55 protein-coding genes (2 of these 55 cut by a window edge) are annotated in these 57,671 nt (G+C 53.3%); 24 read left to right on the top strand and 31 right to left on the bottom strand.

Going from position 1 to position 57,671, the window contains the following annotated elements:
- Positions 1 to 412: the beginning of a GspE/PulE family protein gene (locus tag V0288_RS04330; protein WP_332863800.1), read on the bottom strand. It extends 1,856 nt beyond the left edge of the window; 412 of the gene's 2,268 nt are visible here — the first part of the coding sequence; its start codon is at positions 410 to 412; its stop codon lies beyond the left edge, outside the window.
- Positions 413 to 602: 190 nt separating this feature from the next.
- Entirely contained in the window at positions 603 to 2,441 is a 1,839-nt protein-coding gene (locus V0288_RS04325; protein ID WP_332863799.1) for an alpha-amylase family glycosyl hydrolase, read from the bottom strand.
- A 267-nt stretch (positions 2,442 to 2,708) separates the two neighbouring features.
- Between V0288_RS04325 and V0288_RS04320 the strand changes: the two genes are divergently transcribed.
- The gene (locus tag V0288_RS04320) at positions 2,709 to 4,127 is read left to right on the top strand and encodes an SLBB domain-containing protein (protein WP_422661896.1); all 1,419 of its coding nucleotides are present in this window, start codon (positions 2,709 to 2,711) and stop codon (positions 4,125 to 4,127) included.
- Between the two features lie 6 nt (positions 4,128 to 4,133).
- Here V0288_RS04320 and V0288_RS04315 read toward each other — a convergent pair whose 3' ends face one another.
- Positions 4,134 to 5,045 (bottom strand): histone deacetylase family protein, encoded by a 912-nt coding sequence (locus V0288_RS04315; protein ID WP_332863797.1) that lies wholly within the window; start codon positions 5,043 to 5,045, stop codon positions 4,134 to 4,136.
- 461 nt (positions 5,046 to 5,506) lie between these two features.
- Positions 5,507 to 6,658 (bottom strand): NAD-dependent epimerase/dehydratase family protein, encoded by a 1,152-nt coding sequence (locus V0288_RS04310; protein WP_332863796.1) that lies wholly within the window; start codon positions 6,656 to 6,658, stop codon positions 5,507 to 5,509.
- A gap of 321 nt (positions 6,659 to 6,979) precedes the next feature.
- Between V0288_RS04310 and V0288_RS04305 the strand changes: the two genes are divergently transcribed.
- On the top strand, positions 6,980 to 7,582 hold the full coding sequence (locus tag V0288_RS04305) for a chromophore lyase CpcT/CpeT (protein WP_332863795.1): 603 nt from the start codon (positions 6,980 to 6,982) through the stop codon (positions 7,580 to 7,582).
- 12 nt (positions 7,583 to 7,594) lie between these two features.
- Here the strand turns inward: V0288_RS04305 and V0288_RS04300 are convergent, their stop codons facing one another.
- Positions 7,595 to 7,768, bottom strand: a complete 174-nt coding sequence (locus V0288_RS04300) for a hypothetical protein (RefSeq protein WP_332863794.1) — start codon at positions 7,766 to 7,768, stop codon at positions 7,595 to 7,597.
- 557 nt (positions 7,769 to 8,325) lie between these two features.
- Here V0288_RS04300 and aqpZ point away from each other — a divergent pair.
- Positions 8,326 to 9,111: an aquaporin Z gene (gene aqpZ, locus V0288_RS04295; protein ID WP_332863793.1), complete on the top strand. Its 786-nt coding sequence runs from the start codon at positions 8,326 to 8,328 to the stop codon at positions 9,109 to 9,111.
- Positions 9,112 to 9,163: 52 nt separating this feature from the next.
- On the opposite strand, the gene tsaE is transcribed toward aqpZ, so the two are convergent.
- Together tsaE and V0288_RS04285 are read right to left on the bottom strand one after the other, a co-directional pair.
- Positions 9,164 to 9,607 (bottom strand): tRNA (adenosine(37)-N6)-threonylcarbamoyltransferase complex ATPase subunit type 1 TsaE, encoded by a 444-nt coding sequence (tsaE, locus tag V0288_RS04290; protein ID WP_332863792.1) that lies wholly within the window; start codon positions 9,605 to 9,607, stop codon positions 9,164 to 9,166.
- A 43-nt stretch (positions 9,608 to 9,650) separates the two neighbouring features.
- A complete protein-coding gene (locus V0288_RS04285; RefSeq protein ID WP_332863791.1) occupies positions 9,651 to 12,098 on the bottom strand; it encodes a PAS domain-containing protein in 2,448 nt (815 codons plus the stop codon).
- A 464-nt stretch (positions 12,099 to 12,562) separates the two neighbouring features.
- Between V0288_RS04285 and V0288_RS04280 the strand changes: the two genes are divergently transcribed.
- The gene (locus V0288_RS04280; protein WP_332863790.1) at positions 12,563 to 13,276 is read left to right on the top strand and encodes a response regulator transcription factor; all 714 of its coding nucleotides are present in this window, start codon (positions 12,563 to 12,565) and stop codon (positions 13,274 to 13,276) included.
- Between the two features lie 135 nt (positions 13,277 to 13,411).
- On the opposite strand, the gene V0288_RS04275 is transcribed toward V0288_RS04280, so the two are convergent.
- A complete protein-coding gene (locus V0288_RS04275) occupies positions 13,412 to 14,293 on the bottom strand; it encodes a DUF2207 domain-containing protein (RefSeq protein ID WP_332863789.1) in 882 nt (293 codons plus the stop codon).
- 246 nt (positions 14,294 to 14,539) lie between these two features.
- Between V0288_RS04275 and V0288_RS04270 the strand changes: the two genes are divergently transcribed.
- Entirely contained in the window at positions 14,540 to 15,193 is a 654-nt protein-coding gene (locus V0288_RS04270) for a hypothetical protein (protein ID WP_332863788.1), read from the top strand.
- 95 nt (positions 15,194 to 15,288) lie between these two features.
- On the opposite strand, the gene V0288_RS04265 is transcribed toward V0288_RS04270, so the two are convergent.
- The 3 genes from V0288_RS04265 to V0288_RS04255 form a co-directional block, all read right to left on the bottom strand.
- Positions 15,289 to 16,329 carry a DUF6515 family protein gene (locus V0288_RS04265; protein ID WP_332863787.1) on the bottom strand — a complete coding sequence of 347 codons (1,041 nt, stop codon included), beginning with the start codon at positions 16,327 to 16,329 and terminating at the stop codon, positions 15,289 to 15,291.
- A 140-nt stretch (positions 16,330 to 16,469) separates the two neighbouring features.
- The gene (locus V0288_RS04260; RefSeq protein ID WP_332863786.1) at positions 16,470 to 17,270 is read right to left on the bottom strand and encodes a DUF2092 domain-containing protein; all 801 of its coding nucleotides are present in this window, start codon (positions 17,268 to 17,270) and stop codon (positions 16,470 to 16,472) included.
- A gap of 140 nt (positions 17,271 to 17,410) precedes the next feature.
- A complete protein-coding gene (locus V0288_RS04255; RefSeq protein ID WP_332863785.1) occupies positions 17,411 to 18,304 on the bottom strand; it encodes a polyphosphate kinase 2 family protein in 894 nt (297 codons plus the stop codon).
- Between the two features lie 425 nt (positions 18,305 to 18,729).
- On the opposite strand from V0288_RS04255, the gene V0288_RS04250 reads away from it, so the two are divergent.
- Together V0288_RS04250 and V0288_RS04245 are read left to right on the top strand one after the other, a co-directional pair.
- Entirely contained in the window at positions 18,730 to 19,686 is a 957-nt protein-coding gene (locus V0288_RS04250) for a helix-turn-helix domain-containing protein (RefSeq protein ID WP_332863784.1), read from the top strand.
- A 146-nt stretch (positions 19,687 to 19,832) separates the two neighbouring features.
- Positions 19,833 to 20,072, top strand: a complete 240-nt coding sequence (locus tag V0288_RS04245) for a tellurite resistance TerB family protein (protein WP_332863783.1) — start codon at positions 19,833 to 19,835, stop codon at positions 20,070 to 20,072.
- 18 nt (positions 20,073 to 20,090) lie between these two features.
- On the opposite strand, the gene V0288_RS04240 is transcribed toward V0288_RS04245, so the two are convergent.
- Positions 20,091 to 22,688: a glycosyltransferase family 2 protein gene (locus tag V0288_RS04240; RefSeq protein WP_332863781.1), complete on the bottom strand. Its 2,598-nt coding sequence runs from the start codon at positions 22,686 to 22,688 to the stop codon at positions 20,091 to 20,093.
- Between the two features lie 87 nt (positions 22,689 to 22,775).
- Here V0288_RS04240 and V0288_RS04235 point away from each other — a divergent pair, with 87 nt between their 5' ends.
- From V0288_RS04235 to V0288_RS04210, 6 genes are all read left to right on the top strand, one after another.
- On the top strand, positions 22,776 to 22,979 hold the full coding sequence (locus V0288_RS04235; protein ID WP_332863780.1) for a hypothetical protein: 204 nt from the start codon (positions 22,776 to 22,778) through the stop codon (positions 22,977 to 22,979).
- Positions 22,980 to 23,324: 345 nt separating this feature from the next.
- Positions 23,325 to 24,575, top strand: coding sequence for a tryptophan synthase subunit beta (gene trpB / locus V0288_RS04230; RefSeq protein WP_332863779.1), 1,251 nt, complete (start codon positions 23,325 to 23,327; stop codon positions 24,573 to 24,575).
- Positions 24,576 to 24,587: 12 nt separating this feature from the next.
- On the top strand, positions 24,588 to 25,577 hold the full coding sequence (locus V0288_RS04225; protein ID WP_332863778.1) for a CAP domain-containing protein: 990 nt from the start codon (positions 24,588 to 24,590) through the stop codon (positions 25,575 to 25,577).
- Positions 25,578 to 25,711: 134 nt separating this feature from the next.
- Positions 25,712 to 26,341: a ribonuclease D gene (locus tag V0288_RS04220; protein ID WP_332863777.1), complete on the top strand. Its 630-nt coding sequence runs from the start codon at positions 25,712 to 25,714 to the stop codon at positions 26,339 to 26,341.
- Positions 26,342 to 26,650: 309 nt separating this feature from the next.
- Positions 26,651 to 26,965: a DUF1816 domain-containing protein gene (locus V0288_RS04215; protein WP_332863776.1), complete on the top strand. Its 315-nt coding sequence runs from the start codon at positions 26,651 to 26,653 to the stop codon at positions 26,963 to 26,965.
- Between the two features lie 56 nt (positions 26,966 to 27,021).
- Positions 27,022 to 27,825, top strand: a complete 804-nt coding sequence (locus V0288_RS04210) for a hypothetical protein (RefSeq protein ID WP_332863775.1) — start codon at positions 27,022 to 27,024, stop codon at positions 27,823 to 27,825.
- 105 nt (positions 27,826 to 27,930) lie between these two features.
- Here the strand turns inward: V0288_RS04210 and V0288_RS04205 are convergent, their stop codons facing one another.
- The gene (locus V0288_RS04205; protein WP_332863774.1) at positions 27,931 to 28,431 is read right to left on the bottom strand and encodes a crossover junction endodeoxyribonuclease RuvC; all 501 of its coding nucleotides are present in this window, start codon (positions 28,429 to 28,431) and stop codon (positions 27,931 to 27,933) included.
- Between the two features lie 39 nt (positions 28,432 to 28,470).
- On the opposite strand from V0288_RS04205, the gene V0288_RS04200 reads away from it, so the two are divergent.
- Positions 28,471 to 28,701 carry a hypothetical protein gene (locus tag V0288_RS04200; protein ID WP_332863773.1) on the top strand — a complete coding sequence of 77 codons (231 nt, stop codon included), beginning with the start codon at positions 28,471 to 28,473 and terminating at the stop codon, positions 28,699 to 28,701.
- On the opposite strand, the gene V0288_RS04195 is transcribed toward V0288_RS04200, so the two are convergent.
- From V0288_RS04195 to leuS, 3 genes are all read right to left on the bottom strand, one after another.
- The gene (locus V0288_RS04195) at positions 28,698 to 29,495 is read right to left on the bottom strand and encodes a glycoside hydrolase family 75 protein (RefSeq protein WP_332863772.1); all 798 of its coding nucleotides are present in this window, start codon (positions 29,493 to 29,495) and stop codon (positions 28,698 to 28,700) included. The two genes, V0288_RS04200 and V0288_RS04195, sit on opposite strands and share 4 nt — an antisense overlap.
- A gap of 43 nt (positions 29,496 to 29,538) precedes the next feature.
- A complete protein-coding gene (locus V0288_RS04190) occupies positions 29,539 to 30,042 on the bottom strand; it encodes a hypothetical protein (protein WP_332863771.1) in 504 nt (167 codons plus the stop codon).
- 260 nt (positions 30,043 to 30,302) lie between these two features.
- Positions 30,303 to 32,801, bottom strand: a complete 2,499-nt coding sequence (gene leuS / locus V0288_RS04185) for a leucine--tRNA ligase (protein ID WP_422661895.1) — start codon at positions 32,799 to 32,801, stop codon at positions 30,303 to 30,305.
- Between the two features lie 262 nt (positions 32,802 to 33,063).
- On the opposite strand from leuS, the gene V0288_RS04180 reads away from it, so the two are divergent.
- The 6 genes from V0288_RS04180 (at position 33,064) to V0288_RS04155 (ending at position 42,931) form a co-directional block, all read left to right on the top strand.
- Complete coding sequence (locus V0288_RS04180; RefSeq protein ID WP_332863769.1) at positions 33,064 to 33,582, top strand: DUF29 domain-containing protein; 519 nt, start codon at positions 33,064 to 33,066, stop codon at positions 33,580 to 33,582.
- Between the two features lie 6 nt (positions 33,583 to 33,588).
- Positions 33,589 to 34,071 (top strand): DUF29 domain-containing protein, encoded by a 483-nt coding sequence (locus tag V0288_RS04175; RefSeq protein WP_332863768.1) that lies wholly within the window; start codon positions 33,589 to 33,591, stop codon positions 34,069 to 34,071.
- The gene (gene fni, locus V0288_RS04170; protein WP_332863767.1) at positions 34,064 to 35,092 is read left to right on the top strand and encodes a type 2 isopentenyl-diphosphate Delta-isomerase; all 1,029 of its coding nucleotides are present in this window, start codon (positions 34,064 to 34,066) and stop codon (positions 35,090 to 35,092) included. Before V0288_RS04175 ends, fni begins: the two co-directional genes overlap by 8 nt.
- 68 nt (positions 35,093 to 35,160) lie before the next feature.
- Positions 35,161 to 36,975, top strand: a complete 1,815-nt coding sequence (gene sppA, locus V0288_RS04165; protein WP_422661894.1) for a signal peptide peptidase SppA — start codon at positions 35,161 to 35,163, stop codon at positions 36,973 to 36,975.
- A gap of 146 nt (positions 36,976 to 37,121) precedes the next feature.
- The gene (locus tag V0288_RS04160; RefSeq protein WP_332863765.1) at positions 37,122 to 39,287 is read left to right on the top strand and encodes a ComEC/Rec2 family competence protein; all 2,166 of its coding nucleotides are present in this window, start codon (positions 37,122 to 37,124) and stop codon (positions 39,285 to 39,287) included.
- A gap of 14 nt (positions 39,288 to 39,301) precedes the next feature.
- The gene (locus tag V0288_RS04155; RefSeq protein WP_332863764.1) at positions 39,302 to 42,931 is read left to right on the top strand and encodes a hydantoinase B/oxoprolinase family protein; all 3,630 of its coding nucleotides are present in this window, start codon (positions 39,302 to 39,304) and stop codon (positions 42,929 to 42,931) included.
- A 19-nt stretch (positions 42,932 to 42,950) separates the two neighbouring features.
- Here the strand turns inward: V0288_RS04155 and V0288_RS04150 are convergent, their stop codons facing one another.
- From V0288_RS04150 to psbP, 9 genes are all read right to left on the bottom strand, one after another.
- Complete coding sequence (locus V0288_RS04150) at positions 42,951 to 43,214, bottom strand: DUF2442 domain-containing protein (RefSeq protein WP_332863763.1); 264 nt, start codon at positions 43,212 to 43,214, stop codon at positions 42,951 to 42,953.
- The gene (locus V0288_RS04145; protein ID WP_332863762.1) at positions 43,174 to 43,413 is read right to left on the bottom strand and encodes a DUF4160 domain-containing protein; all 240 of its coding nucleotides are present in this window, start codon (positions 43,411 to 43,413) and stop codon (positions 43,174 to 43,176) included. The genes V0288_RS04150 and V0288_RS04145 overlap by 41 nt, the downstream gene beginning before the upstream one ends.
- 130 nt (positions 43,414 to 43,543) lie before the next feature.
- Positions 43,544 to 44,905: an amidase gene (locus tag V0288_RS04140; RefSeq protein ID WP_332863761.1), complete on the bottom strand. Its 1,362-nt coding sequence runs from the start codon at positions 44,903 to 44,905 to the stop codon at positions 43,544 to 43,546.
- Positions 44,906 to 45,050: 145 nt separating this feature from the next.
- On the bottom strand, positions 45,051 to 45,425 hold the full coding sequence (locus tag V0288_RS25055) for a c-type cytochrome (protein ID WP_422661893.1): 375 nt from the start codon (positions 45,423 to 45,425) through the stop codon (positions 45,051 to 45,053).
- Between the two features lie 296 nt (positions 45,426 to 45,721).
- Positions 45,722 to 46,321 carry an urease accessory protein UreG gene (gene ureG / locus V0288_RS04130; protein WP_332863759.1) on the bottom strand — a complete coding sequence of 200 codons (600 nt, stop codon included), beginning with the start codon at positions 46,319 to 46,321 and terminating at the stop codon, positions 45,722 to 45,724.
- Positions 46,322 to 46,495: 174 nt separating this feature from the next.
- On the bottom strand, positions 46,496 to 47,647 hold the full coding sequence (locus tag V0288_RS04125) for an esterase-like activity of phytase family protein (RefSeq protein WP_332863758.1): 1,152 nt from the start codon (positions 47,645 to 47,647) through the stop codon (positions 46,496 to 46,498).
- Positions 47,648 to 47,714: 67 nt separating this feature from the next.
- On the bottom strand, positions 47,715 to 48,305 hold the full coding sequence (locus tag V0288_RS04120) for a Maf family protein (RefSeq protein ID WP_332863757.1): 591 nt from the start codon (positions 48,303 to 48,305) through the stop codon (positions 47,715 to 47,717).
- Between the two features lie 160 nt (positions 48,306 to 48,465).
- Complete coding sequence (locus V0288_RS04115; protein WP_332863756.1) at positions 48,466 to 48,876, bottom strand: hypothetical protein; 411 nt, start codon at positions 48,874 to 48,876, stop codon at positions 48,466 to 48,468.
- A gap of 95 nt (positions 48,877 to 48,971) precedes the next feature.
- Positions 48,972 to 49,520 (bottom strand): photosystem II reaction center PsbP, encoded by a 549-nt coding sequence (gene psbP, locus V0288_RS04110; RefSeq protein ID WP_332863755.1) that lies wholly within the window; start codon positions 49,518 to 49,520, stop codon positions 48,972 to 48,974.
- Positions 49,521 to 49,580: 60 nt separating this feature from the next.
- On the opposite strand from psbP, the gene V0288_RS04105 reads away from it, so the two are divergent.
- Positions 49,581 to 50,357 (top strand): tetratricopeptide repeat protein, encoded by a 777-nt coding sequence (locus V0288_RS04105; RefSeq protein WP_332863754.1) that lies wholly within the window; start codon positions 49,581 to 49,583, stop codon positions 50,355 to 50,357.
- Between the two features lie 126 nt (positions 50,358 to 50,483).
- Here the strand turns inward: V0288_RS04105 and psb34 are convergent, their stop codons facing one another.
- Entirely contained in the window at positions 50,484 to 50,663 is a 180-nt protein-coding gene (gene psb34 / locus V0288_RS04100; protein WP_332863753.1) for a photosystem II assembly protein Psb34, read from the bottom strand.
- 54 nt (positions 50,664 to 50,717) lie between these two features.
- Here psb34 and V0288_RS04095 point away from each other — a divergent pair, with 54 nt between their 5' ends.
- Both V0288_RS04095 and V0288_RS04090 read left to right on the top strand, forming a co-directional pair.
- Entirely contained in the window at positions 50,718 to 50,933 is a 216-nt protein-coding gene (locus V0288_RS04095; RefSeq protein WP_332863752.1) for a hypothetical protein, read from the top strand.
- Between the two features lie 167 nt (positions 50,934 to 51,100).
- Positions 51,101 to 52,552, top strand: a complete 1,452-nt coding sequence (locus tag V0288_RS04090) for a GGDEF domain-containing response regulator (RefSeq protein WP_332863751.1) — start codon at positions 51,101 to 51,103, stop codon at positions 52,550 to 52,552.
- Here V0288_RS04090 and V0288_RS04085 read toward each other — a convergent pair.
- Positions 52,524 to 53,036 (bottom strand): hypothetical protein, encoded by a 513-nt coding sequence (locus tag V0288_RS04085; protein ID WP_332863750.1) that lies wholly within the window; start codon positions 53,034 to 53,036, stop codon positions 52,524 to 52,526. The genes V0288_RS04090 and V0288_RS04085 overlap by 29 nt on opposite strands.
- 144 nt (positions 53,037 to 53,180) lie before the next feature.
- Positions 53,181 to 54,077 (bottom strand): bestrophin family protein, encoded by an 897-nt coding sequence (locus V0288_RS04080; protein WP_332863749.1) that lies wholly within the window; start codon positions 54,075 to 54,077, stop codon positions 53,181 to 53,183.
- A gap of 189 nt (positions 54,078 to 54,266) precedes the next feature.
- On the opposite strand from V0288_RS04080, the gene V0288_RS04075 reads away from it, so the two are divergent.
- On the top strand, positions 54,267 to 55,964 hold the full coding sequence (locus V0288_RS04075; RefSeq protein ID WP_332863748.1) for an alpha/beta hydrolase: 1,698 nt from the start codon (positions 54,267 to 54,269) through the stop codon (positions 55,962 to 55,964).
- Between the two features lie 131 nt (positions 55,965 to 56,095).
- On the opposite strand, the gene V0288_RS04070 is transcribed toward V0288_RS04075, so the two are convergent.
- The 3 genes from V0288_RS04070 to V0288_RS04060 all read right to left on the bottom strand — a co-directional run.
- On the bottom strand, positions 56,096 to 56,932 hold the full coding sequence (locus tag V0288_RS04070) for a DNA-formamidopyrimidine glycosylase (protein ID WP_332863747.1): 837 nt from the start codon (positions 56,930 to 56,932) through the stop codon (positions 56,096 to 56,098).
- 57 nt (positions 56,933 to 56,989) lie between these two features.
- Positions 56,990 to 57,223 carry a photosystem I reaction center subunit IV gene (locus tag V0288_RS04065; protein ID WP_332863746.1) on the bottom strand — a complete coding sequence of 78 codons (234 nt, stop codon included), beginning with the start codon at positions 57,221 to 57,223 and terminating at the stop codon, positions 56,990 to 56,992.
- 78 nt (positions 57,224 to 57,301) lie between these two features.
- Positions 57,302 to 57,671, bottom strand: the 3' portion of a protein-coding gene (locus tag V0288_RS04060; RefSeq protein WP_332863745.1) for a DUF6391 domain-containing protein. 260 nt of this gene lie beyond the right edge of the window; the window shows 370 of its 630 coding nt (coding positions 261-630); the start codon falls outside the window, past its right edge; it ends in the stop codon at positions 57,302 to 57,304.

Genomic DNA, 57,671 nt, shown 5'->3' with positions numbered 1-57,671 from the left:
GATCGTCGAGAATTTCTCCGTTAGCGGGATCGACCATCGCCAGGGAGAGAACCTTGGGATCGGAGTCCCGGTGATGAAGGGGTAAAATCTGGTAGCGACGACAGATTTCAAAGGGAAGCAGGGTTTTAAAGAGATGTTCGATCGTCGGCCAGTCGATCGCCTCGGTTTCCGGATCGAGGCACTCCACGCCATAGGCCGCCCGCGATCTCGCCAGTTGTTGGCCGCGGTCGCCTTGCAATAGTTCGAGGGGGACGGGACGACCGGTGATAATCGGCAGGATCTCGATCAGGGGGCGATTGGTTTTCTGTTTCTCGATTAATGCCTGTTGTAGCTGTGGCAAGGTAATATAACCCGACTGAATCAGTTGATTCGCGAAGGGGGGGAGGGGGGATCGCTCGTTCGGTACTGTCATTGAGATTCAATCAGTTAAAACTGTTCGCCCACTACAGTCTATAGATTTCCCCCCGATCGGGCGAGAGTTAACAGGACGGGGAATTTTTTTCGCGAACCGGCGCGTCGCTCTCGATTTCCGGGTACCCGGACGACGCGGGAAAGTCGCCGCCCTACCGATGTTCGGCAGAGAATCGATCGAACTAAACCACTTAGCGATCGCTTCCCGCGACGATCGCCCCGGAAAAAGGCGGCAGGAACCATTGATTCTCGCCGTCCCGCCGGATCTCTCGATCGGTCGCGAAGAGTAATTTCCCCTTAGAGAGAGGGAATTCACGGGGGCGATCGCTATTATTGAGAATTACCCGATAATCGCCCGCGGAATACCCGTACAATTCTCGATCGTCATCGATGAAAAAGGTCTCTCTCGCTAACCGCGATCGGCCGTAATTATCCCGTCGGAAACGAATTAACCCGCGGTAAAAATCGAGTAAATCCCGATCCTGTTTCTCCCCCCAAAGTTGCGGGACGCGGGCTTCTTCCAATCTTCCCGCCGTCGCCCGCTGACCGACTCCCGTTTCCGTCCCGTAATAAATAATCGGCGGGTGCGGCAGGGTAAATTGACATAAAGCCGCCAGTTTCAAGCGTCGTTTATCGCCTCCCACGAGCCACAAAAATCGATTCATATCGTGATTGTCGAGGAAGCTAGGCAAAACTAGATTCGAGGGAAAATAGTCAAGCTGTTGGGATAAAGCCTTATCGAATTGACTGACGCTCAAGGTTTTAAAAGCGAAAAATCCTCTCGCCAATTCCAATAGTTTAAAATCCAAACATCCTTCCATGATTCCCGTGTACGATCGCACCAGTTCCGGAACTTCCACCACTTCCCCGAAAATGACACTATCGGGTTTTTCCTGCCGGAGCGCGTGATGAAAAACCGACCAGAAAGCGTGAGTGCATCCGTTGGCGTAATCGAGACGGAAACCGTCACAGCCGAGTTGTAACCAGTACCTCGCGCTCTCGATTAAATACGCGCGCGCGTCGGGATGATCCGAGTTAATTTCCGGTTGCGAGGGGACATTGAAAAAACAATCGTATTTCTCGGGCCAATCTTGAAAGCGGAACCATTGATAATGGGAATCGTTTCTATCCTGACGGGCTTTAATAAACGCGGGATGCTCGTTAGAAAAATGATTGGCGACAAAATCGAAGATAACCCGTATCCCTCGTTTTTTCGCTTCGGACAGTAATTCTTTAACCGCTTCTAGAGAACCGAAACGGGGATCGATCGAGCGATGATCTTTCGGGTCGTAGCCGTGATAGGAAGTGCAGGAAAAAATCGGCGTTAACCAGAGACAATTGATTCCCAGATCGGTTAGATAATCTAGTTTAGAAATAATCCCCTTTATAGAGCCGCCGTGAGGTTCCACGAGATCGAGATCGTCGGGAAGTTCACCATCGCCCGCGAATCGATCGACGAAAATCTCGTAAATAATCGCCTCCCGAAACCATTCGGGAATCGCCAAGTTCTCGACATAAAAGCCGTAAACCCGTCGCGGGTAGCCCCGGCTAAAACTATCGATAACCTTTCGATCGAGTTCCGCGAGATCGTACACCTTTTCAATGCCGTGAATATCGAGATAGGGACAGAAAACCTCTTGTCCCGTCGTGGTGATCGCGCGGATAATATACTGAACGTGTGTGCCGTTTTCCTGCCCCGGAACCGTTGCCGTCCAGGTTTCTAAATACGACCATTCTAACGTATCCCAATCGAGCGATTTCCGTTGAAAAGGAACGGTTAGAACTCCCGGATTCCGGGGATCGGGAATCGTTCCATCGGTAGTGTAGTAGAGATCGATCGAGCGCGCCGCCACATCAGCGCCGACACTGACGTTCAGTTCGATCGGCTCGTTCTCCCGCGGGGCTAAAGGGGATAGTATCGGCGAATGATACAAACCGAGACGGCTAGTTTTCAAACGCCGTAAACGTCCTTCGGGCTTCGAGAGATTTCCGAAGATAAATTCGCTTAAATTACCGATATTTTCAGTCATCGATCGCCTCGACTAGGGGGTTGACAGTTTTTGTCTACCTCGATCGGGTCTTTTCGTGGTAAACTTTTCGCCAATGTCAACTATATATTGAAACACCGAATAATGCGAATTCACTCCTATTTTCAGAATCCTATCGTGAATATTTCCCCATATCTATTAATTATTACCATCGGGGGATTGACAGCCGGGATCGAACCCGTTCGATCGCAAGTTCCCCCGAACAATCCCGCCACCGGAAACCCTCCCGCCAATTTCGTCACCCCGAGGATTCCCGCGAATCCGACGAACTCGCCCGTTCCCCTAACCCCGGCCGCCCCCGCGAATCCCGCGAACCCGACGAATCCCGCGCTCCCGACCTTACCCGCGACGGGAAACGTCCTACCGACCCCGATCGATCCCGGGGAATACAGCCTCGGCAGTGGTGATAAAGTCCGGATCACCGTCTTTCAAGTAGCCGACCTGAGCGGGGAATATCTCGTTCTCCCCGACGGGACACTCTCCCTACCCCTGATCGGCAGTGTCAAAGTCAAAGACATGACCCTCACGCAAGCGAGTCAGGCGATTTCCAAGCGCTACACCGCCTATCTCAAGCGTCCGGTCGTCACCGTCAGCCTGCTCTCCCCCCGGCCCATGCAGATCGCCGTCGCGGGCGAGGTGAACGGGCCCGGAACCTACACCATCTCCCTCGAACAAACCCAAAAAGCCCCGCTCCTTACCGATCTCATTCGTAAGGCGGGCGGTTTAACCACCGTGGCCGATATCGGTCAGGTACAGATCCGTCGCAATGTGAACGGACAGGATCGGCTTTTACAGGCGAATCTCTGGGATTTAATACAAAAAGGCGATCAAACCCAAGATATCGTCCTCAAAGATGGAGATAGCATCCTCGTTCCCACGAAAAAGAACGTGGATGTCGCCCAAACCCGTCAATTAGCCGACGCGAATTTCGGCATCGACTCCAACCGGGAATTAAACGTTACGGTGGTCGGCGAGGTGAACCGGCCGGGTGCCTATCGACTCACCCCCACCACGGTGACTAGCTCCGATCCCAACGCCGGGGGAACCCGACGACAACCGGCGCGACTGACGCAGGCGATCCAACAGGCCGGCGGTATCAAACCCCTGGCCAATATTCGCGAGATCCAGGTATATCGCTATAACCGGGATGGCTCGCGACAGATGATCCCCGTCGATCTCTGGAAACTATTACAGGAAGGGGATATCAACGCCGATCTCCTGCTTCAAGAGGGGGATACGATCTCCATTCCCACCGCCACGGCTATCTCGCCGGAAGAATCGGCCACCATCGCCTCGGCTAGTTTCTCTCCCGCGACGATCCGCGTGAAAGTGGTCGGGGAAGTCAAACAACCGGGAGTGATCGAGGTTCCCCCGAATACCCCGCTCAATCAGGCGATCCTGACCGCGGGAGATTTCGATAAACGACGCGCCGATCAGTCGAAAGTGGAGTTGATCCGGCTCAATCCCAACGGAACCGTCACCAAACGAACGATCTCCGTCGATTTTGCCCAGGGTATTAACGAGGCTAAAAACCCGACCCTCCAGAATAACGATGTGATCGTCGTCGATCGCAACGGTCTCGCCGCGACTACCGACACCATCGGCACGATCGTCAGCCCGATCGGTTCGGTTCTAGGATTATTTAATTTCTTCAACCCGTTTAATTAACGGTTTTTAGAGTCGATCGAACACTTCCGCCGCGGCCCGGTGGAGGAGGGAATGACGGTAGACCAATCGATCGAGATCGTCCGCGTAGCCTCCCCCGATCACCGCGGCCACGGGATACCCTCCCGCGGCACAGGTACTCAAGACCATCCGCTCCCGACGGTACAGCCCGGTATCGGTGAGCGCGAGTTTTCCCAGTCGATCGTCTACGTGGGGATCGACCCCGGCATCGTACAGCACGAGATCCGGTTTGACCGCGGACAGCAGATCGTCGAGATGGCCGGCGAGAATCTGTAAATAGCCGTCATCGTCCAGACCGACGGGTAAAGGTACATCGAGATCGCTTTGGCGCTTCGTGCCGGGAAAATTCGCCTCGCAGTGCATGGAAAAGGTGAACACGCTCGCGTCGTCCCGAAAGATCCACGCGGTTCCGTCCCCCTGATGCACGTCGAGATCGAGGATCAGAACCCGGCGAACCAGTCCCTCTTTTTGCAGTACCCGAGAGGCGATCGCCAGATCGTTAAAAATACAGTATCCCGAACCGTAGTCCGGGAAAGCGTGATGGGTTCCCCCCGCGGTATTGCAGGCGATCCCGCGTTCGATCGCCAGTCTCGCCGTTAAAATCGTCCCTCCCACCGCGGTACGGGTTCTTTTGACCAATGCCTCGCTCCACGGCAGACCGATCCGTCTTTGCGCTTTGGGGTCGAGGGTGCCGTTTTGAAAACCCCGCGTGTAATCGGGAGTGTGTACCAGTTCCAGCCGTTCGATCGAGGCGATTTCCGGCGCGTACAGCGAATCCTCGGTCACGATCCCATCCCGCACGAGCAGATCGCGCAGTAACCGGAACTTCGGCATCGGGAAACGATGACCGTCGGGCAGGGGAATCACGTAATCGGGATGGTAAACGACCGGTAGGGACATTGGAGACAGGAGGCAGAAGGCAGGAGGCGGGAGGCAGAAAAAGCGTAAGATAGCTAAAAAGTTCAAAAAAAACTCTTTATCTTGTATGAATCTAGTTTTTGAAGTTTTTAGGCCTTCAAAAACCAATCGCGCGAGATATCTATTAAACGCCAGTTCGGGATACAGTGAGAACCCCGAGCCTTTCACGCGGGTCATCCCGAAATCCTTTTAACTCGCGGTGAGGTCGCGCGTGGCCTTGTGCAGGGGGTCCGGGGGAGGCACCCCTCCCTCGGTGGGGGGTTCGGGGGGCTAGTCCCCCGAATAAGACTCGGATTTACACAGAAAATCGTAAAACTTCGTAAAATTTCTGCAAAAATCAAAAATATCTCTCTAATTCCTGACTCCTGACTCCTATCCCGACGAGAGATCCGGATTTTCGCGAAACGGAAAAAAAGGATGGGAGCGTGTCCCATCCGGATTTCTTATCGTTTCCAGGTGACTTTCGGTAGGATGTGCTTCATATCTACCCGTCCTTTGTACTTCGTGGCGAAGTTCAAGAGAGAGTCGAGAAGCGAATCCGAGAGATAGTGAGGCTGTAAACCTAAATCGAGAAGTTTAGTGTTTTTCGCGTTGAAATAATGCTCTTCTAGCTCGATTCTGGGGTTCGCCAGATTCTCGATCTCCACGTTCAAACCGAGCGCCGTTCCCGCTTTCTTGACCATCACCGCCAGATCGCCGACGCTAAAAAGTTCGGTAAATTGGTTAAAGACGCGAAATTCTCCAGAATTGGCGGGATTAGCGATCGCCAGTTCCATACAGCGCACTGTGTCGCGGATATCGAGGAAACCGCGGGTCTGTCCCCCCTTACCGTACACCGTCAGGGGATGGCCGATCGCCGCCTGAATACAGAACCGGTTTAACGCGGTCCCGAAAACGCCATCGTAGTCCAGACGGTTGATTAACATCTCGTCCATTCCCGTCTCTTCGGTTAGAACCCCGTACACGACCCCTTGGTTGAGATCGGTCGCTTTCAGTCCCCACATCCGACAGGCGAAATGGATATTGTGGCTATCGTGTACCTTGCTGAGATGGTACATACTGCCGGGCTGTTTCGGATAGGGTAGGGTGTCTTTCCTCCCGTTGTGTTCGATGGTGATGTAACCTTCCTCGATGTCGATGTTCGGCGTTCCGTACTCGCCCATCGTCCCCAGTTTCACGAGATGCGCGTCGGGAAATTCCTCTTTCATAGCGTAGAGGATATTCAACGTACCGACCACGTTATTGACCTGGGTTAACACCGCGTGTTCCCGATCGATCATCGAGAAGGGGGCCGAGCGCTGTTCCCCGAAATGGACGATCGAATCCGGTTGAAAACGTCGCAGGGATTGGATGAGAAAGTCGTAATTGTTGATATCGCCGACGAAGAGATCGATCGATTTGCCGGTCAGATCTTTCCAACGTTGAATCCGGTGTTCGATCGGCGCGATCGGCGTTAACGTATCGCATCCCAGTTGCGTGTCCCAATAGCGCCGGACTAAACTATCGAGTATTCCTACCTCGTACCCTCTATTAGAAAGATGTAGCGCGGTCGCCCAACCACAATAACCGTCCCCGCCAATAACCAATACTCTCATACGATAATCAGTAAAGTTTTCGATATTCACTTTCGGTAGCCGGGCGCGGTCATGTATTTTTCCACACACGGAAACCGTCCATTCTGTTGTCTAATAGACTACCCTATCACGAATGCTCGACATTAACATTAGCCCTGTTACAGAAATCGGCGGTTCCCATCGAGATAGCCAACCGAGGACATAGCTATACAGAATTTACCGGAATTAGAGACAATAAACCAACATATTTAAGAAACTATCGGGAATATTCCCCTGAAAAGCCGCTAAAATGAAGCTATATATTCCGAAATTCCCCGTTTTCGCGTTTGGAGACCTGCCCCGATGACTCCCGAACTGCTCGCTCTTGGAAACTATCTCGCCGGTGAATTCGAGAACGAACAACAGGCGAGAGAGGAACCGATCTGGTACGTTCATCTCCGTCTCTGGTTACGTCCCGTCCCCCTGTTCGTCGAGGATAGTATCGCGCTTTTCGTCGAGCAGGCGAGTATTGTCAATCTCGATCGACCCTACCGCTCCCGTCTGTGGCGATTGTGTCCGGGGGAATCGGGATCGATCGAGGTACGGCACTATATGTTCAAAGATATCGAACCCGTACAGGGGGGCGGACAGAATCCGGCCATCCTACCAACCATCACGCCGGAGTCGATCGAGTTCCTGCCGGATTGTACCCTGGAAGTCCGGATCGATCGTCCGGCCGGAGGAGGATACGAGTTTATCGCCCGACCGAAAATCGATCGACCCTGCCAGTTCACCTATCGGGGGACGACCTTTCAAGTGGCGTTAGGGTTCGACGTGACGGCGGATAGCTTGCAAACTTTCGATCGGGGCATCGATCCGAAGACGGGACAGGGTATCTGGGGCGCGCTGATGGGGCCCTATCGCTACCGGAAACAAAAGGATTTTTCGAGAGAATTACCCGTGTGAGGAAATACCGATTCAGAGAAGATCGAAATAGCGACAGGCGACACCGCAAAGAGCGGCTAGAGCGGTGATTCCCAAGGCCGTCCCGATATCTTGCCCCTGATTGACGGCGAAAGAGGTGACGATTCCCGCGCCCAAGGCGGCCGTGAGCGCCGCGCCGACGAAATCTTTATCGGTGTTTTTATACATAAATCACTACCCGTTTCCAGCGAGAGAGCGCTTTTTACCTTATCACCCGTCTCGGTCGGAGCGGGCGGCCGGCGGTCTCGATCGCAATCAAGTTTTAAATTTAGCGATGTTTCTTAACATTCGTCGGGTGGGAACGGGGGGATGGGGAGATTTTTCGCCTTCAAGGGTGCCGGGAAAAAGGAAAAGAGCTTTCTTAATCTTTTCACCTTTACTCTTTCTCCCTTTCCCTCCCTCACCTCCCGCCCCCCGCCTCCTATCGCGAGGAGAGATTTTCGATTGTCGCGGGAGGTCTACCGCCGGGACACCTCCGAAACCGAAGGAGCTTATAAAGATAAGGCAAATATAAGAAGTATGTCTATAAAAATAAAAAAATTATGAAGACGTTGGTGTAAGGTTACGGAACTGAGTATGATCGACTCTAAAATAATCGAGAGATCACCCGTTCACCCGATCGAATTGATGATTGAAAAATGAACTTTTTTTAATCGGGTCTGTCATTCGATCGTGTTGGGACGGGTCATACCCTCTCACGGATAGTTAAACCTTGACATAGCACAATGAAAAAGTATCTAGCTGAATTCATCGGGACGTTCTGGCTCGTTCTGGGCGGTTGCGGCAGTGCCGTCCTCGCCGCGGTTTTCGTGGGACAAACAAAAGCCGTCGATGGGGCCCCTTTTAACATTCATCTCGGCATTTCCTTCGTCGGTGTCGCTCTGGCGTTCGGTTTAACCGTTCTGACGATGGCTTACACGGTCGGGCATATCTCGGGCGGTCACTTTAACCCGGCCGTGTCCTTCGGACTCTGGGCGGGTAAGCGTTTCTCGGGTTCCGAACTCCTGCCCTACATCATCGCTCAGGTGTTAGGGGCTATCCTCGCCGGCGGAATGATCTACCTCATCGCTTCCGGTAAAGACGGATTCGCGCTCTCCGGTAGTAACCCGCTCGCCGCTAACGGGTACGGGGAACACTCTCCCGGTGGCTACAATCTCGTCTCCGCGCTGATTACCGAGGTGGTGATGACCTTCATGTTCTTGATCATTATCCTCGGTTCGACCGATCGCCGCGCGCCCGCCGGTTTCGCCCCGATCGCTATCGGTTTAGGACTCACCCTGATCCACCTGATCAGCATCCCCGTCACCAATACCTCCGTTAACCCCGCCCGTAGCACCGGGGTCGCTCTGTTCACGCTAGATGTCGGCATTATCGGTCAACTCTGGCTTTTCTGGTTCGCGCCGATCCTCGGTGCCGTCCTCGCGGGTTATCTCTACAACAACTTCTTTGAAGAAACCGCGGCGGAAAGGAGAGAGAGAGAGGAAGTCGAGAGGATCGAGAGCATCCGATAGAGTTTTGATGGCTTTAAAAAAGTCAAGTGCTAGTAGCGATTCCGGTGAATCGCTATTTTTTCGGCCGGACGATCGCCCGCCGTCCCTCTCCGGTGTCGGTCAGGGTAATTTCTAAATAGCGCGGGGGATCATAGGGCAGACGTTCGGACCACTCGATCGCCACGATGCCGGGCGCGACCTCGATTCCCTCCCAGTAGTTCTCTAGATACAGCGAATCGATGTCCGTCCCCTCTAGACGGTAGAGATCGAGGTGGTAGAGGGGGATTCGTCCCTCGGTGTACTCGTTGATCAGGGTAAAGGTGGGGCTGGCGATCGCCTCGGTGATGCCCAATCCCTCGCCGATGCCCTGTACGAGCGTGGTTTTCCCGGCTCCTAGATCCCCCCGCAGGAGGATGACGCTTCCTGGTTCGAGGGTTTTCCCCAGGGAGCGACCGAAGGCGAGGGTCGCGGACGGGTCGGGTAAATCGAGAACGGTCTCGGAGAATCGATCGAGCATAGATTTCGGGCGGGATTTAAGAATTGTCGGGTGGGTCTCGGGATTAATCGGTGTCGGTTTTCGGTTGTTTGGGCCAGGTGAAACGGAAACACGATCCCTCGCCGGGAACCGATTCGAGAGCGATCGATCCCCCCTCGCCCTCGATAATCTTCTTGACGATGGTGAGACCGATGCCGGTACTGGACGGATTCTCCCCGTTGCCGAGGGTTTGGAAGATGCCGAAGATTCTCTCGTGGTATTCGGGGGAGATACCCGGCCCGTCATCGCTAACGGTGAACTCGATAAAGTTCTCGTCCTCGATCGCCCCGATCTCGACGCGCCCGGTGTCTTTATCGTGGTGTTTGATGGCGTTCGTGATTAAATTGGCGAGAACCTGACGCAGAAATAACGGTTTCCCCGAAAAAACGGGGGGATTTTCGGGAAGGACGATCGAGAAGGGTTCGGGGGGATCGATCGAGTCGATCGTCTCCGCTAACAGGGTTCCCACGTTCACCGTCTCGATCTCCACCGAATCGCGACCGATGCGAGAGTATTCCAACAATCCGTTAATTAACGCCTCCATGCGGTGAACGCGAGAGCGTAATAGGGTCATCTGGCGCCGGTTCTCGGCCGGTAACTGTCCGTCGAGATCTTCCTCGATCCATTCCGAGAGATTGGCGATCGCCCTCAAGGGCGCTTTCAGGTCGTGGGAAACGATGTAGGCGAAGCGATCGAGTTCCTCGTTCCGTTTCCGGATTAAATTCGTGGTGCGGGTGAGGATCTGGTTGACCTCCCGGAGTTCGCGCGAGCGCTCCTGTAATTCCCGTTCCACCTCCACCCGCTCGCTGATATCCGTGATCGTCCCGACATAACTGATGACCACGTCCTCGTCCGACTTTTCCGGGAGGGCCTGACCGAGTACCCAGACGCTCGAACCGTCGGGACCTCGCACGCGATACTCCGCCCGGAAGGGTTCGTTTCGCTCGACCGCGATCTGCCAATTCCGTACCACGCGCGGGCGGTCGTCCGGGTGCAGTACGTCCGTCCAACCGAACCCGATCGCCGATCCCGCGGAAAATCCCGTCATTTTCGTCCAGCGATCGTTGACGTAAAAACAGGCTCCCTCTCGATCGCACCGGAAAATTCCTACCGGGGATAGACGCGCTAGGGTGGCGTAACGGTGTTCGCTTTCCTGGAGGGCGAGTTCCGCGTGTTTGCGCTCGGTAATATCGGTGAAAAAGACCGCCACCCCGTCTTCGAGCTTGACGGCCATATTCCGATACCAACCGATCAGATCTTCGGAGTTGTAAAAAAGCTCGATGTCGTGGGGTTCGCCGGTTTCCACCACCCGGACGTAGCGATCGAACAGTTCACTATCGGTTTTATTGCCGGGGAATTTGTCGAGGAGACGTTCACCGATCAACGCGTCGGGGGGTAAACGCAGGAGTTTTCCCGCCATCGGATTGGCGTAATCCCAGCGGAAATCGACGATCTCCCCGCGCTCGTCCCGTATCGCTCGGAGAATGGTGAAAGCGTCGAGAGAGAGTTCCTGACTGACGCGGAAACGCTGTTCGGAAATCTCGGCCTGTTGCCGGGCCTGTCGTTCCCGATCGAGCGCTTCCTCTTTCTCCCGGTTGGAGGCCTCTAACTGTTGCGTCCGCCGTTTGACCCGTTCCTCTAACTCGGCGTTCAACTGCCGGATCTCCGCTTCCACCCGCTTGAGATCGGTGATATCCCGACCCTCGGGAATGATTAACTCCACCTCGCCGGAATCGTTAAAAATCGGCTTGAGGGAGAAATCGATCGGCACGAGTCGTCCCCCGGCTCCCTGTACCGAGATCTCGTAACGGATAAACTCCCCCCGCGCGGCGCGCTCGACACTCGATCGGATTCGCTCGCGATCGACCTCGGGAGTCAAGAACCAATAGGTATCCCAGAGCGGTCGATCGATCGCCTCCAGTGCCTCCAGCCCCCCGAATTCCAGCGCGGTGCGATTGGCCTCGATTAATGTCCCGTCCGGCTTCATCAAGCCGATAAACTGGAAAGTTTGGTCGAAAATCCCCCGAAAACACCGCTCGCTTTCCGCCAACGCTTTTTCGGCCCGTTCCCGTTGGCGGATTTCCGCGGCCAGTTCTTCGGGACTTCGTAAAGCGAGCGCCTTGGGAATCACCGTGTAGAGTTCCGAGGCGGTATAGAGGGAGACGAACGCGGTGATCGCTTTAATCGTTCCCGACACCCAGTAAATCGGGTGCCAGAGCGTCCAGACCGCGATCAGATGCGTGGTGCCACAGGCGATGATAAAGGCGGCGAACAGCCAGAAGATCGAGGGAAACGGCACGTCTTTCCGCTGGCGGACGAAATAGAGCAGGAGGAGCGGGATCGAGAAGTAGGCCAACGCGATCAGTCCGTCCGCTATGAGGTGTAGTCCGACTAATTCGGTCCGCCAGAGGTAACAATGACCGTGGGGGATAAACGGGCGGGCGGAAAAAAAATTCGGGAGGGATGCCGGCATGAGAGTGGGGGGGGGGATCGATCGGGAACGCCCCGATCGTGTCAAGGGGGTTACTTGCGATTATAGAAGGTCGGGAAAAAGAACGGATTTTTTCGGCGATCGACGGGGTTTTACGGTCGGGGGCGCTCTCTACGAACGCTCCCCGAAACGCCCGTTCCGCGCGAAAAATCAACGGGGAGATCTCGATCGGTCCGTCGCCGTACTTCCGAGGAGATAAGCATTTTCACGCTATTTTCTTAAAATATACCTTAAGATAGATGATAGAATCGAGGAGAGATCGAACCGAGGGCAGAAGAAAAATAAAAAGCTGAGTTTTTATAATTCCTACAGATTGATTTTAGAACGCTAGATGAATTATCCTTACTTAGAATCCCTAGCTCGCGAATGCTACGAGAACCGGAAGGATGGAGTTCATCGAGGCTTTTTTAGATACCGATCTGATTGAATCAAATGGGAAAAACAATATGGATGAAGCGCGCGTTATCGTTATCGAGGATCACGATCTAACCCGGATCGGGTTAGTGGCGGCCTTACAGCGCCGCGAGGGGATTCAGGTGGTAGGCGAGGCCACCAACGGACAACAGGGCCTGCGATTGACCGAGAGCGTGAAACCCGACGTGGCGATCGTCGATATCGGGCTACCCAACATGGACGGTATTGAAATGGTGCGACGCTTTAAGCAGGCTCACCCCGAAGGAACGCCGACGAAAATTCTCATGCTCACCATGCACAAGGCCCAGGATTCCGTTCTGGCGGCCTTCGCGGCCGGTGCGGACTCCTACTGCATGAAAGATATTAACGTCGATAAACTGGCGGACGCGATCCGCAGTACCCACGAGGGCAACCCCTGGATCGATCCGGTGATCGCCAATATCGTCCTGCAACAGGTACGCCAAACGGTTCCCGCGGGAGCGGCGGAGACCGTCCAGAAAACGGTGACGATCGGCGGTATCGAACCGGAGTACCGTCAATTACTAGAGAGCGCGCCGTTAACCGAGCGAGAGCTAGAAATTCTCAATCTGATCGTCGCCGGATCTAGCAACGCCGATATCGCGGAAAAACTCTACATCACGATCGGGACGGTGAAAACCCACGTTCGCAATATCTTGAATAAGCTCTGCGTGGACGATCGAACCCAGGCGGCGGTTCGGGCCCTGCGATCGGGCTTGGTCGAGTAACGTTACCGGGAGAAATTAGGGCGGGCGAGATATCGACTCGCTCGCGGCGATCGCGAGTTAATTTCGGTTCGGGAATCGATCGGGTCCGCGGGTGCAAGGCTCGCGGCCTCGATTTTTTCGCGGGTTAGCGGCTTTTCAACCGCCACCACCACAGCCACCGCCACAACCACCGCCACAACCGCCACCACCATCACCACCCCCGTCGTAACCGCTACCGTCGTAACCGCCGCCACTACTGCCAGCACCGCCTTTTAAGAGCCGACAAAAAGGCAACGTTAACCATAACCCTATTCCCAAGACAGGCCAGAACAGAGAAACAAAGAGAGACAAAAACGGATTTTCCGGTGTCGATTGCCAGCGCGGGACGGGAACCTTCAAAATATCGCTCGGGAAAACCACTTGTACCTCTAATTCCTGTCCGGGTTCCAGGGGTTGTTCGGCGGTGAACTCGAAGGTCCGCGGATCGATCGAGCGGGCGTTCGCGGGAATTCCGAAACCGGTGAAGGAGGAAACTTTGCCCGCTAGAGAGACCGGTAAATGGACTCGAACTCTCGCGTTCCGTACCGGGGATTTTCGATCGGGAAATACGGCTTTCCAATAAACCATCGTATTTTCGCCCCGTACTTGTAATCCACCGATCGCGCGATATTTCAAAACAAAAGTGCGCGTGTCGGGAGGGGTTAACTCGTGTTGCCAACGAATCCAAAATTTCCCCTCTTCCGTCCCCACCTCGCTCGGAATTACCCGATCGTTTTCCCGGACGGTGACATCTGTAATCTCATCGACTTTAGCGAGCGATATATATCGATATCTTCGGTTACTGTAATTTTCCTCGAACACGTACTTCTGTGTTTCCGTGATCCACATATCCCCGTTCGGTTGAACGTCGATCGCCACGTTGATAGAATCCCAATAAAACGGATACTCTCGCGCGTGAACCCCGGAAAGCCAGAGAACGAAAGTTAGTGCGAAACTCATTAACCAACAAACGCCTAGTCTAAGCGAGCGTTTATTCATACGCTATTTTCCTCGCGGTTCGATCGGGCTACCGAAAAGTAATTCGGTCGATTCATTCCGGGCCACGCGGGTCGTAATATCTCTTTACAGAAAATTCATTTTTCTACACCCTCTCTCGCGCTCGCGATCCAGATCTCCCTCGATCGATAGATCGGAATCTCTCGATTTTGGAATATGCCGAGCCGAGGCGGGAACGAGTATTTTCAGAATAGGATAAAAACCTTTTAGCAAGTGAGTTCAAAAAAAATGGAATCCGCGAATAGACCCTACGAGCGGGTGGAACGTACCGTCGATCGAACCGCCGCCATCGTCACGCCCGCCGAGTATCACGATCGAGTGCGCTGGGGGCCGATTATCTCCGGCTTGGTCGTGACCCTAGCCAGCCAATTACTTCTGAGCGCGCTGGGTGCGGCGATCGGTTTGAGCAGTATCGCCGGTTCCGGCGCGCCCCGTTCCAACGCTCCCGGAGTGGGAAACGCCGTCGGCTGGTGGTCGGTAATCAGTTTATTTATCTCCCTATTTCTCGGCGGTTGGGTGATGGCGCGCGCCTGCGGCCCGGTCAATCGCAGTACCTCCCTACTGAACGCGATTATTCTCTGGGCGACCACCCTCGCCCTGAGTGCCTGGTTACTCTCGACCGGGGTAACGGGAGTTTTCGGTTGGGTGGCGAGTAACGCCGACACGATCGTGAATCAAGCCCAACAAGGTGCGATTAACGTTCCCAACCAAGCGCCCAATCTCACCGCCCAACAAACCCGAGATATCGCCGGGAACGCGGCCCGCGTGGGATGGTCGTTCTTCCTCGGCTCGCTGTTGGGGTTGGCCTCCGCGTTAATCGGCGCGGCCGTCGGAACCCGCCGTTACCGTACCGCCATTCCCGTCACGCCCTACAACGAGTGATTATCGGGAGAGTTCGCCCGATCGCGCCCGATCGATCCGCGGGGATCGATCGGGTCGATTTTTAATTTTCCCGGGGGAAAACGCGGTTTTCCGTCCTAGAACTGTACCACCCGGTAAACCGTGGAGCCGTCTTGAAAGAAAGGCTGGTAGTAAATGCCACTGCAATTGTAGTACACCGTGTTCCCGGTTTGGGTCGTCGTACAACCGTCCGGGAGATAGGTGACGACCGCGCCGACGGGAGGCGCGACCACCGTGTAGGCACTACCGCTCGACTGAAAATAGATCCCGTCCGAGTAAATATAAGGCGTTGAACCGACGTACACGGTGTTGTAGTAGGGGGGCAGAGTAGAGACCGCCGTGCCGATGATCAGACCGGTCGCGAACCCGGCCCAACCCCAACCCGGCGGAACGTAGTAACCTCCCCCGTACCAACCGCCCCCGCGCCAGTAATTATCGTAATTATCGTTGATAAAGTCCTGGCGGTTTTCCTGGCGCTCGGTAATTTGATTCTGGCGTTCTCCCTGGCGTTGGGTACGTTCTTCCTGCCGGGTATCGGTCCGTTGGGTACGCTCATCCTGCCGTTCTTGCCGGGTGGTCTGGCGTTCTCCCTGACGTTCGGTTCGTTCCCCCTGCCGTTCTTGCTGGGTGGTTTGACGCTCTCCCTGACGGTCTTGTCGGGTGGTCTGGCGTTCTCCCTGACGTTCGGTTCGTTCCCCCTGACGACCTTGTTGGGTGGTTTGACGTTCTCCCTGGCGGTCTTGTCGGGTGGTTTGACGTTCCCCCTGCCGCGTGGTACGTTCCCCCTGCCGCTCTTGTTGGTTAAACTGCCGTTCTCCCTGACGGTTCTGCTGTAGGCTGGAGCGATCTCTAGAGGTTTGAGCGCGATTACTAAAATTGCCCCGATTCTGCAAATCGCTACTCCGGTTCACCCGAGGGGAAGCTCCGGCACCGCTATAGCCTCCCCCCCGATTGAAACCGCCCCCACTCGGGCTACCACCGCTCCGGCCGCCCCCACTCCGGCCGCCACCCCCGCGGCCACCGCCCCCGCGAGCGTCTACATTTTCCGCGGACAGTAAAGCGGCGCTCAACACGAGAGCGGAAACAATACATAAGGTTCTGTGTAGGGATCGTCGCATGGCTCGAACTCCTGAATATTTTTGATGTAACTTCCGGCAGAAATCGTTTTTAAGGTAGGGATCGGGATTCTCGATCGAGAGATCACCGTTCGATCACTTTGCCGGATAATCCTGTCCGGATTCTTTCTCCCGTCTCTTAATTACTGGCTTCTATCTCCCGTCTCGTTGCCCGTTTCGGGTAGGAACTCAATCCCGATCGAACCTTTCGGAGGGGTAAAGGTGAACGTATTCGCCGGAATTTTCGGGTTAAAGTTCCAATTGGACAGTACCGCCGTGTATTGCGGCGCACCGGGGAGATTTTTATAGGTAATAATCGCTTTTTTCAGTAGGGGGCGCGGTTCTCTGGTTATCCAGAGTTGGAAATCCCGATCGCTACCGATTAATAACAGATGGTACATCGGGACGCGGTTGACCATATCGACACCGACAAAGATCATCCGGCTCACATTGGCCTTGATATCCGCGCAGGGATCGCCGGCCGCTAGATTAGACATGGGAATGGTGATCCCGTACTTTTCCTCGACTTGGTTTAGCGCTCCATCCAGGGTATTCGGCGCGGTTTTCGTGGCGTACAAATTCCGATTGGTGTCTTGTAGGGTAGCGGTTTTTCCATCGTAATAAAAACGGGTAGCGCGCTCGTCTCCGATATAATCCGATCGCAGTCGATCGGGTTTCTGTACCCACACTTGCTGATAGGCACTGTATTGTACTTTCGAGCCAGAATCCAGTACCGCATCATAGGTAATATCCATATCGACGGTAAAGGAACGCGCGTTTTTGAGAACCGCGCAGACTTCATCGAGCAACTGTTCCGCGGTTCTCGGACGGGGAGCCGTTTTTTCCGCGGACGCGGGAGGAGTCTGTGCCGGTAATCCGGTCGCGCTTACCACCGGGAAAACGAGCGGTAAACCGAGAGAAACGATCGAGAGAAAACGACGCATAGATGATAAAACTTCTCCAGAATAAAGTAACCGATTATCCTACAACCTGGCGTAAAAACCTATCGGGAGATGGATGAAAATCGAGAAAGAGTATCGTGGGGAGCGATCGCCGACCGAATCCCCAGGTATCTTGGGAACCATTATCCCTCGTTTTCCAATACTTCCCTCGCCTTCAGTAATGCCTGTCGGTGTTCTTCCGTCACGGCGGGATATTGCAATCCGAGCGATTCTAGGGTGTGGTAAATCACGACACCGACCGCGAGACGGGTAAACCATTTTCGATCGGCGGGAACAATATACCAGGGCGCGTGTTCGGTGCTGGTATTATTAAAGATATCCTCGTAGGCGTTCATGTAATCATCCCAAAACCGCCGTTCTTTCACGTCGTTCTCGGAAAATTTCCAATTTTTTTCCGGTCGATCGATCCGTTCTAAAAACCGTTTCTTCTGTTCCTCTCTCGACACGTACAGGAAAATTTTTAACACGATAACCCCGTTATTCACGAGAGATTTCTCTAAATTATTAATTTCCTCGAAACGGCGTTTCCAGATTTTTTTACCTTTCGCGTCGGGGGGGAGTTTCTGGCGATCGAGGAGTTCCGGATGCACCCGCACGACCAGTAATTCCTCGTAGTAAGAGCGGTTAAAAATGCCGATCCTACCGCGTTCCGGTAACGCTTTATAGTATCGCCAGAGGTAATCGTGATCGAGTTCTTCCGCGGACGGAATTTTAAAACTAAATACCTGACATCCCTGCGGGTTTAACCCGGACATAACGTGTTTGATCGTGCCGTCTTTTCCCGCCGCGTCCATCGCTTGCAGGTTCACTAAGAGCGCGTAGGTATCTTGAGCGTAGAGTTTATCTTGAAACTCCGCTAGTTTTTCAATTCCGTTTTGTAGGAGCGTTTTCGCGTCTTCTTTGCTAATGTAATCCGGTTTAAAACCCGGATCGTAATCTTTCCGCAGGGAAATCTGTTTCCCCGGTGGCACGATCAGGGATTTTATAAACTCTTGGCGATCGATCTTGATTTCCATTTCACTATCCTTCCTGATGTGAACGAGAAAATGCCTTTTGTAGAGTACGCGAACTCCCCCGATCGCTCGGTTCCGCGAGATTTCGATCGGGGAATCGATCCGAACCTATTTCGATTGTATTCCCGAACCCCTCGTATCGGCGGAATTTTAGCCAGGGAGCGCCCGATCGACGGAGTGGGTAGGCGAGAGGCTTATCGCGGACTTCGCGGACGGTTTCCGAGCGCCGGGGGCGATCGGGGGAGATAGTGACGCGATCTTCTCCCCGAAACGCGATCGCCGTTCGAGCGCGACGGATAGATTTCCCGAATAATTATTATAGAATGGGAAGGAAGTTTGTTGCTATCAAGAAACGGCAAACTTAATCAAACTTTTTCCGACCGATCGGATACAATTCTTAACAAGATTAATCGGATAGGTTGACCCGAATGACTGTCGAGTTACCCCCCCGGATGGAGACGATTTCCGTTCACGATATCGATGAACTGGCGGAACGGATGAAAGCCTTTGGCTGGAATATGCTTCACCGACAGATCGAGGGGGGAGCGTTCGCGGGAGAACTGATCGTCGCCCAACTCGCGGGAATGCAATTCGCTAGGATGACCTATAACCGGGGGATTCGTTCTCGGGGAGATTCCCCCGCGGGAACGATCGCCATCGCGGTTCCCCTGTCCGTCCCCCGATCGCTCCACTGGCACGGCTATAACCTTTCCCCGGATCACGCGCTTTTACAGAAGAGTTCTCTCGGACTCGATTTTCTCCGACGGGGAGACTTTCCCCTCGCGCTCGTCTCGATCTCGATCGATTCCCTCCTCGAAGCGGCCGAACTCACCGGCAGGACGCGGGTAGAATCGCTCGTTCTCGATGATACCCGAACGATCCGGCCGGACGCGGGCGCTGTCGATCGATTCCGTTTCCATTTCCAGAATCTTTTCCCCGCGATCCGATCGCCACAAACGCTACCACCGGAACTAGCGGCGATTATTCGGGCGGATTTTCTCGATCTAATGCTGGATCTGCTCGAATCTAACCAAACTAGCCCCCCGTTCCGTCCATCCTCTCGATATTCTTTCATAAAGCGAGCGGAAGAAATGTTACTGGAAAATCTCGATCGCCCCCTCGCCGTCACCGATCTCTGCAAGGAAATCCACGTCAGCGAACGTACTCTCCGTTACGGGTTCCGGGAATGTTTCGGGATGGCTCCCGCGGCCTATCTGAAAGCCCAGCGTCTCAACGGGGTACGGCGACAACTGAAAGCGGGCGATGGTGCTACGGTGAGCGATGTCGCGATTCAATGGGGCTTCTGGCACATGGGGCAGTTCGCCAAGGATTATCGGAAAATGTTCGGGGAATCGCCCTCCCAAACCCTGCGACGGGGTTCGTGAGATGCGGGAGTCGGTTTCCGGTAACAATTGCAAAATTTTGATAACCGGTATTCCAGTATCCGTGTTAAGCCTAGTAGAATAAACGTTTCCGCGATCGAGTACCGAAGTTCGATCGCCCCTCGGATAGTGAAAAGAAGGAAAAACCTATGAAAATCGAGCGCCCCGATGAACAGGAGCTAACCCCGGAAGAACAGCGGGAACTTGAAAAGTTGAGAGCGATTATCGAACAGGCGATCGCCGACGGGATTATTACCAAGGGAGAGCGCGATCGGATTTCCAGCGCCATGCGATCGGACGGCAAAGTGACGCGACAGGAACTAGAATTAGTGAGAACCCTGATCACGGAAAAAATCAACGCGGGAGAATTAACAACCGATTATTCTTGAATTCGTCCCGCCTACCCGTTAACGCCGTTCCAAAGCTCGCGATAACCGATCGATCTGTTCTGTAGATAATTCCCAATCCGGTTGTCCGGGGAAGTCCACGGGTACGATAGCCGGTTGAATCTGATTGAAATAAACCCAAGCTTTCAATCGCGGGAACTTTGGTAAAGCCTCGATCGCCTCGACCAGCCAGCGTTTTTTCTCCGCGTCACTCGCGTTGACACCCACCTCGGTCGCGAGAATCGGTCGGGGATATCGATCGACAAACCAGTATTTCTCCCGCATTAACTGCTCGAAGGTGAGAATTTCCTGTTCGGGATGGGTTTTATTCCATTCGGGGGTCGCGTAGATAGAAACGCCGATATAATCTACATATTCTTCCCCCGGCCAGTAGCGCGCCGATTCCCGATTTCCCGCGGGCGACCAAACCCAGAGCAGGTTATTCACCCCCAGTTCTCGCGATAACTCGAACGCGTGTCGGTAGGCGGCGATATAGGCGTTATAGTCGGCTTTCGACCAGGGATATTGATCGACTTTTTCCATCTCGTGGCCGAATCGGAATAACACTTTTTGCGGCGATTGTTCCTTGAGAACTTGAAAAGCTCGCGTTAATGTCGCGTCGTATTTTCCCGCGGCGATATCGGTTAATAACGTTCGATCGACCATCCCGTTCCAATTCCACGACCAGGGTTCCAGGGTGATCATCGGAAAACGTTTCGCCTGTTTAGTTTTCGCCAACGCGTCGATCAGTTCGTTCGCGTTGTCCAAACGCCAGGGAACGAAATGATGCTCGATCTGAATACTTTTCACGTTTTGAAAGCCACCGGCCGGATCGTACACCCCGATCGCCGGTTCGGATCGATCGAGAATGTCCGCAGAACTCCATTCCCCCGGAGCGAGCCGGGCGCTTAGATCGCCGATGACCTCTCGAACGGTTTGTAACGCTCGATCGTTGCCGATCGCCTCTACCCCTAGCGGTAACTTTAAACCCGCCGAAAGTAGGAGAATTCCCAAGCCAAACGCCACCAAACCCCGATGGACTCGAAAAAGCGATCGAGAACCCGGATTTTCCCGCAGGTGCAGGAAAACGATCGCGGCGAAAGTCCCTACATAATAAGTGGCCTGAACCAGTGTCAGAAAATAATACCCCTTAGCCCACTTCAGCCCGCCGATCGCGATCACCACCAGCGCGGAAAATAAACCCAGCAGTAAATAGGGCAAAACCACGGGGAGAGGGAGCGGTTTAACCTGTCGATCGCCCTTCGGGGTTATCCTAAATTCAAGCTCCTTCCGTCTCAGCCAACCGATGACCCCGTGAGATACCCCGGCGATAATCCAGGGGCCTCGCGCGAGATGGAAGAGAATACTCTGCCAGCTAATCACCCGCGCGGTCTTCGGTCGTAAACACCCGCATCTTTTCAACCAGAGAACCGGAAATAGAGCCGTTAAACCGAGAAGGAAAGAATAGCCGAGAAATTCAAAATAACTCATTTTCAACCACGGTCGATCGATCACTAACGCGATAATCGGCAGTATCATCCCGATTAGTCCGCTCAACCCGAACAGGGGATACCAGATCTGAGCGAAAAGAAATTGAAATTTAAGACGCGCCGGCAAACCGCGCCAATACTTGGGAGTGATCGCCAGTAACACGGTCGTCAGACTACGCGACCATTGATACTCCTGCGTCATCGCGTCCGCGAAACACGAGGGGCCGAAACCGCGCGCTTCCGCATCGAACGCGAACACACCCCGCCATCCCCCCGCGTTCATCATCAAGGTCGTCGTGTGATCTTCCGCCAATTCCGGCCCCAATCCCCCGATATCCTTGAGCGCGACCGTTCTGACCGCGTAATGACTGCCGATACATAACGGCGCCCAACCGTCGGTATAACCCGCCTGTAAAGGGCCGTGTAACGTGGCCTCCGCGAAAAGCCGACCGTTGACCACCCAACTCTCGGCCGCGTTGGCATCGCAAATACTGGGGGCGGCCACGTAGCCGACTTCCGGGTTCATGAAAGGACGGATCATCGCCTCCAGATAACCGGGAGCGGGTACGTGGTCGGCATCCATCTGAACGACGATATCGTAGTGCCGATAGCCGTAAGTATCGTAAAAATAGGCTAAATTTCCCTCTTTACAGCGGGTACGTCGCGGCCAGATCGATCGGTGATAATCGCTGATTCCCTTGCGACAGGAAACTAATACCCCGTGACGCTGACACCAAGCGAGGGTGTCCTCGGAAGGGTCTTCGTCCGCTAACCAGGTATCGTGGGGACGCGATTGGGATAGCATCGCCTCTAAAGTTTCCCGCACCACCGGCCAGGGTTCCGAGGGGGCTTTCGTGACCACCATCGCCACTTTCCAATCGTCGGGAATCGCGATGGCCGGGTTAAATTTTCGCATCCGTAGGGCGAAAAAGAAGAAATAGCCGGGGATAAACGAGGTAAACCCGACCATCAGGCTATTCAGGCACATTCCCACCCAAGTAATGACGTGTTCGGTACGGAGCCACCAGAACCAGAAACCGCAGAGCGTGACGCACCAAAGAAGAACGAGGAGTTGGAAGACTTTTTGTTGTCGTCCCGTGAGAACCGGCACTAGAAACTCGTTTCGCACCGCTATTTTCCCGAATTTGCCTAGCTTACGCGCTTAGAGTTCCCCAATTTAACGCGGTTATAGCGGGGGTCGGGAAATTCGCCCCGGATGCGACGGTTAGACGGTTCCTCGATCGCCACGGATGCGTTCGGGGTAAACGGAAATAACAGAAAGAAATCTATCTTCCGAGAGATTGACAAAAAGATTTCCACCGAATTCTTAAGGATTCCCACTACCACCGCGAATAAACAAGCGATCGCGCCGCCGAGAGCGGTGCGATCGCCACGATCGCTCTCGGTTTCCAATTCTTAAGCTCGTCTACCTTTTCGATCGGATCGGGAATTTTCAGAGAGGCCGTTTCCACCGCCGACCGCCGCGCTTCCACCACCGAGATCTGTCCTTTTAGCTCTACCTGACCGAGATCGAGCGCTTTCTGACCGTTTTCTAGGGTAATTATCCGTTCCTCGATCTCGTTCGCCCTCTTCCTATCTCGTCGAAACGGGCGATAATCAAGTCTTCTAAACGTTTCCGGTCGGTTTCGGTAACACGGGTCATCGGATTACCTCTCGGGTGATTTCCAAGCGCGAGGACGCGCGCGAAACCGCGGGAAAAACGCTTAGATCTATAATAAGTCTTGTCTCTAGCGTATTACATTCGATGACTACCACGCCGATCCCTTCCTCTCGCTCGATCGATCCCTCCGCCCAGTATCCCGACGCGTTCGGGCGATTCGGGCGCTACGGTGGCAAATACGTTCCCGAAACCCTGATGCCCGCCCTGAGCGAACTGGAAACCGCATACGATCGCTACAAAAACGATCCCGATTTCCAACAAGAATTAAACCAACTCCTCAAAGATTACGTCGGTAGACCTAGCCCCCTCTACTTCGCGGAACGTCTTAGCGAACATTACGCCAAACCCGACGGCACGGGCGCGAAAATTTACCTCAAACGCGAAGATCTCAACCATACCGGGGCGCACAAGATCAATAACGCCCTCGCGCAAGTTCTCCTCGCCAAACGCATGGGCAAAAAACGGATCATCGCCGAAACGGGCGCGGGACAGCATGGAGTCGCCACCGCCACCGTCTGCGCGCGCTTCGGCCTCGAATGCGTTATCTATATGGGCGTTCACGACATGGAACGCCAGAAATTGAATGTTTTCCGCATGAGATTACTGGGCGCGACCGTGCAACCGGTATCCGCGGGAACCGGAACCCTGAAAGACGCGACCTCCGAGGCGATTCGCGACTGGGTGACGAACGTGGAAACCACTCACTATATTCTCGGTTCCGTCGCGGGGCCGCATCCCTACCCGATGATGGTGCGGGACTTTCACGCGATCATCGGACAGGAAACCCGCCAACAGTGTTTAGAAAAATGGGGCGGTCTGCCGGATATTCTCCTCGCTTGCGTGGGAGGGGGATCGAACGCGATGGGCCTGTTCCACGAGTTCGTGAAAGAACCCACGGTACGCTTAATCGGCATCGAGGCCGCGGGGGAAAGCGTCGAATCCGGGAAACACGCCGCGACCCTCACCCACGGCAAACCGGGGGTATTACACGGGGCGATGAGTTATCTGTTACAGGATACCGAGGGACAGGTGATCGAGGCGCATTCCATCAGCGCGGGGTTGGATTATCCCGGTGTCGGGCCGGAACATAGTTTTCTCAAGGATAGCGGCCGCGCCGAATACTACAGCGTCACCGATGCCCAGGCGTTAGAAGCGTTCCAAACCGTTTCGCGATTGGAGGGGATTATCCCGGCGCTGGAAACGTCCCACGCGTTCGCCTATCTGGAAACCCTCTGCCCGACGCTTACCGGCAGTCCCCGCATCGTGATCAACTGTTCCGGGCGCGGCGATAAGGACGTGCAGGCGGTAGCTAAATATTTAGGGACCGATTGGTAGCTATCAATTTATATGAAGCGTTTTTGGCTTTCGATCGCTCTCTGGGGCGCGTTAACGGGGTGTCAGTCGGTCAAATTCAACCCGATCGCCGAAAACTCGCCCCCGCTCCCCCTTCCGGTAAAGACCGCGCCCTCCTTCGATGAATCGTCTTTACCTTTTCTAGAAGAGGAAATCCTGCAAAAGGTGAACGAGTACCGTCGATCGAACGGTTTACCCCCGTTAACGTTGAATCCTGCGATTTCCCGCCAGGCGAGAATCCACAGTCAACGGATGGCGACCGGGGCGGTTCCCTTTAGTCACGAGGGATTCCAACAACGGGCGCGGGCGATCGCCGTCAAGATCCCCTATCGCGCCGTGGCGGAAAACGTGGCCGTCAATCAAGGCCACGACGACCCGACGACGGTAGCGCTACAGGGATGGATCGAGAGTAAAAGCCATCGCGAGAACCTGAAGGGGGATTTCGACAAGACCGGGATCGGGGCGGCGATCGATAGTCGGGGAAAATTATATTTCACCCAGATCTTCGTCAAACGCGATGTGGTAGGCGATATTTCCCGCGCTCGATCGATTTCCCCCTCGCCCTCGATCGATCCCCTCGCCGACGGAACCTATCTCCGCACCCTCGAACAGATGACCAACGCGGGGGTTAACGAGTACCGGAAATCGCGGAATTTACCCCCCTTACTCCTCGATCCGAACGTGAGTTACGTGGCGCGTTTATTCAGTCAGAAAATGGCGAGTAAACAAGCGCCTTTCAGTCACGACGGGTTCGACGATCGGGTGAAATCGGTACAGACAATGATGTCCCTCCGCGGTATGGGCGAAAATCTCGCCTGGATGAAAGGTTACAACGATCCCGTAGCCGAAGCCGTTAAGGGGTGGATTCACAGCCCCGGCCACGAGAAAAATATGGTAGGGGATTACGATATCACGGGGATCGGGATCGCCAAAAATAGCGACGGCGAGTATTATTTCACGCAACTTTTTGTAAAAAGACGTTGACAAGGAGGCGGTCGGCAGGAGGCAGGAGAAATTGAAAAATAATATCCTGAAACAATCGATACCATTCCGAATTAACAGACATTTTTCATCGTTCAAACCCTCACAAATCCATCGCGCGAGAGATCTATAAAAGTATGAACCTGAATAATTTTCAAGTACACGATCGAGATCTGACGGAAGAAACCTTAACCCGTTACCAAAGCGCGCCGGCGATCGCTATCGACACGGAAACGATGGGACTCGTTCCCGGCCGCGACCGTCTCTGTCTCGTCCAACTATGCGATCCGAGCGGTTTCGTGACCGCGATCCGCGTCCCGCGGGGGCATCGCGACGCGCCCAATCTGAAACGATTACTAGAAGACCCGAATATCGAGAAAGTGTTTCATTTCGCCCGTTTTGACGTGGCACAACTGGCCCATACTTTCGGGATCGACACGCGACCGATTTTCTGTACCAAAATCGCAAGCAAACTCGCCCGCACCTACACCGGGAATCACGGGTTAAAAAATCTCGTGCAAGAATTAGAGGGGATCGAACTCGACAAAAGCGCCCAGAGTTCCGACTGGGGTAACGCGGAGAATTTAAGCGCGGAACAGTTGAGTTACGCCGCGAACGACGTGCGCTATCTCCTGAGCGTTCGCGATAAGTTGACGCGGATGTTACAACGCGAGGATCGTTGGGAACTGGCCCGAAAATGCTTCGATTGTATTCCCGTTTTCACGGAATTAGATTTACAGCAGTACAAAGATATTTTCGAGCATTAATTCGGCGGTATCTCCCGTTATTTTCTGAAAAAAGTCATTTTTTGTAATAATCAATCATCGAGATTTCTCGCTATAAATTATTAGCGAGAAATCTTTATATTCGGACGATTCCAGATGCTAAACCCCGATCTTGGTTGGCTCGAAAGGATAGCGGAAAGCTGAACGTTATACGAAAAAATTCGCGATCGAAGTAACGAGGCGATCGGCCCGAAAAATTTCCCGCGATTTCTTTTCTCCCTAGGGGAAGATAACTTCGATCGGGTAAAGTTGTTTACTTATGGGTAAAAATACTTGGACAAAAAGGGAAAAATGGTCTATCTCTCACTCCTGCGGTGGAATCTGATCGCCACGCTTACCTCGTGGTTCGATCGATCTCTGGTCGAGAAACGACGATGGTGGTTGAAAATCGATACGAGATACCCCCCCTGTACCTATTATTTCGGCCCCTACGATCGCTGGTGGGAAGCGATGGCCGAACGGGGCGGTTTTGTCGAGGATTTACAAGGGGAAGGCGCGATAGGAATCGGGGTGGGGATCGACTGGGGGAATCCGGAGGTTTTAACGATCGATCGGGTGGAAAAAAAATCCGCGGGAATCGCGGGCGAGTTGAAGAAAAGTTACTAGAGAAATTTCGAGACAACGAGAGAGAATTCCTAGTGTTACCGAGAGCATCCCGCCGGTTGAACGAGCTACACGAGAACCGGGATTTCCCGTCCGGGGAAAACGCCGGCGATAAAAACTCCCGGCGAAGATCGGCGTACCGGCGATCGGCGAAACCCCGCGTTATTATCTTTCCGATCGTCTTCGGAACGTTCTTCGGGTGGTCCGGCCGGTCGTTCGATCCGGGCGCGATCGCCCGTTTCCCGTCGCCTAGCCACGCTACCGAACTAAAAAGCCCTCTTTCCGCGCCCGATCGAAACGTCCCGCCGGAAACCCTTCTAGAAGTAAACGATTTACCCCCCGGTTTCGAGGTAGCCCCCCCGTTATTACGGCAAATGGTCACGCGGGCGATCGATCGATCGGGTGCCGATTTGAAAAAAGCGAATATTTCGGTACGGGAAACGACGATTTTCGTGAATATAGAGGAAGCGGAAATGGTCACTTGCCTGACGATGGATCTGCCCGATCGAACGGCCCGAGAATCTTTCGACGCTCGACTCCAACGTGACGGCGGACGGGAGGTTTTTCAATCCGGATTCCAGCAAGCTCTACGTTTATTAGGAGAGGCGAAAATCGAGGAATCGAGAGCGATCGTCTCCCTGCAAGGGTTGGGGGAATCCGCGAGGGGATATCGTCTGGCCGCGACGATCGAGAATTTCCCGGTGCGGGTGTTCGCGGATAGTCTCGCGTTCCGTCGCGGGAGTACGGGAGTGGTACTGATCGTCGGTTCGCTCGCTCGGGAACCGGAAAAGGTACAGGTACGGGATCTCGCCCTATCGCTCGATCGACGCTTACAAAACGAATCCGCCAGAAGAAGACCGTAGGGTGGCTTGGCGAAGCGTAATCCACCGAATAAACCGTAAATTGGAGGTATTACTAGCTATCTCTCTTCTAAAAACCGCTTCCAGCCTCCTACCTCCTCCGATCTCTCACGCGATCTGGTTGCGAACTCCCGATAAGCCCGCGTAGGCGATCCCGATCGCGTCTACCGCATCATTGATCGGCAACTTTGTCAATCCAAATAAATGCTTAATCTGCTCGGCGACCTCCGCTTTGCTGGCCTTGCCATTGCCGAGATGACATTTCCAACTCGCTTGATGGAGGAAAATCGGTTCGATTCCCCCGTCGCGACAGCTAACGAGGCTGATAATGCCCAAAGCTTGCAAAACTCCCCCCGCGGCCTTGATCTGGCGGTTAAAGAAGGGCATTTCCACGACGATCGAATCCGGGCGATACTCTTTTAATAATTCCGAGAGATCCGTTTCGATCTCCAGTAAACGCTTGGGGGTGGAGACGTGTTTCGAGGTTTCGATCGTGCCGTAGTCCACCAGAATCGGTGTGAATCCCCCCTCGTCGCGCAGGATCGCCCAACCGACGATCGCCAACCCCGGATCGATGCCCAACCATGTACGCGCGCGGATGTCTGTCATTAGCGAGAGGGTAAACGGGTCGGTAGCTTCCTAGTATCGATGTATATCACGAAACCGGTCAGGAAAAACATTATGAGTAGCGGTCACGCCAGCCATAAAGGAACCGACACGAAACCCAACGTTAACGCCGAGAATCAACGGGCCGCCGATCCGGACGCGGAAATAAGCGAGAATTTAGCGATCGAACCGGACGCGCCGATTCCCGGACGGACGACAGAGGGACGGGAAAACTCGATCGCTACCGAACGTCCGGAACCGGCGAAAAGCTAACCTCCCCCGTGCTGATTCAGGCAATCCTCAAGCCTTTGTTGTCCGCCCCAACTTTGAAGTAAAGCGGAGCCTGCCGAGTTAATTTGTTGGACAGATTTTGGAGAGCCATTCCCCGATTTTGGAAATACTAAATAGAGAATGCTCGCGCTGTTTACACCTCCATTTATCGGGCTAGAATTAATGTCCAGAGCTCGCGCCAAAGCGATCGAGCCTTCCCCGATTTTATTTCTCGGCCCCTGATCGGCAACGATAACGAAAGCCGATCGGCCATTCCGAGTGTTCAGAACAAAACCGATATCACCAAGACAGGCTTTCCCGTCTGGCCGACATTGTTGATTAATTACTTCTGGAGGAAGAGCGATATAGGGGATCTTTTCCGAATCCACGTATCTTCTGGGATCGGTATTTCTTGTTCTCGTCCGGTCTACTAAGCTCGTTGGTGAAACATAATAACCTGGCGCGGGATCGTTCGCTCCCTGAATATAAGGTTGGCCATCCACAAGGACGATTCCATAACAATTCCACGGTTTAATCGGTTGGTTATGGTTACAAGCACACGCGTTACAGATATGATCTAGTCCTGTATTTGGAGGGTTATAAGCGCGGGGTGAACCATCGGCATCAATGGTCATTTTAGATTTGAAGAAGAAAGCGGGGTTATCCGATCGCTTCCAGACCTTGATGGAATCTTCTCGGATGGTTTGCCAACCCTTTTTATCACAGGATTGAGCGTTAGCGGTAATCGCGTAGGTAATACCCACAGCGATCAAAGCTATTTTTGATAACGTTTTCATCGATTATTACCTCCTTATAACTCTTGAAAGGCTCTAATTTTTGTCAACGACGGACACAATTCGGTTTATCCATCCCCCAAGACCTAGACATTTCACAAATTTCAGATTTAGTAGCGGGAAAGTAAAACATAATCGTGGGTCCTCCATCGGCGACACCATTTTTGCCGTGAATAACATCGGGGAAAAAAGCAACTTTTTTCGGTTTTTTAGCTCCTAGCGATAGTTTCCCCTCTTCGATTCCCGTTTCCATCGCTCTCTGCAAGTTTTCCCAGCAGGTTAGAGTCGAGCCTAATACAACACCGTAATAGGCGATCGTTTTATCATCGGGAATTATTGCGGTTTGATATTTAAACTCCAAATTTTTCAACGAGTAATCATCACAATTTTTTTTAACCTCATCGCGGATAAATGTCTCGAATCTCCACTTTAGGTATTCAGAGTCCCAAATCCACTCGGCTAAAGCTGGAGTGAGGAACGCGAAGAAGTTAGAACCGAATAGCAGTAATCCGGCACTCAAGGAAAAAACCTTGATTCTTATTTTTTTCATTGTCTTGGCTCGCAAATATTATCTACGGAAAGCTTTTGCCAAGAGAATTTTCTCGGTGCATCGCGTTTCCGTATGTATCGATGACAAAAATATAATCCAAACGATTGAATCGTTCCCATTTGCATCATAAATCCCCGAGCGAGCGATAGCGTGTTTCCGAAATATTTCTTTAAGTATATTTACTTATTTTAAACTCGATCGAAAATCAAAAGACGCTCCCCGAAAAGAGAGCGTCCAGGAAAAACGAAATCTCACTAACCTTATCCCACCACGAAGTTTACCAACTTGCCGGGAACGACGATCGCCTTCTTGATCTCCTTACCCTCGATATACCGTTTCGCGATCTCCGATTCCCGCGCCAACGTCTCTAACTGGCTTTTATCGGCGTTCGCGGGTACTTGAATCGTTCCCCGCGTTTTTCCCGAAATTTGGATAACGAGGGTGATCTCGTCCACTTCTAACGCCTTAGCATCGACTTTCGGCCAGGATTGGAGGTGTATCGAACCCGTATTCCCCAACTCGTGCCATAACTCCTCGGCAATGTGCGGGGCGAAAGGTGCGAGAAGGATTAATAAAGTCTCTATCCCCTCCTTGTAAACGGGAGAGGCGAAACATTTCTCGTCCCCGAGGGCGTTACTGAGTTTCATCAACTCGGAAACGGCGGTATTAAATTGATAATCCCCCTCTAGGTCGGCGGAAATCTCTTTAATCGCCGTGTGGATCGCCCGTCGTAAATCTTTCTCCCCTTTGGATAAAGTTTCGGGCGTTTTCACCTTCGCGGGTTTGTTCTCGATATACTCCGCCACCAGGCGCCAGACGCGATTGAGGAAGCGGAATTGTCCGTCCACTCCCGCGTCATCCCATTGCAGATCCTTCTCCGGGGGCGCGGTGAAAAGAATAAACATCCGCGCCGTATCCGCGCCGTATTTATCGAGAACTTTGAGCGGATCGACCCCGTTATACTTCGATTTCGACATCTTCTCGAAGAAGAATTCTAGAACCTCTCCCGTGTCCCGATCTCGATAGCGATCGTTTTCATGGACGACGTTATCCGCGGGAACGTATTTGCCGGTTTTCGGATTTTTATAGGTTAATCCCTGAACCATTCCCTGGGTGAGAAGACGGGTAAACGGTTCATCGACGCTCACTAATCCCCGATCCCGGACAACTTTGGTGAAAAAGCGCGAGTATAAGAGGTGAAGGATCGCGTGTTCGACACCCCCCACGTATTGATCGACGGTCATCCAATCGTTTACTTTATCCAATTGGAAAGGAATATTTTCATTCCGCGCGTCGGTGTAGCGGAGGAAGTACCAGGAGGAATCGATGAAAGTGTCCATCGTGTCGGTTTCCCGTTTCGCGGGTTCGCCACAACTCGGACAGGAAACGTTTACCCAGTGGTCTAACTTGGCGAGGGGGGACGCGCCGCGGCCGCTAAATTCCACGTCTTCGGGAAGGGTGACGGGGAGATCTTTTTCGGGGACGGGGACGGTTCCGCAACTGGGGCAGTGAATGACGGGAATGGGACATCCCCAATAGCGTTGACGGGAGATTAACCAGTCGCGGAGACGGTATTGAATTCGCGCTCTGCCGTAGCCTTGTTCGGTGGCGTGGTCGATAATCGCGGTTTTCCCCTCCACGGAGTGTAAACCGTTGAATTGTGCCGAATTAATCATCGTGCCGGGATCGGTGTAGGCTTCGGTTAACTCCGTTTCCCCGCTTTCGGGAACGATCACGACTTTGATCGGTAAATTATTTTCTCGGGCGAATTTGAAATCGCGGGTATCGTGGGCTGGGACTCCCATCACCGCGCCGGTTCCGTATTCGTAGAGGACGTAATCGGCGATGAGAATGGGGATTTCCTCGCCGGTGAAGGGATTAAGGGCGATTCCGCCGGTTTTTATGCCCCGTTTGGGTTTATCTTCCGCGGTTCGATCGACCTCGCTTTCGGCGGCAATTTCCTGTATAAAGGCTTCTACGTCCGCTTTTCTGTCAGAAGTCGTGACTTTCGGCGTTAACGGGTGTTCCGGCGCGAGGACGACGTAAGTTACCCCGTACACCGTATCGGGACGGGTGGTGAAAACGGCGATTTTCTCCTCGGAACCGACGATCGGGAACTCTAGATACGCGCCGATCGACTTGCCGATCCAGTTGGCCTGCATCCGTCTCACTTTTTCCGGCCAGCCGGTGAGTTTGTCGAGATCGTTTAATAACTGTTCCGCGTAATCGGTGATCTTGAGGAACCACTGCCGGAGTAATTTGCGTTCTACTTTAGCGCCCGATCGCCAGGATTTCCCCTCGCTATCTACCTGTTCGTTGGCGAGAACGGTCTGATCGATGGGGTCCCAATTGACCGCGGCCTCTTTCTGGTAGGCGAGTCCGGCATCGAAAAACTGTAAGAATAACCATTGCGTCCACCGGTAGTAATCCGGGGAACAGGTAGCCACCTCGCGATCCCAATCGATCGATAATCCTAATTGTTGCAATTGCCCTTTCATCTGGGCGATATTCTGGTACGTCCACTTCGCGGGAGGGATACCGCGTTCGATGGCGGCGTTTTCCGCGGGCAATCCGAAGGCATCCCAACCCATCGGATGGAGGACGCGATAGCCCTGAAGACGCTTGAAACGGGCGATCACGTCGGTGATCACGTAGTTGCGAACGTGACCCATGTGTAGATTACCCGACGGGTAGGGAAACATCGATAGGGCGTAAAATTTGGGCTTGTCCGAGTTCTCCGGGGTGGTGTCTAACCCCATCTCCCGCCAGGTCTTCTGCCACTTCCGCTCGATCTCCGTCGCCTGATACTGTTCCACGTACCTTTCTCCAATCTGTCCGTCTTTCCCATTCTGACATACTCCACCGCCGTAGAAAGGCGGGAATTCCGATTCGCGGTTCCCGGCAGTTCACTTGTTATCTCCGGTTCGCCGATTTAGATTTGAATCGACGCTCGTTACCCGATTTTCCCCTCCCGTCGCGAGGGTTTTCCGAGATTCGATCGCCCGTGCCACAATTGAAAGGATGACCATCGATCGAACCCTCGCTCCAGAATCCGCCATGACCGCGACATCTCCCGTAGAATCATCTACCCTATACGATCGAGATTACCTTCTCTGGCTCACCACCACCGCGGAACAACTCCGGCGGGGACGTTTTACCGATCTCGACGTGGAGAATCTGATCGAGGAAATCGAAAGTATAGGAAAAAGCCAGAAAAACGCGATCGAGAGTCTATTAATCGTTCTTCTCGTCCATTTACTCAAACTAGCCTACTGGGAATCGGAACGAGAACGCAACCTCGGACACTGGAGCGAAGAAATTACCGCTTTTCGCGATCAGATCGCCAGTTTACTAGCGACGAGTCCCAGCTTAAAGCCTTATATTCGCGAAATTTTCGCCAGATGTTACGAAAAAGCGCGGGTTCGGGTGGCCAGAAGCATGGAAGTGAAACTAAAATCCTTACCGTCCACTCCCATCGCCACTCTCGAACAAACCCTCGATGATAATTGGTTCCCTATCCCTCTCGACTTTAACGAGTAACCCGCCATGACCGCCACGAACCCCGTAGAATCGCGTACCCTATACGATCGAGATTACCTTCTCTGGCTCGCCACCACCGCGGAACAACTCCGGGAAAAACGTTTCGACGACGTGGACTTAGAGAATCTAATCGAGGAAATCGAAAGTATCGGGAGAATGGAGAAATTTTCCCTGCAAAACCTATTAATCGAGCTTTTAGAAGATTTGCTGAAACTCGCGTACTGGGAATCGGAAAGAAAACAGCAAATTAATAAATGGAGTTACGATATTACCGTTTTTCAGCAGAAAATCTCCAATTTACTCGATTTTAGCCCGAGTTTAGAGTCTTATCTTCGCGAGATTTTCGCGGAAAGTTACGAGGAAGCGCGTCTTTTGGTCGCTCGATCGATGGGAGTTAAACTAAAATCCTTACCGTCAACTCCTATCGTCACTCTCGAACAAACCCTCGATGATAACTGGTTCCCCATCCCCCTCGACTCCGATGAGTAACACCGAAACCCGAAAAGACGATCATTTGCGAATTTGTTTAGAAGAGGATGTCCAGTGTCGTCAGGTGACGAACGGATTAGAACGCTATCGTTTCACCCATTGCTGTCTTCCCGAACTCGATTACGAGGAAATCGACATTTCTACCCGTTTTCTCGGAAAAAAACTCGGCGCGCCGCTCCTGATCTCCTCGATGACCGGCGGAACCGATCGCGCGAAAATGATCAACACCCGACTCGCGGAAATCGCCGAAACCTATCAACTGGCGATGGGGGTGGGTTCCCAACGGGTGGCGGTGGAAAAACCGGAAACCGCCGATACTTTCGCGGTTCGATCGATCGCCCCGAATACGCTATTACTGGCGAATTTAGGCGCGGTTCAGCTAAATTACACCTACGGGATCGATCAGTGTCGGAAAGTGGTCGATATATTGCAGGCGGACGCGCTGATCCTCCATATTAATCCCCTGCAAGAATGTATTCAAAGCGAGGGCGATCGAAATTTCAAAGGATTGCTTGACAAAATACATAAAGTGTGTAGCGAATTGCCCGTTCCCGTGGTGACGAAAGAGGTGGGAAACGGGATCTCCGGGGAGATGGCGCGCCGGTTGATCGAGGCGGGAGTGAGCGCGATCGACGTGGCGGGAGCGGGGGGGACTTCCTGGGCGAAAGTGGAGAGCGAGCGGGCGGAGAATCGACTACAGCAGAGATTGGGACGAACTTTCGCGGATTGGGGCATCCCGACCGCGGATTGTATCGGGACGGTACGGAACGCGAGCGCGACCGTACCTCTGATCGCCTCCGGGGGACTGCGCGACGGGCTGGAAGTGGCGAAAACTCTCGCTCTAGGGGCGGATCTGGCGGGATTGGCCTTTCCTTTCCTCCAGGCGGCCGATCGCTCGATCGAGGCGATCGACGAGTTGGTAAACCTGTTAACGGCGGAGATTAAAACCGTACTCTTTTGTACGGGAAACGGATCGATTCCCGCGCTAAAACAGTCACGGGTATTAGAGAAAATTCGTTAGATTAGACTTTACGACTCAAGAAGGAATCGAGCATGAACGAAAAAGCGGACGCGGGGAAAAAAACAGGGATGGGGCAGTTTTTCCGAAGAATGGGCGCGAGTTGCCTGGGGACGTTAATGGGAATCTTGTTAGCCACGGGTGTGAGCGTGGTGGGATCGGTGATTTTACTCAATCTCCTATTCGGAGCGAGCGAAACCGCGTCGGTAGAGGATAAATCGATCCTCGTTTTCAATTTATCCACCGATATCAAGGATACTCCCCCCTCGTCGAGTCTGGCGGACGCGCTCGGCTCGTCGAACTCGCAAGCGTTAACCCTGCGACAGGTGATCGGGGCGATCGAGAGAGCCAGCGAGGACCCGAAAATTGTCGGGCTGTTTCTCTACGGACGGGGAAGCGCGGGTAACTACGGTTACGCGACGCTCGCGGAGGTACGGAAAGCGTTAGACACCTTTCGCGCGTCGGGCAAGAAAATTATCGCCTACGATGTGGATTGGACGGAAAAAGAGTATTATCTGGGATCGATCGCCTCGAAGGTGACGATCAACCCCGTCGGATTGATGGAAATGAACGGACTCAGTTCGCAGGGGACTTTTTTCGCGGGAGCGTTGGAAAAATACGGGGTAGGGGTGCAGGTGGTGAAAGTGGGTTCGTTTAAAGGCGCGGTCGAACCCTACACCCGTACCGATTTTAGCCCGCCAAACCGCCAGCAGATCCAGACGGTTCTCGATAATGTTTGGTCGAACTATAAATCTACCGTCGCCGCGAGTCGGCAGGTCACTCCCGAACAGTTACAATCGATCGCCGACACGAAAGGGACTTTAGACGGCGAAGCGGCGAAAAAAGCGGGATTGGTCGATGATGTAGCCTATTTCGATCAGGTAATCGCCCAATTACGCGATCTCACGGGAGAAAAAGAATCGGATGAAAATCCGAGCGATGATTTCCGATCGTTCCGTCAGGTGTCTGTAGAAGATTACGCGGGTTCGGCAACCGCGACGAAGGAGGATAGCGCCAATAAAATCGCCATCGTCTACGCGGAGGGATCGATCGTGGACGGTGCGGGAGACACGACGAATATCGGCGGCGATCGCTACGCCAAAGAACTGCGAAAATTGCGACAGGACGACGATATAAAAGCCGTTGTTTTGAGAATTAATAGTCCGGGGGGAAGCGCGATCGCCTCCGATGTAATCCTCCGGGAAGTGAAACGCTTGGGAGAGAAAAAACCCGTGATTATTTCGATGGGCGATTTCGCCGCGTCGGGAGGTTATTGGGTGGCGACGGGAGGACAACGGATCTTCGCGGAAGATAACACGCTCACCGGTTCGATCGGGGTTTTCGGGTTGTTATTCAATCTGCAAAAAATCGCCAATAATAACGGCATAAAATGGGACACGATCAAAACGGGGAAATTCGCCGATATGTCCACGAGCGCCCGTCCGAAAACCCCGGAAGAAATGCGACTCTATCAGGCATCGGTGAATCGATTCTACGATCTATTTATCGAGAAAGTATCCAACGCGAGAAAGCTGTCTCCCGATAAGGTGCGATCGATCGCTCAAGGACGCGTTTGGACGGGACAGGACGCGCTAGATATTGGTCTGGTTGACGAGATCGGTGGCTTGGAAAACGCGGTGATTTACGCCGCGAAGGTAGCGAAATTAGGCGACGATTGGAGTATCGATGAATATCCCCGCGCGACGACTTGGGAAGAGGAAATTTTCTCCCGTCTGTTCCAAAGTTATCTATCTCCAGTAACGGAAGCTAACGATCCGTTAACCAAGGAATGGCAGAAGTTACAAAAAGAACTCGCTAAATTCCAAACCCTCAACGATCCGAGAGGGATCTACACGCGATTATTATTCGACTTCGATTTTCACTAACTATTCAATCAGTAGGTTGGGTTGAGGCAACGAAACCCAACAGGAAAATCTTAAAGATTAGGTTTCCCCCCGTTCAAGGCGACCGATGAAATAGACGAGATAACGGATACTCGATCACCTCCACCCTCTACCGACCATTTTCGATCATGAATCGCTATAGTGGTACGATCGTCTGTCTCGCTTACTCGATCGGTTTACTCTCCACGGGAATTCTCGATTTCTCCGATGGTTTTCCCGTTTGGTGGGAGTGGCTAATCCGAATCTCGGGATTAACGTTCCTCGCGCTTCTCCTCGCCATTTTCGCCCCCCGTTTCTGGTGGCTAAGTCCCCCTCGAAAAATCTGGTTTATCGCGGGACTGGTAGCGATTCTCGCCAGTATTTATCTAGAATTTCGTGTCCCTTACCCGACGGCTAACGATATTAGTCAGATTGCCGAAAAAGGCGGTCAGATAATTACGGTGGCAGGGAATAGTATCTCAGAGACCAGACTAAATCGCAAGGGGAATTTACAATTTCAATTACAGGTAAAACAGTTTAGCGCGAACGATTTACCCTCGGAACACGCGAGCGGTAAGTTGTACGTTACCCTCCCGAATACGGCAGAAAATCGCTTGTATTCGGGGCAAGAAGTGACGGTAAAAGGGTTACTCTACCGACCTCGAAGGGCGAATAATCCGGGGGCTTTCGATTTTCGGGATTATCTAGCGCGTCAGGGAATCTTCGCGGGGTTACAGGGCAGGAAAATTATCGAGAAAAAACCGCCATCGATCGGGGTCTGGCAGATTCGTCAGAGAATCATCGACGCGCAAATTCAAGGATTAGGAAAAGAAAAAGGTTCCTTATTAAGTTCCATCACCCTCGGACGGCAATCGATCGATCTCCCCGCCAACATTCAGGATAAATTTACCAAAACGGGCTTGGCTCATGTCTTGGCGGTTTCGGGATTTCATGTCGCGCTTTTACTCGGAATTCTTTTAACCGTCACCCGAAGGTTATCCGCGAGAAGTCAATTCATCATCGGTAGTATCTTTCTGTTATTCTATCTCACTTTAACTGGATTTCAACCCTCGGTAGCCCGCGCCGTATTGATGGGACTCGGCGCGTTAATCGGTATTTTATACAATCGGAAAATCAATAGTTTCGGCTCTCTCCTCGTCGCGGGAACGATTCTCCTAATCTTTCAACCGCTCTGGATCTGGAACCTCGGATTTCAATTAAGTTTTCTCGGAACTCTAGGGCTATTAATCACCTTACCCGCGATTCAAAACCGTATCGATTATCTACCCGTAAAAATCGCCGAACCGATCGGGATTACTCTCGCCGCGACGATTTGGACATTACCGTTATTGATGTATACTTTTAGCTCGATCGCTCCCTACAGTCTCTTAGTAAATGTTATAACAACTCCCCTAGTGATGATCGTCAGTTTAGGGGGAGTGATCAGCGCGTTTCTCGCTTTACTTTATCCCCCGTTAGGAAGCGCGAGCGCGTGGCTTCTGTATTATCCGATCGAACTGCTATTACAAATTCTAACTTTCTTTACCTGTTTACCGATGAGTACCTACGCGACGGGAAAATTATCCCTAGGCGCGATGTTAATTCTATACGCGTTACTGGGATTACTCTGTGTCAATCAATGGCTACAGAAACGCTGGTATTTCGTGGCTTTATTCGCCTTTATTATCATTCTATTACCAATTCTCTATAACGCGTTGACCCTAACGAAAGTAACCGTTTTCGCCACGAGGAAGGAAGCGGCGATCGTTATTCAAAACCGCGGTCGAACGGTGTTAATCAACGGCAACGATCCCGACACGGCGCGCTATACCATTTTACCCTTTTTACGGGAACAGGGAGTTAATCAGATTCAAGGAGCGATCGCCGTACTTTCTAAACCGAATTGGTCGTCTATTACAGAAAATTTACCCATCGATCGAGAGATGAATCTTTCCCGAGAAAAAAAAGCAACTCTCGGATCGATCGAATTCCAAACCGATCGAGATTTCCTACAATTTCAAATAGACGGGAAAAGGTGGCGATGGATTCTCACTCCCGATAAAACCGTTTCCGAATCGCCTTCGAGTCCCGTATTCGTTTTACTATGGAAAGGAAGATCGATCGAGGAAAACTGGCTAGAAACTCTCCAACCCCGCGCGGCGATCGCCATTACCTCGAATCTCTCCCGCACCACTCGAAAACAATTGAAAAACGCCGGTATTGACTATTTCTGGACGGGGCGCGACGGCGCGATTCAATGGACACCGAAAGAAGGATTTCAACCGTTTCTAGAAGAAAGTAGACCGTTTAATTAACTTAATTAACCGCGATGACAACCGACACCCGACAAGATAAACGCTGGCAATTCTGGATCGATCGAGGGGGAACATTCACCGATATCGTCGCTTTAACGCCAGAAAACGACATTTTAACGCAAAAAATGCTCTCGGAGAACCCCGATCGCTACCGGGATGCCGCGGTCGCGGGAATTCGCGCGTTACTCGGTTTACAACCCGATGAACCGATTCCCGAGGAAAAAATCGCCAGCGTGAAAATGGGAACCACCGTCGCCACCAATGCCCTCCTAGAGAGAAAAGGCGATCGCACCGTCCTCGTCATTACCCGCGGTTTTCGCGATGCCCTCCGTATCGGCTACCAGAATCGCCCCGACATTTTCGCCCGCGAGATACTCCTACCCGAAATGCTCTACGAACGGGTAATCGAAGTAAACGAACGAGTAGATGCGCGCGGAAATGAATTAACCCCTGTAAGCCTCGATTCCGTTACAAGAGACCTACAATCGGCGTATAATAGCGGGATTCGCTCCTGTGCCATCGTTTTCCTCCACGGCGATCGATATCCCGAACACGAGCGGAAAGTGGCGGAAATCGCCCGTTTAATCGGTTTCACCCAGATTTCCGTCTCTCACGAGGTCAGCCCTTTGATGAAATTGGTCAGTCGGGGCGATACCACAGTAGTATCCGCTTACCTCTCGCCGATCCTGCGTCGCTACGTGGAACAGGTGGCGGGAGAGTTAGCCCCGAGTGGCGAGAGCGAGTTACAGTTACTTTTCATGCAATCCAACGGCGGATTAGTTTCCGCGGGGCGATTTCAGGGTAAAGATAGCATTCTTTCCGGCCCCGCGGGGGGAATTGTCGGCGCGGTGAAAACCAGTCAAATCGCCGGGTTCGATCGAATTATCAGCTTCGACATGGGGGGAACCTCCACCGATGTCGCCCACTATAACGGCGAGTACGAACGCGTTTTCGAGACAGAAATCGCGGGAATTCGCATTAAAGCGCCGATGATGGCGATTAACACCGTCGCGGCGGGGGGTGGCTCGATCTTACACTACGATGGGGCGCGTTTTCGAGTCGGCCCGGAATCGGCCGGCGCGAATCCCGGCCCTGCGGCCTACGGGAAAGGGGGGCCGCTAACCGTCACCGACGCGAATGTGATGGTGGGTAAGCTACAGCCGGCGTTTTTCCCCAAGATTTTCGGCGAAAACGGCGATCGATCGCTCGATTCCGAGATCGTCCGGGCGAAATTTCAAGAACTGGCGCGACAGTTAAACGAAACCCCGGAAGCCGTCGCCGGGGGATTTCTCGAAATCGCCGTCCAAAATATGGCGAACGCGATTAAAAAAATCTCTTTAGAGCGGGGATACGACGTTTCTGAATATACTCTCTGTTGTTTTGGCGGTGCGGGAGGACAACACGCCTGTTTAATCGCCGATACGCTGGGAATCGATCGAATTTTCATCCATCCCCGCGCCGGGGTTCTGTCCGCCTACGGGATCGGTCTGGCGGAAATCCGGATTCTCAAGGAAAAGGGGGTAGAAAAGCTATTTACCGCCGAATTAGTCCCCGATCTCGAAGTATTATTCTCGGAATTACTCGATCGAGCGAACGCGGAACTTATCGCCCAACAACCACCAACCGACGCGACCGTAAAATCGATCCGGAAAGTCCATCTCAAGTACCAAGGAACGGACTCTACCCTAGCGATCGATTTCGACAGTCCCGACAAAACGCGGGCGCGATTCGAGGCACTGCACCGTCAGCAATTCGGCTTTATCATGGAAAATAAGCCCCTGATCGTCGCTTCCATCTCCCTAGAACTGATTTGCCCCACATACAAACGTGAGGAAACGATTATCCCCCGTTTTCGGAATACTCCCCCGATAGCGATCGCCAGCGTTCCCGTCTATACCGCGGGCGCGTGGCATTCCACCCCTGTCTATCAACGCGACGACTTACAGCCGGGGGACACGATTTCCGGGCCCGCGCTGATTATCGAGTCCACGGGGACGAATATCGTCGAACCGGGTTGGCGGGGATCGATCGATGATTACAATCACCTAATTCTCGAAAAAGTCAAGCGAAATTTACCAAAAGTAAACAATAACCCTCTAGAAGCTACGCCCAATCCCGTTTTACTAGAGATTTTTAATAATCTCTTCCGCTCGATCGCCGAACAGATGGGAACCACCCTGCAAAAAACCAGCTATTCGGTCAATATAAAGGAAAGACTCGATTTTTCCTGCGCTATATTCGACGGTTTCGGGCAATTAGTCGCCAACGCGCCCCATATTCCCGTACATCTCGGCTCGATGGGCGAGAGCGTTAAAAGCCTCATCCGCGACCGCGGGGACGAGTTACGCGCCGGCGATGTCTACGTTTTGAACAATCCCTACAATGGCGGTACACATTTACCCGATATAACCGTTATAACTCCCGTTTTCGACGAATCGCACTCGAAACCGCTCTTTTACGTCGCCTCGCGGGGACACCACGCGGATATCGGCGGTATCACTCCCGGTTCCATGCCGCCGGATAGTCATTCCGTGGAGGAAGAGGGGATTTTTATCGATCATTTCCGCTTGGTTGCCGAGGGACACTTTCAGGAGGCGGAATTGTTGGAATTACTCACCGACGCTCCCTATCCCGTCCGCGATCCCGTCCAGAATCTCGCCGACTTACAAGCGCAAATCGCCGCCAACGAAAAGGGAGTTCAAGAGTTACGCCGCGTGGTGAATCATTACGGACTGGCGACGGTACAAGCCTATATGCGATTCGTGCAGGATAACGCGGAAGAATGCGTGCGCCGCGCGATCTCTCGGCTACAAGACGGTGAATTTTCAACGGTTCTCGATAACGGGGCGATAATTCGGGTGAAAATCACGATCGATCGAGCCAACCGGACAGCAACCATCGACTTCACCGGAACCTCGCCACAACTGGAAAGCAACTTCAACGCGCCCCGCGCCGTGACGAAAGCCGCCGTTCTCTACGTTTTCCGCACCCTCGTCAACGATAATATTCCCCTCAATGAAGGCTGTTTAAAGCCGTTACAGGTGATAATTCCCGAAAAATCCCTACTAGATCCCCATTATCCCGCCGCGGTCGTCGCGGGAAACGTGGAAACCTCCCAAAATATCACCGATTGTCTTTACGGCGCGCTGGGAGTGATGGCATCCTCCCAAGGTACGATGAATAATTTCACGTTCGGGAACGCGCGCTATCAATATTACGAGACAATCTGCGGGGGATCGGGCGCGGGGGCGGATTTTGACGGAACGGACGCGGTTCACACCCACATGACCAATTCGCGGTTAACCGACCCGGAGGTTTTAGAATATCGTTTCCCGGTTTTGCTGGAAAACTTTCAAATTCGGGCGGATAGTGGCGGCAAAGGTCGGCATCGCGGCGGGAATGGCGTTATCCGTCGGATTCGCTTTCTAGAGCCGATGACCGCGAGTATTGTCTCTAGCCATCGATCGATCGATCCCTTCGGACTAAACGGCGGGGAACCTGGCGAAATCGGGCGGAATCGCGTGGAAAGAGCCGATGGAACGGTGGAAAATCTCGGAGCGACCGCGAGAGTGGAGATGAACGCGGGGGACGTGTTCGTGATTGAAACGCCGGGGGGAGGGGGTTTCGGGAGTGAGGGGGATTGATGAAAGAAATGAGGAAAAGTTAGAAACGAGATTTTAGAGGAAATCTTTCGGGATGTCTGATGATTTCCTTGCTTAAATCTACATCTAAATCTGGCCAATAAAAGTGATCGGTGAAGGATTCTTCTATATTGAGTATCTTTCCAATAGGAGCATCTTTAAACCACGGAAAATCCTCGTAAGAAAGGAACATTTCTTCATCCCCCGACAGAATCCAGATTCCGTGGGAAGAAATATGAGTAACTTCAACGTTGGAAGTATGTTCGCCAAGTGTTTCTAATTTCATCTTGTCGTTCCTCGATAATTCTTTCGATCGCTTGCAGTTGCTTCCGAGATAGACCCTGATTACGGGCTAACTCGATTTGAGGTTCCAACCAAAACTTAGCTTCTCCATCCCCACAATTAACATGGACGTGCATTCTGGTTTCCTCGCGGGAAAAGAAAAAGAAACGATAACCATCCTCTCGGAAAACGGTCGGACTCATCAGATTTTGAGCGGGTGAAAGCGGATTTTAAAACCGCGTACATTATAGCTAATGTCGTGGAGACGTTTCCGAAAACGCTCTCTCATCCGTTTTATAGTGAGACTCGGCATTCAATCAATTATAACGATCGCTACCCCTCCAACCGCGCCGCGATCGCGAGTAACGTCCCCTCATCGGCCGGTTTGCCGACTAACTGAACCCCCACCGGTAAACCTTCGGCAGAAAATCCCGTCGGTAGCGCGATCGCGGGTAAACCGGTCGCGTTGGCGATCGGCATGGGCGCGATCCAGTGCATAATTTTAGTAATCGTTTCTTCCGGTTCTAAATCAGCCCATTCGCCGATTTTCGGGAGTTGGTGTAGGAAAACGGGTAAAACTAACACATCGAAGCGATCGAACAACGCCACGATCGATCGCGAGTGTATCTGCATCGCCCGCACAGCCTGCAAATATTCCCCGGCCGTCCCCGCGTGACTCGCCAGCCATTGATTCAACGGACTTAACAGACTCGGCGGAATCCCACTAGCGGAGGTTCCCGCTTGCCAGATACGACGGAAGGGGTCGATTAAAGGGCCGACATCGATCGAGATCTCGTCCACCCGATGACCGAACTCCGCCAATCGTCGCGCCGTTTCCAGTACCGCGTCCCTATACACCGTCGCCGCCTCGCCGAAGGGTTCGATCGAGGTAGAAAACGCGATATTTAGCTGGTTTACGGGTCTACGAGTGGCTTCTAGAAAGGAAAACGGCGGATCGGGTAGCCAGTAGGGATCGCCCGTCGTGTAGCCGGAAATCACGTCTAGAAAAGCCGCCCCGTCGGCCACGGTACGGGAAATCACCCCATTCGTGGCGATGCCGCTTTGGTACTCGCCCACCGGCGCCCAGGAAACCCGTCCCCGACTCGGTTTAATGCCCACCAAACCGCAACAGGCCGCCGGAGTCCGGATCGATCCCCCCCCGTCGGAACCCTGCGCGATGGGACAGAAACCCGCCGCGACGGCCGCGGCCGCCCCACCGCTCGATCCCCCCGCGGTGTAATCCCCGTCCCGCGGGTTGCGAACCGGGGGAAAGCCGGAATTCTCGGTGTAGGGAAAAGAACCGAGTTGAGAGGTCGCGGTTTTGCCGAGGAGGATGAAACCAGCGCCTTTTATTTTGGTAACGATCGCTTCATCGTATTCGGCGATATTTTCCCGTAAACCCGCCACCCCGTAGCTAATCGGCATCCCCGCGACGGCGTTCAGGTCTTTAATCGCCGTGGGAACACCGAAAAAGGGCGGTAATTCCGACGGATCTAGCCGGATTAGTCGATCGCCCTGTTCCCTCGCCGTGGCGATCGCGCGTTCTCTCGCTACATGGACGAAACTCCCGATCCGCCCGTCGAGTCGATCGATCCGTTCCAGATAGCTTTCGGTCAGTTCCAACGGCGAGATCTCCCGGTCGCGGATCAGTCTCGCGAGTTCGAGCGCGGGTTGAAAGATTACATCTTCAGTCATTTTTTCACCGTCTAAAAGCTCGTGAATCGGGCGGATAAAAGATCGATCGCCGTAGCCCCGATTCGAGGAAAAAAATACCCGTCCGTAGATAGATGCGTTTTGTATCCGATTCCCGTTCGTATCGCTTTTTCGACGCGGGAGTTCTTTATAAATGTTCTAAATAAATTAATAAATCGGCCATCTCTTGGGGATCGGGCTGGAATTTCGGCATGGGTGGGGTTTTTCCGCTGACAACTTGCTCGATCAGGCTAATTTTCGATTTTCGTCTAGAAACCTCGTGTAAACTCGGCCCCACGCTACCATCCCCGAATTTGCCGTGACATCCCGCGCAATTGATCTGAAAGATCTCGTAACCTCGACCCGCGTTCCCCGGTAAAGCCAATACTTCTTGAACATAGGGATCGGAGATGGTAGCGAGACGGAAACCCAGAAAAATAATGCCCATCGCTAATAACGCGCCGGAAATAAAGAGTAATAGACGAGAGAGGGAAATCTTGGGGTTGACTAGCTGGGTATTCACGGAAGCTGGAGGCGAAATGAGTGTCCTCTTTACATTTTGCAATGTTTTCGGGGGAAAATTCCACGGGCGATCGGGGGCGATCGGGGGCGATCGATCGTTCCGGACGGCTATCGCTCCCGTTTTCCCAGCATTAAAAAACTTTACGACGAGAATATCGGGCGGATCGCCTTTCTCGACCAGCGAGATCCCCCGTAAACTTCCCGAGACGACGACAGGCACCGGAATCCGTCGGGGATCGATCGAATTCCGCCGATCGTAAACTTTCGTGTACTTCCCCGCGGGTCGGGCGATCGGGACTATTCCAGTAAATTCCGCTCGATAAACGATCGAACCGTCTCGAATCCCTCTCTCGTCTTTAAATTGGTGAAAACGAACGGTTTATCGCCTCTCATCTTCCGCGCGTCCCGTTCCATCACCCCGAGATCCGCGCCCACCATCGGCGCGAGGTCGATTTTATTGATCACCAAAAGATCGGATCGGGTGATTCCGGGCCCTCCCTTGCGGGGAATTTTATCGCCCGCGGCCACGTCGATCACGTAGATCGTCAGATCTACCAGTTCCGGGCTAAAGGTGGCCGCGAGGTTATCCCCGCCACTTTCGAGAAAAACTAATTTTAAATTCCCGAATTTCCGTTCTAATTGTTCGATCGCCACCAGATTAATCGACGCGTCCTCCCGGATCGCCGTATGGGGACACCCTCCCGTCTCCACCCCCAGAATTCTCTCCGGATCGAGGGCTTGCGAGCGGACGAGAAATCGCGCGTCCTCCTGAGTGTAGATATCATTGGTGACGACGGCGATCGGGTAACGATCGCGCAGGGATTTACATAACGCGTCGAGAAGCGCGGTTTTTCCCGACCCGACAGGGCCGGCGATACCAACACGGAAAGAAGACATAGATTTGCTTGTGATGGGGTGATGGGGAAGATGGCGAGTTCGGAGTTCGGAGTGGGAAATCAAGATATAGAGGGGATAATTTCGGGAAAAAATCGGGAGTTTCGAGAAATTTACTCCCTACTCCCTACCCTCCTGCCTCCTGCCTCCTGCCTCCTGCCTCCTGCCTCCTGCCTCCTAGCTCTTTTTCAGCCCTCGGACGACGAGAGCGATCGAGAGTAAACCCATGATAGCGTTCGGTTCCGGGACGGTGGTATCGACCTGAAAGGCCAGTAATTGATTGACCTGAGAGCTACTGAAATTATCATCGGCCACGAGGAACAGCGATCGCCGACCGTTGGGTAAAATTTCTCCTAACGTCATTCCCTCCAAATTATCGAGCGAGATGCCTAACGTCGAGAGATCGAGTAAAAGGGTTTTCTGAACGGGAATAATGCCGCTCTGTCCCGCCACGCTATTCAATCCGCTAATTTGCGTCGCCCCGGATAGGGAAACCTGAAAAATCTGGATCGAACTCTGTGGAGTCCCCCCCGTCCCCAAAAATCCCCCGCGCTCTAGCGCCAGTAAATTTTGACCGCTATTGTCGAGGGCGACGAGATCGACGAGACCGTTTACCCCCGTGGAATTGACGAGCGGATCGGTATTGTACAGATACTCGCCGATCGCTTGATTCGTGGTGAGATCGTATTGCAGGATACGGGAGGGACTACCGGCCGCCACGGTGGGAGTGTTGCCATCCTGTCGGAGTGCGTTTTCGGTAGCGCTGAAAAGATAGCGCCCGTTCGGGGTGATCGTTAAACTCTCCAGGGATAGATTATCGCGAACGCCGGTGGTCGCGGTCGGTAGAAATTTGGCGGGAATCGGTAAAGTTTGCCCCTGTATCCCCGTGGATAGAGAGAATTGGCCGATTAAAGGGGTTCCCGCGCTCCCGCCCTCGGAGGCGATGAAAACCGAATTCCCCCCCGCGAACGCGATCCCCTCGGGATCGAGACCGGAAACGGGAAAGGTCTGTCCGTTCGATTGTCGCAGGAGCGTCGCGCCGGTGAGCGTGACCGAGGATAGACTACCACCGGAGAGATCGATCGACGCGGTGTAGAAACGGGAAGGATTCGCTTCCGATCGATCGTCCGAGAGAATATAATAACGATTCTGAACCGGATCGTAGGTAATTCCCGATAATCCCCCCGCGATCGTCCCGTCGATTAGCGGCGTTTTCGGGATGGTGGTTCCCCCGAGAAAGGTTAATCCTTGAATATCGGACGCGCGGACGGGAGTGGAAAGAAAAGCGATCGCTCCGAGGGCGCTCGGGAGAATCTTCGGTAGACGCATATTCGGGCGGGATAGAGAGGCTATCCCCATTAAAGTCGATCGAGAACGATCCGAGTATTGAGAAAAGTTAACGCCAGAAATCGGTAATTTTATACCCTAAATCGCCTAACATCCGTCGTAGGAGCGGCAGACTTAAACCGATGACGTTGCTGTGACAGCCTTCCAATTTCTCCACGAATAAGCCTCCTTTCCCTTCCAACGCGAAACAGCCGGCACATTTCATCGGTTCCCCCGTGTTCACGTAGGCGATAATTTCTTCGTCGCTAAGGTCGGCGAAATGAACTTTCGTGATCCCGCAGAGGGTGAGGGTTTTTTCCTGCCGTCGATCGATCAGCGCGTGACCGGTATAGAGAATTCCCCGACGGCCGCGCATTGTCCGCCACCGTTCGATCGCTTCTTCCTCTGTCGCGGGTTTTCCGTACACTTCCCCCCCCACTTCCAACACCGAATCACAACCGAGAATCAGCGCGTCCTCGAATTTCGGGGCGATCGTCTGGGCTTTACACTGGGCTAAGGTCTGCACGAGATGTAGGGTATCCTCGGCCTGGATAATCGATTCATCGAAGTGACTGACCTCGATAATGGGGTCGATTCCCACCATCTGCAACAGTTTTCGGCGCGCGGGGGAAGCGGAAGCGAGTACGAAGGGAATCGGCATAGTTGAAGATTACAGAAATGGGATGTCGGGTGATGGGGGATGGGAAAAAGCGGTCAGATAGATCTCTCTTTAGATAGTAGCCAAGGCGGAAAAACTCGCTCTTTGAAAGCTGATAGCTGATAACTGATAGCTAAAAGCCTCCTATCTCCTGCCTCCCGATTTAGGCTCGCGAATCGTCCGGGGGTAGGTAGCGATCGAGGATCTCGTTCATTCTCGCCTCTCTTTTCTCGATTTTATCGGAACGATTGTAATCATCCGATTGTACCCGATAAAAATCGGACATAGAACGGGTTAATTGTCCTAAAAGTTGGTATAAACCCTGTCTATCTCGCTCCCACTCTTTTTTCGATTCCGCGAGATTATCACTCAACGCCTGAATCGATTTCGCGTTCGAGTTGGCGATCGCTCTCGTTTCCTGTAAATTCTGACTTGTTACCTGTAAGCCCTCCTTGATTTCTTGTATACCCTCTCTGGCTTCTCGTAAGCCCTCTTTTACCTCGCGCAAGCCTTCTAGCAGTTTTCCCGCTAAGGCTTCCAGTCTATCCATTCGGTTTTCTGCCGGTTCGCTCATAATATCCTCGATTTCGGTTACTCGATGTTTCGGGAATCCGTCCGTAGTTCTATTATCGATCGCCGTTCCGTTCCCCCGCGACGAGCGATCGAGCGTCAAGTGACCGAGAAAGAATCGACGATCGTTTCAAACAGTTCGTGAACTTTCGCCCAGCGTTTTTGCGAGGTGGAGAGATTGAACGAATAGAGTTTCCCGTTACGCGCGGTGACGCTGGCGAGGTTGTGGCGTTCTCGATCGTCGGGGAATTTAACCTGATATTCCAGTAAATAGTATTCTTGACCGTTTTGCTGACGGGATTCGGCCCGGATCAGGTCAACTTCTTTATCGAGAGCCGGATTCAAGCTATGGTTTTTCAGGAGACGATACCCGACCTCGGTGGGCGTTCCCAGATCTGCTAGAGTTTTATTGTCGGTAACGGGATTAATAATCACGCTCACGTTTTCGGTCGTCTCGATGATATCGTGAAAAACCACGTCCACCCCCGCGGACTTTTTCACCTCCACTCTCGTCCATCCGTTCGGGTATAAAAATTGATAGCCTCCCTTCGCGTTCACGTAACTTTGTAGGCCCCCCGTACTCCCGACGCAACCGGTAACGATCGAACTGACGAGGAGGAGGACAAGAGCGAAAAAGACTTTCCACATGGATTTCTCTCGATAAATCGTTAATTCATTTTACTATTGATTCGTTTCGGGTAACTAACTATGAAAACAGCGAGAAAACTGGCGATTATTACCACTGTATCAACATTCCTACTCTCGATCGCTCCCGTGATGGCGCAGACCGCGAAACCCGCGACGAACGCGGTCGATCTCTACAATCGCGGGGTCGATCGGCTGAACTCGGGGGACTACGCCGGGGCGATCGAGGATTTCACCGGCGCGCTGGCGATCGACCCCAAGGACGCGGACGCTTTCTATAATCGCGGTTACGCTCGGTTAATTCTCGGCGATCTCGATCGGGCGCTCGAGGATTACACGGGAGCCTTGACAATTAATCCGAATTATGTTAACGCCCTGGGAAATCGTTGTTACGTGTATTATCTGACGAAAAAATATAACGAGGCGGTCAGTGATTGCACGAAAGCGATCGCCCTCAATCCCTCTTTCGGGGATTTCTTCGTCTATCGCGGCAACGCGAGCGACGATCTGGGGAAACACGGGGACGCGATCGACGATTACACGAAAGCCCTCAGTTTACAGGGAACGAGAGGCCGCGATCGGATTTTTTACAATCGCGCGCTGGCCTACAATCGATCGGGACAGCACGAACAGGCTCTACGGGACTATAACGAGAGTATTCAGGTTAATCCGAATTTCGCGGAAGCCTATCACAATCGCGGCCTGACTTACTACAAATTAGGCGATAAAGCGAAGGCGATCGCCGACTTACAACAAGCCTCGCGACTGGCGATCGCGGCCGGACAACAATCGATGTCCGATAAATCTCTCAAAGCGATCGAGACGATTCAAGGAAAGTAGGGGATGGGGGAGGTGAGGGAGATGGGAAGACGGGGAGATTATAAATATTACTAATCTCCTGACTCCTGACTCCTGCCTCCTGCCTCCTGACTCCCTACCGCCTACCCCCCACACCCCACTCCCGTCCTAGCCTACTTTAGAAGCGTAGACAGCGACCGCGAGCAATCCGGCGATCAGAAAGAACGCGACGACTCCCAAGATAATGTAGTTGCGTTGTTGGGACTTGGTAGGGGGATCGGCTTGATACACTTTCGGCTCGACGGCGAAATTATTCAAGCGTCCACCTTCTTCAGTCGTATAGGGCATGATAAAAACCTCAGATGTTGCGTTTTCCTAAGCGTATGAGTCTTATGGTTAAATATGGTACAACATATTTTCCGGCCGGGAATCGGGGAGGTTCGGGGTTTTCGGGGGTCGATCGCTCGATCGGTCGATAAAACGCTATTTTCGGGGGCCGATCGCGAGTCTCCCCCGCGACATTTCGAGATAGGAGATGGCGCGTTAATTATTCCTCCAGAGACGGGTATTGTAGAGGAAAAGGTGGTTAACGCGCCCGTCGGCGATCGATTCCGATGACCTACCCGACACACCCTATCCACCGCGACTCGCGCCGGGAAAAAACATCGGATACTCGAAAACCGGTTCCCGAACCCCGACCGGACTTCTCGACCCCGAATCGGGGGATGACGACGAGAGAAACTTCGGCCGGGAAAACCTCGCGGGTAGGGCGTTCACTCTGACCGATGATTGATTCCCTTATGAAAGCCGATATTCTAATCGCGGACGGTAACTCGTCCGAAATGTCTCTACTCTCGAATTTTCTCCGACAGCAGGGCCACACGACGCGACAAGTGTTCGATGGAGAGATGGCGCTGACCGCTATCCATACGCGGAAACCCGATCTCGTTCTGACCGACGCGAATCTCCCCCGTCTGGACGGTTATCGTCTCTGCCAACAGTTACGGGAAAAACCGGCCACCTCGGAGATCCCGTTAATTTTTCTATTAGATGCCGGGGATAGGATGGCGCGGGTGAAAGCTTTAGAGGTCGGGGGAAATGATTATCTGATCAAACCCTATGATTTAGAAGAATCACGCCTGAAAGTAAGCTATCAGCTAAAATTACAGCGAGAACGGCAACAACTTCGCCAAGAAGTCCGGGAGTTACGGCAAAGCTCGCACCTAGCCGAGTTAGCGAATCGATCGGGCGAAAATTCCCAGGAATTTCTAGAACTCCTAAGCGTGGCCATCTCGACGATTCATAACGGGGTGGTGATCACCGACGCGACCCATCCCGATCGCCCGGTCGTCTACGTGAACCCCGGCTTTGAAAAAATGACCGGTTACTCTTTCGAGGAGGTGGTCGGGAAAAATTGTCGTTTTTTGCAGGGAAGCGATCGGGATCAGTCGGAGTTAGACCATCTGCGGCGGTCGATCGAGTCGGGACAGGCCTGCCGGATCACCCTGCGGAATTATCGCAAGGACGGAACCCTATTTTGGAACGAGATCTCTCTATCGCCGATTCTCGATGAAAACGGTCGGGCGATCTATTTCATCGGCATTCAAACGGACGTGACCGATCGAAAACGCGCCGAGGAGGAATTACAACGTTCCCGGGCCGCGGTCGGTCAGATGAACCGGGAGTTATACCGTCTCAACGACCGTCTACACCGTCTGGCCAATCTCGACGGGTTGACGGGAGTGGCGAACCGTCGCTGTTTTGACGAGCGGTTCACGCGGGAATGGCAGAGATTAACGCGCGATCGCCAACCTCTCTCGTTGATTCTCGGTGATATCGACTATTTCAAACGCTATAACGATACCTACGGTCATTTATACGGGGATGATTGTCTCAAAGCGGTCGCCCGGGCCTTGCGGAATTCCGTTCACCGTCCCGCCGATCTCGTGGCCCGTTGCGGGGGGGAAGAGTTCGCCGTGATTCTCCCGAATACGGACATCGCGGGCGCCCGTCAAGTGGCCCTGGCGATCCGCCGGTCGATCGAAAATTTACAGATCCCCCATCGCTCTTCCGACGTATCCCCTTGGGTGACGATGAGTTTAGGGGTCGCGACCGAGATTCCCACCCCCGATCGCCACCCGAAGGATTTACTGGGAAGCGCCGATCGCGCCCTCTTTCTGGCCAAGGAACGGGGACGGAATCAGGTGGCTATCGAAGAGCGAGAACCGAGCGGGTGATCTCGGCGATCGCCTGTCGCTGTTCGCGGTCGTATCCCCAGCGATCGAGGAATCGCTCGTACTCTCCCGAACCCGTTTCCAGGGTTTCCCGCAATCGTTGCAATTTTTCGCCGATCTCGGGAGATTTTAGGGATTCGATCAAGGCGGCGGTTCTCTCGCGCACCCGATCGGAACCCCGCGCCGTTTCTTCGTCCGCGTTCCGTCGGTGGAAAACGCCCATCGCGGTGGACATGGCCAGATTTTTCACCAACAACTCGCCGACGATCTCGGGAGAGGTTTTTAACGCCTCGATCGTCTCCGGGGTCGGCGCGTCGGCGAAGGGAATATCGCTCGGTAGATAGATGACGAAAAAACCTCTAGCCCCGTTTTGCGTGGCCACCAGTTCGGTGATTTCCCGTTGTACCGTCGCGGGGTCGAGATTGTCTACTTCGTTCAGTAATTCGCTCGATCGCTCGATCGCCATCTCGAAAGTAATCGTTTCCATTGTCGTGTTCGTGAGTGGTGTAGGGTGTAGGAGGCAGGAGTCAGGAGGCAGGGGTAAAGAGTAAAGGTGAAGGGCTTAAAAATAGTCTTTTCCCTTTTCCCCTTCCCCTTTTCCCCCAAAAACTCCCTCACCTCCCCATCTCCCTTACTTCCAACGGTTCGCGCTCGGGGATAGGGAGATCAGATCCTCGATATTTCTCTCCATTGTCTCGCAGATTTTATCTAACGGTAAATCATTGCGATCGTGACCGAAAGGATTCTCGATCTCGATGCCGATCGCCTCGATACCGAAAACGGTAAAACTGACTAAACTCACGAAAAATGCCGTCCATAACTTTAACTCGTTGACCACTTGAAAGGGTAACGTCAAACAGTAAATAAATAAAAGTTGTTTCAAGTGAATGGCGTAAGCGAGAGGGATGGGTGTTTTCAGAATTCGCTCGCAAGCTCCCAGGGAATCCACGAGAATATCTAATAATTTAAACATCGCCACTAATTGATAGGAATTCACGCGATCGGTGTCCTGTTGGCGTTGTAAGTAATCGCCGAGCCAGAAAGCGATTTCTAGCGGGGGATTGTTCATTTCTTTCAATTTCTCGTATCGATCGCCCTCCAGTAAACGGGCGAGTTCGGGACTGACCGGCTCCGATCGCAGGTGCAGTTTCATGGCGACCGCGAACGCGATCAAGAGCCGTAAAGCGGCGATTTTTTCCCCGGTATCCTCGCTATTGCGTTCCTCGATCGATACCCAGATCGATCGGGCCAGATTCCGACTCGTGTTAACGATCGCCCCCCAGATTTTCCGTCCCTCCCAGAAGCGCTCGTAAGCGGTATTCGTCCGGAAAACCAACAACAAACCGAGAACGATACTCGGCACGATCCCCCCGGCGAGCGGTAAGCCGAGATTAAAACCTCTCACGTCGATCAACGAGATAAATAAACTAAAAAGAGCGCAGATCGCGACCTGTGGCAAAATCGCCGGGATCACGGAACCCCGCCAACAAAATAAGATTTTGAGCCAGTCCTGGGACTCTTGTTTCAAGGAGCGGGTTTTCGGGGGGAGCATCGGGGATAACTTGAGAAAAGGTTAAGGTCAACCGTAAAGGTAACGTTTTCGATTATAGTAAGCGGCGCGGTGCCGGACGAGGGCGGTCGCTCGATTCCTTCCGCTCACCTCCCCCCGTGAGGGGTACAATGTAGAGACTACTGAAGAGCGCGGGAGAGAAAACCGATGAAATTGCCTAAAAACCCCGTTAATAAGTTAACCCGGCGCGGCCGGCGATCGCTGGTACTGGGTTTTCTCTCCCTTATGGTAGCGATCGCTCCCGTGACCGCGGCGAACGAAATTCTCTTTTTCCTCGGCCCCTTCGGTCGATCGGTCAAGGTGAGTTCCCTAGAAGTTTTCGCCAAAAACGGCACGATCGACGGGAATCTCCGACAGTATCTCCGGAATACCACCCCGGCGCAACAGGCAGAATTCCGGGAAGCGTTAACGAAAAGCGCGCCGCTCTCTCCCGTACTTCTGTCCCGCTTTTTCAACACCGAGATGGGCGAGTCGATTCTAAACCGTATGGGAGGCTTGGTGACGATTCAAGGCGGTAGTAACGGGAAATTCGCCCTCCGTTCCGCGCTGATTAAAGGGGCGCTCGCTCCCGGCGGCCTGACCCTGTTGAGTTTCCTGCAAAATCTCCCCACGAATATGCAGGTGGACGTGCAACAGGCGCTCCTGTTAGCGAGACAGATCGAACTGGTTTTGAAAGCGACGGAGTATTTCACCGCGGAAGTGGCGCATCTATCGACAATCGAGGCCGAACGAGCCGGGGCGATCGATTTTTCCCCGTTACCCGATCTCCGTCAGCCCGGCCCCTATGCTGTAGAAGAAAAACGCTGGATATTGACGGATAAGAGTCGGAACCGTCAATTTTACGCGCTGATTTTCCAACCGAAATCGTTCGGCGCGGGAAAAATCCCGGTGATCGTTTTCTCTCACGGTCTGGCCTCGCGTCCGGAAGATTTCGCGCGACAGGCGGAATATTGGGCGAGTTACGGCTACGTGGTGGTGATGCCCCAACATCCGGGGAGCGACACGATTCAAGTGCAGAATCTACTGGCCGGTCTCTCGCGGGAGGTTTTTGACCGGAGCGAATTTATCGATCGCCCCCTCGATCTCCGCTACACGATCGATGAACTGGAACGACGCAACGCCGCCGAATACGGGGGACGTTTAGATCTAAACAACGTGGGAGTCGGCGGACATTCCTTCGGCGGTTACGCCGCGCTCGCGGTGGCCGGCGCCCGGATCGATTTCGACTACCTACAGAGCGAGTGTAGTCGGGAATTCGGCTACGTGAATATCTCGCGTCTCCTTCAGTGCCAGGCTCTCAACCTACCGAGGAAAGACTACGATTTTCGCGACCCGCGGGTGAAAGCGGTTTTCGCCGCCAATCCGGTCAATAGTAGTATTTTCGGGCCGAAAGGGCTGGCGGAAATTAAAATTCCCGTGATTCTGGCGGCTGGAACCTACGATCCCGCGACCCCGGCGATTTTCGAGCAGGTACGATCGTTTCCCTGGCTCAGTAGCGAGGATAAATATCTCCTGATGATCGAGGGACAGGCCCACGTCGATTTCTCGGTGCTGGACGCGGGTTTAACGCAGACGATCGAGTCGGCGATCGATCTCACCCTACCCTCTCCCTACCTGATCGATACCTACGCGAACGCGCTCTCGCTTGCCTTTTTCCAAATTCACCTGCGCGACGATCGACAATTCCGTCCTTTGCTACAAGCCGCTTACACCGCCTATCTCAGCGAGGGACAACAATTTAAATGTTTCCTGATCACCCGCGCTTCCTCGGCGGGTCTCGATCGCTCGATCGCCGAGTTCATCCGTCGTTACGTTCCCAACCTGGACATTCCTTCCAGTAGATAACAGGAGACCTCGAAGCGCGATTCGTTTTGGAAGGTCTAAAAACTTCAGAAATTAAGATTATACACGATAAATAGTTTTTTTTGATATTTTTCGCGATCATAATCTTCCTCCTGCCTCCTGCCTCCTGACTCCTACCTCCTCTGACAACTCGGACAGAAATGGGTCGATCGCCCGCCGAGTTTCACCCGCTCGATGCCCGTCCCGCAGACGCGGCAGTTCTCGCCCGATCGACCGTACACCCACGCGGCCGCGCCGTAGTTGCCGTTAATCCCGGTGACATGTCGGAAGTCGCGGAAGGATGTACCGCCCCGCTCGATCGATTCGGTCAATACATAAATAATCGCGTTTGTCAAGTCTTTCGTTTGTTCTTCCGTTAGCTCGTTCGCGAGGGTTCGGGGATCGATGCCGCTCTTAAATAACGCTTCATCGGCGTAAATATTGCCGATACCGGCGATGACGGTTTGATCGAGGAGGAAAGTCTTAATATTACGGCGACTGCCGCGGGATTTCCGGTAAAAATAGTCGGGGGTGAAGGTATCCGAGAGGGGTTCGAGTCCGAGGGTCTGTAGCGCGGTCATCACGCTTTCCGGCGGTTCTCCCGCGGGAATCCACCAGATTTTCCCGAAAGTGCGGGTATCGACGAAGCGGAGTTCATTTTCTCCCTCGAATCGGAAGCGGATACGGGTATGGACGGCGAGAGGACTATCGGTATCGACCCAGAGCAGTTGTCCGGTCATGCGGAGATGGACACCGAGGGTACTGCCGTTATCGAGGGACGCGAGGAGATATTTGCCGCGACGGTTCCAGGTCTCGATCGAACTCCCGGCGATGCCTCGATCGAACGCGTCCGAAGAAAAAGGGTGGGCGAGGGTCCGCGGTAGGAACACCTCTCCACCCGTGATTTTTCGCCCTAGGGTCGTTTGATTTAACCCCCGGCGAACCGTTTCTACCTCGGGCAGTTCCGGCATGAAAAAACAAGGAAATGAGTATTTTATCTTAGCGTGAAAGCAACTATCCGGGCCGCTTTATTTCTTGGCGGGAGCCGCTTGCACGACTTCGAGTTCTCTTTCGGCGAAGTTGTTCGTGTTGACCCCGCCCGCGCTACCACTGAAACCGTTGTAGTTCACGGTGTCGAAGCGGACGATGACGGGATAGAGAATCCCGCTCTTGTCAACGCTGGCAACGGTTCCCACGTCCCCGTACCAGAACGAGTCTTTCCGTTTGATTCTAACTTTCGCTCCACGTTCGATTGCAGCCATAGGTGTTGATTTTTAAAGGATTTACCTATAAAGGTTACAATCCGAGCGAGCCGGGGGGAAGGGGGTTAACTTTACGTTTTATTGCGAGTCCCGCCAGGCCACCCGCACGAAATGGGCCGATCGACCCCAGACATCGTTCTTCGGCGAAACGCTCACGATCTCTAGATTAAAGGGAATGGCGGTCGTCAGATACTTCTGGGCCGACATCCCCAGGTCGGGGGCGACTTGAAAGGCGGTAGAGGTCGCCAAACCGAGGCCGAGTAGTTGGGAGATCGGGCCCCGGGGAAGGAGCAGGTGGGTTCCCAGTACCAAACCCGCCGTGACCATCAGCGTGACCGATAGATTCGTACCGCAACGGGGGTGGACCGCGAGATCCCACTCGCCGTTCCGGAGACGTTCCAGCGCGCGGTAAACGGCGCGTCGCAGATCGTTTACATCGACCTGACCG

Source organism: Pannus brasiliensis CCIBt3594 (genome assembly GCF_036688125.1).
GTDB classification, from domain to species: domain Bacteria; phylum Cyanobacteriota; class Cyanobacteriia; order Cyanobacteriales; family Microcystaceae; genus Pannus; species Pannus brasiliensis.
Note: the sequence above shows the minus strand (reverse complement) of the source record. Positions and strands in the feature narration are given on the sequence as shown.

Coding starts and splice junctions, on each gene's coding strand:
- V0288_RS04325 (WP_332863799.1), bottom strand. CDS start 2,441: ATGACTGAAAATATCGGTAATTTAAGCGAATTTATCTTCGGAAATCTC.
- V0288_RS04315 (WP_332863797.1), bottom strand. CDS start 5,045: ATGTCCCTACCGGTCGTTTACCATCCCGATTACGTGATTCCCCTGCCC.
- V0288_RS04310 (WP_332863796.1), bottom strand. CDS start 6,658: ATGAGAGTATTGGTTATTGGCGGGGACGGTTATTGTGGTTGGGCGACC.
- V0288_RS04305 (WP_332863795.1), top strand. CDS start 6,980: ATGACTCCCGAACTGCTCGCTCTTGGAAACTATCTCGCCGGTGAATTC.
- V0288_RS04300 (WP_332863794.1), bottom strand. CDS start 7,768: ATGTATAAAAACACCGATAAAGATTTCGTCGGCGCGGCGCTCACGGCC.
- aqpZ (WP_332863793.1), top strand. CDS start 8,326: ATGAAAAAGTATCTAGCTGAATTCATCGGGACGTTCTGGCTCGTTCTG.
- tsaE (WP_332863792.1), bottom strand. CDS start 9,607: ATGCTCGATCGATTCTCCGAGACCGTTCTCGATTTACCCGACCCGTCC.
- V0288_RS04285 (WP_332863791.1), bottom strand. CDS start 12,098: ATGCCGGCATCCCTCCCGAATTTTTTTTCCGCCCGCCCGTTTATCCCC.
- V0288_RS04280 (WP_332863790.1), top strand. CDS start 12,563: ATGGATGAAGCGCGCGTTATCGTTATCGAGGATCACGATCTAACCCGG.
- V0288_RS04275 (WP_332863789.1), bottom strand. CDS start 14,293: ATGAATAAACGCTCGCTTAGACTAGGCGTTTGTTGGTTAATGAGTTTC.
- V0288_RS04270 (WP_332863788.1), top strand. CDS start 14,540: ATGGAATCCGCGAATAGACCCTACGAGCGGGTGGAACGTACCGTCGAT.
- V0288_RS04265 (WP_332863787.1), bottom strand. CDS start 16,329: ATGCGACGATCCCTACACAGAACCTTATGTATTGTTTCCGCTCTCGTG.
- V0288_RS04260 (WP_332863786.1), bottom strand. CDS start 17,270: ATGCGTCGTTTTCTCTCGATCGTTTCTCTCGGTTTACCGCTCGTTTTC.
- V0288_RS04255 (WP_332863785.1), bottom strand. CDS start 18,304: ATGGAAATCAAGATCGATCGCCAAGAGTTTATAAAATCCCTGATCGTG.
- V0288_RS04250 (WP_332863784.1), top strand. CDS start 18,730: ATGACTGTCGAGTTACCCCCCCGGATGGAGACGATTTCCGTTCACGAT.
- V0288_RS04245 (WP_332863783.1), top strand. CDS start 19,833: ATGAAAATCGAGCGCCCCGATGAACAGGAGCTAACCCCGGAAGAACAG.
- V0288_RS04235 (WP_332863780.1), top strand. CDS start 22,776: ATGCGACGGTTAGACGGTTCCTCGATCGCCACGGATGCGTTCGGGGTA.
- trpB (WP_332863779.1), top strand. CDS start 23,325: ATGACTACCACGCCGATCCCTTCCTCTCGCTCGATCGATCCCTCCGCC.
- V0288_RS04225 (WP_332863778.1), top strand. CDS start 24,588: ATGAAGCGTTTTTGGCTTTCGATCGCTCTCTGGGGCGCGTTAACGGGG.
- V0288_RS04220 (WP_332863777.1), top strand. CDS start 25,712: ATGAACCTGAATAATTTTCAAGTACACGATCGAGATCTGACGGAAGAA.
- V0288_RS04215 (WP_332863776.1), top strand. CDS start 26,651: ATGGTCTATCTCTCACTCCTGCGGTGGAATCTGATCGCCACGCTTACC.
- V0288_RS04205 (WP_332863774.1), bottom strand. CDS start 28,431: ATGACAGACATCCGCGCGCGTACATGGTTGGGCATCGATCCGGGGTTG.
- V0288_RS04200 (WP_332863773.1), top strand. CDS start 28,471: ATGTATATCACGAAACCGGTCAGGAAAAACATTATGAGTAGCGGTCAC.
- V0288_RS04195 (WP_332863772.1), bottom strand. CDS start 29,495: ATGAAAACGTTATCAAAAATAGCTTTGATCGCTGTGGGTATTACCTAC.
- V0288_RS04190 (WP_332863771.1), bottom strand. CDS start 30,042: ATGAAAAAAATAAGAATCAAGGTTTTTTCCTTGAGTGCCGGATTACTG.
- leuS (WP_422661895.1), bottom strand. CDS start 32,801: ATGGGGTTAGACACCACCCCGGAGAACTCGGACAAGCCCAAATTTTAC.
- V0288_RS04180 (WP_332863769.1), top strand. CDS start 33,064: ATGACCATCGATCGAACCCTCGCTCCAGAATCCGCCATGACCGCGACA.
- V0288_RS04175 (WP_332863768.1), top strand. CDS start 33,589: ATGACCGCCACGAACCCCGTAGAATCGCGTACCCTATACGATCGAGAT.
- fni (WP_332863767.1), top strand. CDS start 34,064: ATGAGTAACACCGAAACCCGAAAAGACGATCATTTGCGAATTTGTTTA.
- sppA (WP_422661894.1), top strand. CDS start 35,161: ATGGGGCAGTTTTTCCGAAGAATGGGCGCGAGTTGCCTGGGGACGTTA.
- V0288_RS04160 (WP_332863765.1), top strand. CDS start 37,122: ATGAATCGCTATAGTGGTACGATCGTCTGTCTCGCTTACTCGATCGGT.
- V0288_RS04155 (WP_332863764.1), top strand. CDS start 39,302: ATGACAACCGACACCCGACAAGATAAACGCTGGCAATTCTGGATCGAT.
- V0288_RS04150 (WP_332863763.1), bottom strand. CDS start 43,214: ATGAAATTAGAAACACTTGGCGAACATACTTCCAACGTTGAAGTTACT.
- V0288_RS04145 (WP_332863762.1), bottom strand. CDS start 43,413: ATGAGTCCGACCGTTTTCCGAGAGGATGGTTATCGTTTCTTTTTCTTT.
- V0288_RS04140 (WP_332863761.1), bottom strand. CDS start 44,905: ATGACTGAAGATGTAATCTTTCAACCCGCGCTCGAACTCGCGAGACTG.
- ureG (WP_332863759.1), bottom strand. CDS start 46,321: ATGTCTTCTTTCCGTGTTGGTATCGCCGGCCCTGTCGGGTCGGGAAAA.
- V0288_RS04125 (WP_332863758.1), bottom strand. CDS start 47,647: ATGCGTCTACCGAAGATTCTCCCGAGCGCCCTCGGAGCGATCGCTTTT.
- V0288_RS04120 (WP_332863757.1), bottom strand. CDS start 48,305: ATGCCGATTCCCTTCGTACTCGCTTCCGCTTCCCCCGCGCGCCGAAAA.
- V0288_RS04115 (WP_332863756.1), bottom strand. CDS start 48,876: ATGAGCGAACCGGCAGAAAACCGAATGGATAGACTGGAAGCCTTAGCG.
- psbP (WP_332863755.1), bottom strand. CDS start 49,520: ATGTGGAAAGTCTTTTTCGCTCTTGTCCTCCTCCTCGTCAGTTCGATC.
- V0288_RS04105 (WP_332863754.1), top strand. CDS start 49,581: ATGAAAACAGCGAGAAAACTGGCGATTATTACCACTGTATCAACATTC.
- psb34 (WP_332863753.1), bottom strand. CDS start 50,663: ATGCCCTATACGACTGAAGAAGGTGGACGCTTGAATAATTTCGCCGTC.
- V0288_RS04095 (WP_332863752.1), top strand. CDS start 50,718: ATGGTACAACATATTTTCCGGCCGGGAATCGGGGAGGTTCGGGGTTTT.
- V0288_RS04090 (WP_332863751.1), top strand. CDS start 51,101: ATGATTGATTCCCTTATGAAAGCCGATATTCTAATCGCGGACGGTAAC.
- V0288_RS04085 (WP_332863750.1), bottom strand. CDS start 53,036: ATGGAAACGATTACTTTCGAGATGGCGATCGAGCGATCGAGCGAATTA.
- V0288_RS04075 (WP_332863748.1), top strand. CDS start 54,267: ATGAAATTGCCTAAAAACCCCGTTAATAAGTTAACCCGGCGCGGCCGG.
- V0288_RS04070 (WP_332863747.1), bottom strand. CDS start 56,932: ATGCCGGAACTGCCCGAGGTAGAAACGGTTCGCCGGGGGTTAAATCAA.
- V0288_RS04065 (WP_332863746.1), bottom strand. CDS start 57,223: ATGGCTGCAATCGAACGTGGAGCGAAAGTTAGAATCAAACGGAAAGAC.